This is a genomic window from Alistipes sp. ZOR0009 (genome assembly GCF_000798815.1).
GTDB lineage: Bacteria > Bacteroidota > Bacteroidia > Bacteroidales > ZOR0009 > Acetobacteroides.
This window is the reverse complement of the sequence record NZ_JTLD01000018.1, coordinates 1-57,671: the sequence shown is the minus strand read 5'-3', so window position 1 is coordinate 57,671 and position 57,671 is coordinate 1. Positions and strand designations below refer to the sequence as shown.

General features: G+C 38.4%; 34 protein-coding genes (1 of these 34 running past the window's edge). 18 read left to right on the top strand and 16 right to left on the bottom strand.

From position 1 onward, the window contains the following. The 11 genes from L990_RS06335 to L990_RS19655 all read right to left on the bottom strand — a co-directional run. On the bottom strand, positions 1-59 hold the beginning of the coding sequence (locus L990_RS06335) for an HlyD family secretion protein (protein ID WP_156121390.1). Its footprint begins 1,246 nt before the window's first position; the window shows 59 of its 1,305 coding nt (coding positions 1-59); its start codon is at positions 57-59; its stop codon lies beyond the left edge, outside the window. A gap of 10 nt (positions 60-69) precedes the next feature. Then, positions 70-2,277 carry a peptidase domain-containing ABC transporter gene (locus L990_RS06330; RefSeq protein WP_047446619.1) on the bottom strand — a complete coding sequence of 736 codons (2,208 nt, stop codon included), beginning with the start codon at positions 2,275-2,277 and terminating at the stop codon, positions 70-72. 308 nt (positions 2,278-2,585) lie between these two features. Further along, the gene (locus L990_RS06325) at positions 2,586-3,476 is read right to left on the bottom strand and encodes a thiopeptide-type bacteriocin biosynthesis protein (RefSeq protein ID WP_197057247.1); all 891 of its coding nucleotides are present in this window, start codon (positions 3,474-3,476) and stop codon (positions 2,586-2,588) included. Between the two features lies 1 nt (position 3,477). Then, on the bottom strand, positions 3,478-5,664 hold the full coding sequence (locus L990_RS06320; RefSeq protein WP_081981625.1) for a lantibiotic dehydratase family protein: 2,187 nt from the start codon (positions 5,662-5,664) through the stop codon (positions 3,478-3,480). Between the two features lie 26 nt (positions 5,665-5,690). Next, a complete protein-coding gene (locus L990_RS06315; RefSeq protein ID WP_081981624.1) occupies positions 5,691-6,878 on the bottom strand; it encodes a lanthionine synthetase C family protein in 1,188 nt (395 codons plus the stop codon). 91 nt (positions 6,879-6,969) lie between these two features. Next, positions 6,970-7,242, bottom strand: coding sequence for a class I lanthipeptide (locus L990_RS19905; protein ID WP_156121389.1), 273 nt, complete (start codon positions 7,240-7,242; stop codon positions 6,970-6,972). Between the two features lie 25 nt (positions 7,243-7,267). Further along, complete coding sequence (locus tag L990_RS20595) at positions 7,268-8,017, bottom strand: ABC transporter permease (RefSeq protein WP_081981623.1); 750 nt, start codon at positions 8,015-8,017, stop codon at positions 7,268-7,270. Positions 8,018-8,023: 6 nt separating this feature from the next. After that, positions 8,024-8,911 (bottom strand): ABC transporter ATP-binding protein, encoded by an 888-nt coding sequence (locus L990_RS06310; RefSeq protein WP_047446612.1) that lies wholly within the window; start codon positions 8,909-8,911, stop codon positions 8,024-8,026. Next, positions 8,895-9,665 carry a galactosyltransferase-related protein gene (locus L990_RS06305; protein ID WP_047446610.1) on the bottom strand — a complete coding sequence of 257 codons (771 nt, stop codon included), beginning with the start codon at positions 9,663-9,665 and terminating at the stop codon, positions 8,895-8,897. The genes L990_RS06310 and L990_RS06305 overlap by 17 nt, the downstream gene beginning before the upstream one ends. Positions 9,666-9,674: 9 nt before the next feature. Then, complete coding sequence (locus L990_RS06300; RefSeq protein ID WP_156121387.1) at positions 9,675-10,646, bottom strand: hypothetical protein; 972 nt, start codon at positions 10,644-10,646, stop codon at positions 9,675-9,677. A 159-nt stretch (positions 10,647-10,805) separates the two neighbouring features. Beyond that, on the bottom strand, positions 10,806-12,305 hold the full coding sequence (locus L990_RS19655) for a glycosyltransferase family 32 protein (protein WP_231562254.1): 1,500 nt from the start codon (positions 12,303-12,305) through the stop codon (positions 10,806-10,808). Between the two features lie 194 nt (positions 12,306-12,499). Here L990_RS19655 and L990_RS06290 point away from each other — a divergent pair, with 194 nt between their 5' ends. From L990_RS06290 to L990_RS06205, 17 genes are all read left to right on the top strand, one after another. Continuing rightward, entirely contained in the window at positions 12,500-13,207 is a 708-nt protein-coding gene (locus L990_RS06290; RefSeq protein ID WP_081981621.1) for a glycosyltransferase family 2 protein, read from the top strand. 448 nt (positions 13,208-13,655) lie between these two features. Next, entirely contained in the window at positions 13,656-14,783 is a 1,128-nt protein-coding gene (locus L990_RS20340; protein ID WP_231562253.1) for a hypothetical protein, read from the top strand. A gap of 589 nt (positions 14,784-15,372) precedes the next feature. After that, positions 15,373-15,948, top strand: a complete 576-nt coding sequence (locus tag L990_RS06280) for an RNA polymerase sigma-70 factor (RefSeq protein WP_156121385.1) — start codon at positions 15,373-15,375, stop codon at positions 15,946-15,948. Positions 15,949-16,083: 135 nt separating this feature from the next. Next, a complete protein-coding gene (locus tag L990_RS06275) occupies positions 16,084-17,073 on the top strand; it encodes a FecR family protein (RefSeq protein WP_047446604.1) in 990 nt (329 codons plus the stop codon). Between the two features lie 37 nt (positions 17,074-17,110). Continuing rightward, positions 17,111-20,494: a TonB-dependent receptor gene (locus L990_RS06270; RefSeq protein WP_047446602.1), complete on the top strand. Its 3,384-nt coding sequence runs from the start codon at positions 17,111-17,113 to the stop codon at positions 20,492-20,494. Between the two features lie 11 nt (positions 20,495-20,505). Next, the gene (locus tag L990_RS06265; protein ID WP_047446600.1) at positions 20,506-22,350 is read left to right on the top strand and encodes a RagB/SusD family nutrient uptake outer membrane protein; all 1,845 of its coding nucleotides are present in this window, start codon (positions 20,506-20,508) and stop codon (positions 22,348-22,350) included. A gap of 16 nt (positions 22,351-22,366) precedes the next feature. Further along, positions 22,367-23,254: a discoidin domain-containing protein gene (locus tag L990_RS06260; protein WP_047446599.1), complete on the top strand. Its 888-nt coding sequence runs from the start codon at positions 22,367-22,369 to the stop codon at positions 23,252-23,254. Between the two features lie 178 nt (positions 23,255-23,432). After that, the gene (locus tag L990_RS06255; RefSeq protein ID WP_081981620.1) at positions 23,433-25,730 is read left to right on the top strand and encodes a M60 family metallopeptidase; all 2,298 of its coding nucleotides are present in this window, start codon (positions 23,433-23,435) and stop codon (positions 25,728-25,730) included. A gap of 681 nt (positions 25,731-26,411) precedes the next feature. Then, positions 26,412-26,750: a hypothetical protein gene (locus L990_RS06250; protein ID WP_047446595.1), complete on the top strand. Its 339-nt coding sequence runs from the start codon at positions 26,412-26,414 to the stop codon at positions 26,748-26,750. A gap of 483 nt (positions 26,751-27,233) precedes the next feature. After that, entirely contained in the window at positions 27,234-28,409 is a 1,176-nt protein-coding gene (locus L990_RS06245) for a glycoside hydrolase family 27 protein (protein ID WP_052180793.1), read from the top strand. A gap of 525 nt (positions 28,410-28,934) precedes the next feature. Next, a complete protein-coding gene (locus tag L990_RS06235; protein ID WP_052180792.1) occupies positions 28,935-32,039 on the top strand; it encodes a SusC/RagA family TonB-linked outer membrane protein in 3,105 nt (1,034 codons plus the stop codon). A gap of 21 nt (positions 32,040-32,060) precedes the next feature. After that, a complete protein-coding gene (locus tag L990_RS06230; RefSeq protein ID WP_047446590.1) occupies positions 32,061-33,731 on the top strand; it encodes a RagB/SusD family nutrient uptake outer membrane protein in 1,671 nt (556 codons plus the stop codon). Between the two features lie 106 nt (positions 33,732-33,837). Next, entirely contained in the window at positions 33,838-34,854 is a 1,017-nt protein-coding gene (locus tag L990_RS06225) for a hypothetical protein (protein ID WP_156121383.1), read from the top strand. 139 nt (positions 34,855-34,993) lie between these two features. Then, positions 34,994-36,979 (top strand): hypothetical protein, encoded by a 1,986-nt coding sequence (locus L990_RS06220; RefSeq protein WP_052180798.1) that lies wholly within the window; start codon positions 34,994-34,996, stop codon positions 36,977-36,979. 153 nt (positions 36,980-37,132) lie between these two features. Further along, positions 37,133-38,563, top strand: a complete 1,431-nt coding sequence (locus L990_RS06215; protein ID WP_197057245.1) for a hypothetical protein — start codon at positions 37,133-37,135, stop codon at positions 38,561-38,563. Between the two features lie 20 nt (positions 38,564-38,583). Then, positions 38,584-40,593 (top strand): glycoside hydrolase family 97 protein, encoded by a 2,010-nt coding sequence (locus L990_RS06210; protein WP_052180790.1) that lies wholly within the window; start codon positions 38,584-38,586, stop codon positions 40,591-40,593. A gap of 141 nt (positions 40,594-40,734) precedes the next feature. After that, positions 40,735-44,766 (top strand): hybrid sensor histidine kinase/response regulator transcription factor, encoded by a 4,032-nt coding sequence (locus tag L990_RS06205; RefSeq protein ID WP_081981619.1) that lies wholly within the window; start codon positions 40,735-40,737, stop codon positions 44,764-44,766. An 88-nt stretch (positions 44,767-44,854) separates the two neighbouring features. On the opposite strand, the gene L990_RS06200 is transcribed toward L990_RS06205, so the two are convergent. From L990_RS06200 to L990_RS20195, 5 genes are all read right to left on the bottom strand, one after another. Continuing rightward, positions 44,855-45,613, bottom strand: coding sequence for a LytR/AlgR family response regulator transcription factor (locus L990_RS06200; RefSeq protein ID WP_047446584.1), 759 nt, complete (start codon positions 45,611-45,613; stop codon positions 44,855-44,857). 60 nt (positions 45,614-45,673) lie between these two features. After that, the gene (locus L990_RS19160; protein ID WP_052180789.1) at positions 45,674-47,962 is read right to left on the bottom strand and encodes a tetratricopeptide repeat protein; all 2,289 of its coding nucleotides are present in this window, start codon (positions 47,960-47,962) and stop codon (positions 45,674-45,676) included. Between the two features lie 288 nt (positions 47,963-48,250). Next, positions 48,251-48,640 (bottom strand): protease inhibitor I42 family protein, encoded by a 390-nt coding sequence (locus L990_RS06190; RefSeq protein ID WP_047446582.1) that lies wholly within the window; start codon positions 48,638-48,640, stop codon positions 48,251-48,253. A gap of 113 nt (positions 48,641-48,753) precedes the next feature. Then, positions 48,754-50,424: a hypothetical protein gene (locus L990_RS06185; protein WP_047446580.1), complete on the bottom strand. Its 1,671-nt coding sequence runs from the start codon at positions 50,422-50,424 to the stop codon at positions 48,754-48,756. A gap of 79 nt (positions 50,425-50,503) precedes the next feature. Further along, positions 50,504-56,221: a DUF5018 domain-containing protein gene (locus tag L990_RS20195; protein WP_047446578.1), complete on the bottom strand. Its 5,718-nt coding sequence runs from the start codon at positions 56,219-56,221 to the stop codon at positions 50,504-50,506. A gap of 356 nt (positions 56,222-56,577) precedes the next feature. Here L990_RS20195 and L990_RS19155 point away from each other — a divergent pair, with 356 nt between their 5' ends. Next, entirely contained in the window at positions 56,578-57,363 is a 786-nt protein-coding gene (locus L990_RS19155; protein WP_156121379.1) for a hypothetical protein, read from the top strand. Positions 57,364-57,671 lie beyond the last annotated feature (308 nt).

Below are 57,671 nucleotides of genomic sequence, written 5' to 3'. Positions count from 1 at the left end.
AATTCTTCCCTGTTAAAATCTTCTGTGGAATCTGTGCCCTTTATTTCTTTGTCTTCCATTGATACTTTCCTATTTACCAAGTTGTAGTTGATTATGAACTAAATAGTAATATGTGCTTCTGTTGTTAATTAGTTGATTATGAGTTCCTTCTTCTATTATCAGTCCGTTGTCCATTACTATTATTTTATCAGCATTTTGCACTGTACTCAGACGATGAGCAACAATGACAACTGTTTTTCCTTTATAAAATAAATTTAAATTATCTAAGATGCATTTCTCGTTCTTAGCATCTAATGAGTTAGTTGCTTCATCAAAGAATAAAAAATCGGGATTCTTGTATACTGCTCTTGCAATTAAGAGCCGTTGGCGTTGTCCTTGACTTATCCCATTTCCTGACATTCCAATTTTTGTATTATATTTTAGAGGGAGTGATTCAATAAATTCTTTTATATTAGCAACCTCTACAGAATGTAATAATTTTTCTTTATCAATAATATCTTGTCCTAATGCTATATTATTAGCAATTGTATCTGAAAATATAAATCCATCTTGCATGACAGCGCCGGATTTTAGTCTCCAAAGATGAGGATTTAAATCACTTAAAGATACATTATCTATTTTTATTTTTCCTTTAGATGGAAAATAAATTGCCAACAAAAGTTTTATCAAAGTCGTTTTTCCGCTTCCACTGGTACCGACAATCGCTGTTACTTTGTTTTCTGGAATTACTAAGTTTATTCCTTTTAAGACATAATTTCTATCTGAATTGTCATAACTGAAAAATAAATTGTCAATAGATATATCTTTACTAGGCGGGATGTTATTTGTTTTATATTCAATTTTTTGTTCTTCGTCTTCTTTATTATGGATTTCACGTAAACGCTCTAAACTTAATTTAGCATCTTGTGCTGATTGTATAAAACTAATTAATTGTCCAATAGGTCCTGATAATTGTCCAATAATATAACTAATTGACATCATCATTCCAAGAGTTAAAGTTCCTTCAACAACTTTCCTTGCTGATATAAATGAAATAATAATATAAGCTGTTTGGCTAAAAAATATAGAACCAATTTGTTGATATTGTTCCAAAGCGAGTCCTTTTATGCTTATATTGAAAAGATTTATTTGTATTCCTTCCCACTTCCATCGCTGTTGTTTTTCGCAATTATTAAGTTTAATTTCTTGCATTCCACTTATCAACTGAACTAAATTGTCTTGCTCTGCTGACGCTTGAGAAAATCGTACTGCATCCAGTTTTCTGCGATAATGCATAAATAAAATGACCCATATGATGTATAGTGCATTTCCTGTAAAAAAAACTCCTAATATTATTATGCTATAATAACTTAATATAGTCGCAAATATAATAAAATTAGCAAAAGAAAATAAAACAGAAAGACTCGATCCAGTTAAGAAAGATTTTATTCGAGAATTGTCTTCTATTCGTTGCATTATATCTCCAATGTTTTTTGTATTGAAAAAACTAATTGGAAGTTTCATTAATTTATTTAAAAAATCAGAAATCAATGAGATGCTTATTCGACTATTTATATGCAATGTTATCCAATTACGAATAAATTCTATAATTAATTGTGTTGCAAATAGAAATAGTTGAGATATTAAAACTAATGATATAAAGCCTAGATCACCATTTGAAATACCCTGATCAACTATAGATTGAGTAAGAAATGGGAGAATAAATGACAATATACTTCCAATGATAAGACCAACAGTGATTTGTATTAATTGAGATCTATATGGACGCAGGTAACGTAGGTAATAAATAAATGTTGCTTCATTTTTACCTGATATATCATTCTCTTTATAGAATTCAGGAGTAGGTTTTAAAAATAAAACAATTCCGATATCTTTTCCTTCAAATTTGGAGTTTGCCCAACATTTTAAAAATTCTGATTTTGATAATGAATATCGTTCTCCTAAAGGATCTGAAATTTTTATTTCATAAATTTCTTTGTGTTTTTTTTTTATTTTATAGCATACGACAAAATGATTTTGATTCCAGTGTAAAATACATGGAAATATTTTTTCATTAAAAAGTTGATCAAAAGTTATTTTAACGCCATTGGTATGAAAACCAATGCTTTCAGCAGCTTCGCAAAGGCCTAACATAGAAACACCTTCTCTAGTCATAAAACATTTGTCTCTTAAAAGTTTCATTGACAAAGAACGTCCATAATATTTAGCAATTATCCGCAAACAAGTGGGACCACAGTCCATTGAATCTAGCTGCTGATAATTTGGGAATATTTTCATGTCTGTTAAAAAAAATAGGTTTTACACTGATGCTTGTGTTAAAATAGTTGTTTGTTAAAAGTCTCTTTTTGATTTAATAGTAATGTGCTTGCAAATCTAAATTGATGACTTTGGGATTCGGTAAAAACTTGTTTGTTAAAATAAATGTAACGGTAAAATTGATTTTTTTAATCTTATAAATATCAATGAAAAATATCATTACAGATAATTATAGGAATTGTTTGCTGTTGTTCATGCATCATTAATGTTGTAAGTCTATCCATAAAATTAATTATGGAGCGATATTGTTTTACAACACAACTATCATGCTAAATAAATTTATTCTTATTTCTGACAATTTTGCTTTTGTAGAATTTATTTATAAAATCATAAATAACCATTTCATACAAACGATTATTAGAACTAAAAAGACGATTTAAAGTCATATGGATATGGCTTTTTATTAAATCATTTAGTGCTATATTGTGCATCTTGTTTTGTAAATCAGACTTTAATTTATATAGCACAGGACTTGTTTTTGATGTTTTCTTTTTAATATGCAAATATAGTTTTTTGAAATTTTCATCTTCAATAGAATTGTCTAATATAGATTCTAGTACGCATCTATGTTCCCTAAATTTATTACTTAATATTTTTTTATTGTAATTGTCAATGTTGAATTCACGTTTAAATGAATCGCATAGTTCATTTAAAATTATATATTTTTCATCAATATTTAGTTTTAAATCTGAAAGAAAAATATCTATTAATTTTAAAGATATCATCCATCTGTAATTTTCATTATTACAATTAATTATATCTTTAATAATTGACAATATACATTCACTGTCATAATAAAATATAGTTTCTGATTCTTCGATTAATATTTTTCCATATCGCTCTAGTTCTCTATTATATGTGTCAAACTGTACTTTCCATATTAATCCACTTTGTGTTAATTTTTCTAGTTTTGTGAAAGCGATATTAACTATACTTGCAAAATCAAAATCATTATTAGCTAATATTCGCAATCTGATGTGAAAATCTGGATCTGAATAACGAATAAAATACCATTTGTTAATGAGTTTTGCTTTTTTAAGTTTGCTAATAATAAACATTATATCTTTGACCAGAATCTTATCGGCAGTATGACTTCCTGTGTAAAGTTTTATATATATCCACTTACTTCCTGGGATAAAATTTCTTTGAAGTTCTTTCATTTTATTTTTTTTTATGAAAAACAACAATACATTCATTGAAATACTTTCCATTGCTACTGTCTGAAGCAACATTATTATTATGATCAAATATCAATTCTTTAAAAACAACAGTATTTCTTTTTTTTATTATTGTAAATAATGATCTTATGCTTAAAGGAATAGTCCAGTTAACATACAAATAGTTATCTCCATCTGATAATAATACATTTGTCGGAATTAATAGTTTTTCTCTCCATTTTTCGATACTTTTAATCAATAAATCATCATCTTCAATTTGAAATAAATAATTAATATCCTTAATTTCAACAATCCAAGTAGCAACTGATAGAATAGTGTTATTGTATTTTATACGAGGTAGGTAAGGCAAAAGATATTCTAGATCCCCCCAACTAAAAAAAATGGAAGATCTCTTAGACTGTGTCTGCATATCGCATAAGAAACGATAAACTGGATTAGAACTATTTTGATAAAAATGCGCGGTTGTTAAAAAAGGGATTATTTCTTTTCCTTTTTTCTGGGAACGTAAGTGCAATTTTTCATTCCTTATAGATACTAATAAATCAGATGTTTGAATTATATTCTCACTAGGTAAGTCAGAAATAGACATATACACTAATTCATAATCTCTTAAATGAGGACGAAATAATACATTTCCTAATCTAGATTCAGGAAGATGAACTATTTCTGCAGATATTGCATCGGAATTAAATTCATTTTCTTTAGAAATAATATTTTTTATAAAATCTTTAATTTTATCATCGGTATGAGCAAACCTCGACAATAAATTTGCTCCAGAACTTCCCCCAAAATAATTTGCCTTAATTAACAACTCATTTGGATCAGACTGAATAACTTCAATTAATGAATAAATTGTCAAAGGTAAATCAGTCCAATCTGCATTAAAATCTTTTATATCATCATCAGTTAGTATAATTTCTCTACTATTTAAGGAAATAGACGCTAGTGCTTTTTTTAATAAAATATTTTGAAATGCGCTCAAATAAATTGTCGATGGATTTTTTTTGTCATTAAAATGGAAATCACTTAAGAAACTAGAAACTTCTAGTTTGGTTGATTTTAATGGATATCCTAATCCTAATTCGGGGTCTAAAGCATCCATTAAAGGAACTTCTTTGTCTCCATATCGACTGTAAAACTCGTTTTTAAAACTAATTAATTCATGATTTTCTCCCAATGTGGTTATCTTATTTAGAAATTCCATTGTCTGTTGAAGTTCTTTAATTATATTTTCTCCTAAAGTCGCAGAAGTTGTAGATTTTATCATATCAACTTGAAAGAATGATTTTTCTTTATAATTAATGTTTAATTTATGAATTTGCTTTTCAAGTTTATAATACTGCTCAATATTTCCTATATTATGAGTAATGTATTTTAAGTGACATCTAATCTCTTTTAGAGATTCTAGTGCCAATTTGTCATAATTTATTTTTTCAAGTAGACTGATTAAACGATCAAAATAATCTTCTCCAGTAATAGAACTGGATAGTTCTCCAATTAATACCTGAGAATTGACTAATTCCTCAATAAATGCGAATGCCTCTGGAAATGAAATATCATCTGAGACGATAGATAATGCTAAGTTGTCAATAAATTCTCCTTTTTTTGCTTTTTTAAGAATCGATTTTATATATATACTATTTTTGATTTCTGCTATTTTGTAGTTTTTTTTTGAATTAAAATCTAAACACTCGATATAACGAATTTTCTTATCTATAGGATATATACTATCATTAGGATAATATTTAATTTTATTTTTAACATTTGGATCATTTACTAAATAATTATAAAGACATCCTAGATATTGCATATCTAGACGTACAGTTTTATTGATGGTACCACTAAAACAGATTGAAGTTGAATCGCTAATACTCCCAATACTACATCCTGCAAATAGCCCGAAAGGTGTGCATCTTGTTGACATTCTACTTATATATCTTACTAAAGAATGTATTATTCTAGTTTTATTTTTTTTATCATTAATTTCATCTTTCAACAATTTTTGAAGTTCACTGAATAGATCAGCAGAGGCAATGTAAATAGCCTCTTGAATCAATGGATTAGATGTTAGTTGCATCATCTTTTTATAATCCATCAATATGCTGTCAAGTAAATTAAAGGGTAATAAAGGTGTGCGGATTACGAAATGAGGAAAAACTTTATAACTCATAATATATACTTATTATTAATAGTATTTTAATATAATAGAAGAAATTTACTCCAATCTGCGTTGTCGCGATTATTATACGAATTTAAAGTTAGCCCAATTCCTGCTAACCCTTCCAATATTCCAGTTCTATTACTCCATTTATTTTCATTTATTTCAAAATACAACTTGAAAGAATCAATACTTTCGTTTGGATTACAAAATTCTAATGTTTTTTTAATCCAATATTGAGTTATATGTAAAAACTTCATGTCATTTGTTCTAATGTATAATTTATAAAATATTAGAGCAATCCCAATGGTGCCATGACATAGTGATGCATCATGAATAAAATTCTTTTCTAGTTCTGTTCTTGATATTGAATAATTAAAAATTTCCATAGCTTTTTTATGCCATTGATTATTATTAAGAACAGTTGCAGCTTCAAGGAGTGAATACGATATCCCTAAATCACCATAACACCATGCTAACCTACTATTTTCTTTTTCTTTTGTTGCAAGATTATAACTGTAAGGAAAATATGAGTTAAAAATATTTGTGTCTTGCTCTAAGGATAGTGTAAAGTTTACTGTACCGACAATTAATTTTTTTGCTCTATAATAATCAGTAGTATCTAAAATGGGCAATAGTTTACACAAAAATATAATAATGCTTGCGCTACCATGAGCGATAGAAATATCAGAGTTGTTATCGCCGAACTTATTACTCGACCATCTTACATATCCCTCTCTGCTAAATATTGCGTTGATATAGATAAAGTTGATGATGTCTTTTAGTATTTTACCATACTTAGTCTTATTTGATGTGAACCTATCAAGGAAGTACAACCCTATCCCAATGGCACCATGTAAAAAATCATAATTCTTATCATTGAAACATTTGTTCAATTTTAATTCAATGTAAGAATCAATTTCATCAGAAATAAAACTGTTTTTGTCTAAAATTCCTTTTTCTTGAAGATAAGATATTCCTACACAAATACCTGGTAATCCAGAACAATATGAATGAAAAATATTTCCATTATATATCGACTCGTACATATGATCGAATTTTTTTTCAGCATATTCTAAATATTTTTTATCAATCTTAGAATATTCGTAGAGAAATATGATCTCTCCCATGCTTCCAGATAATAATCCAATATCACCAAATGCTTTAGATAATGATATTCTATCTGCGATTGATGAAATTAACTGATTACATTTACTATCTTTCATTATGTTTTATTAGAGGGAGAATGATGTTAATAATCATTCTCCCAAATTAAAATTTGTAATATTTATAATTATTTTCTTTTATTAAAAATAATTATAAGGTGCAAACAGCGTAAGTTCTGCAACTAACAGTTCCACAATCTGCAGTACAATCTCTTTTTGTACAATTAAAATTAGTACAAAGCCAAGAAGTAGTTCCTGTACAACCATCTGTACACCCTCCACTCCAGCCTCCTTTTACAGAATCTAAAACATTTTCATCTAAAGAGGCAATCGTTTCTTTAGAAAGTCTTAACTTTTTAAGTTTTTTCATTGTGATAAAAATTAAATTAAAGAAATATATAATGATGAATAATACATCAATCATTATACGCTATATTAGATTATCAAATTTAGACAGAAATTCTTTTTATAAGCATATTACATGTAATAACAACAATCATAATATACATTAAATTTACAAGGTTGAAAATGCTAATGTTTCTTGATCCTGAAATAAAATCGCAAAGGCACATATGCGGAAAATTATAGGGTATTATTTCTACCCATTCATTTTTATGAAACATGATTGACAAAAGGGTAATGAAACTGCAAAAACTAACTGGAAATACAAAACTTTTGAATATAAGACTTAATAAGAATTGTATTAGGATAATTATTGTAAGAGATGCAAGTAGTTTTGAAAAATATAAAATTATAATATAATTCGAATTAAACTTTGTAAAGCAAAAGTCTGCTTCAATAAAATGTAATGTGTATCCTGAAATATAAAAAAATAGGTATGAGGTAAAAATAGATATATATAAAACTAAAATTAAATATATTATTTTTACTACAAATATGTTTATGCGACTAATTGGCATAGTAAGTAATAGTTTGAAATTATTGTTTTTTCTCTCGATATCAAAAACAGAATGAACAAATATTGCTATTATTATTGGGTATAGCAAACTATAAATGTTTAAAATATATCGACCAAGAATAAATACCCATGGATTTAAATTCGTCGGGATTATTGAATTAATATTTACTAAACTTAAAATCGTGACGAATAATGATATGATAACTGGAAATGTAATCATTAATAAAAAACCATAGTTGGTTTTGTTTTTAAAAATTTCAGATTTAATCAAATTGTACATAATTAATCAATTAATTGTTGACATATAAGCCATTTCGAGGTCAAAATCACTGGATTTAATATTGTATATGTCTATGTTGTAATCCAAAATTAATCTTACAATTTTGTTGAACTCTTTGTCGTTGTTGATTTGTATTTCTATATTTTCATTGCAATGATTTAAGACGGTGAAATTATTGTTTTTGCATATATCTATAGCAACTTTTGTATTGCTTGATTTTATTTGTATAATTCTTTTGCCTATTTTGTGTAAATCTTTAATTTCACCTTGAAAAGATAAATTTCCATTATGCAATATTCCTATATGTGTGCAAACCTTGTCTAGTTCGTTTAAGATATGACTTGAAATAACTATAGTTTTACGCAAATCTTTAAGGTTTGTTATGATGTTTCTTATTTCATGTATTCCCTCTGGATCTAATCCATTTAATGGTTCATCTAAATATAAAACTTGAGGATTGTGGAAAATAGCCATAGCTATTCCCAATCGCTGTTTCATTCCTGTGGAAAAATATTTTACTTTTTTATCTTTTACTTCCATTAACTTTACAAGTTCTAGACAATAATAGATTCTATCTATACCACATTTATGAATGTAATTTAGATATTTCAAGTTTTCAAAAGCTGTTAAATTGTCATAATAACAAGGGGTTTCTATTAGATTTCCTACATTTGATAATATTTTGACTTTATTCTCTTCAAATAGTTTATTTTCATAATAAATAGTATTCTTTGGTGTTGGTAATAATCCTAACAATAATTTGAGCGTAGTTGTTTTACCTTCTCCATTTTTTCCAATAAACCCATAAACAGATCCGATAGGAACATTTAAATTAATTCCTCTTAGAATTGTTTTGTCTTTATATTTAAATTTAAGGTTATTTGTTTTGATCATTTTTCAATAATTCAAATTTTGAAGAGTTGTGATTTTTGTATCGTTCACTTACTGATATATTTCTAGAATTTTCATTCCTGAAATAACTGTTTTTTTCTCTTGAATGATATAAGTGAAATAGGCATTTGTTTGATCTAAAAATATTATATTCTAATATTTTAAATCGTTCATATCTGTCAAAGTCATCGCATCCCCATCCATAATGTTTTTCATTCTCCATCCCTGCTTTGATAAATTTGGATCTGTTTAGTAAAACAGCACCTCCATATAATGGGGGATGATATAGAAAATTCAATTTATCTATATGTCTGTATAGGATATTTATATTAGTTTTTTTTAGAAACAAAGTTCTTATCCCTCCTAATATATCATAACAAATTCCATTGTAAGGATATGCTACATCAACTTCTTTCATTCTTAATTTCTCTATACATTCTATAATTATTTTTTTATCGACAACAATATCTGCATCCCACAATGCAATAAATGGAGTATTTATTTGCTGAATCATTTGATTAATGTGCTTCGTTTTATACAAGACAGGATCTTTATCTTCAACAAATTGGTAAGATATATGTTTTTTTAGTAAGTATTTTAATATACCGTTATTATAACTATCAGCTTCGCGTACAATTATATTGGTACTAAAGCTGTGTTTTAACTGTTTTACTATAGTTAGAATGTTTTCTAAACGATGTATTGAATCTAATCGAATCAATATTAAAAATGTTGTGTCAGATAAATCTGCTTTCATAATTAGATATTATATTGTTTTTTTTATAAAATAAGACATCAATATTGTCCCGCAAAGTCCACTGTAAAAAAAACGATTGCTATTGTGATCTTTTGATTTGTTTATGTGGAATTCTAAAATATCTGGTGATGATAATTTGGTATAAATGCAGTTTTTGTAGATGTCCATTTCACTTTTTGCTATTTTGTCTTTTACTAAATACAATAAAGGGTATATACTTGCATATCCATTGTTAAAAAAAATGTTTTTTGCCTTTAGTTCATTGTCTAAAATTTCATTAATATCAATTTGATTTTTAATTAATGTGATGTGCTTTTCAAATTTATTATTGTTTATACGCCTCTGTAATGAATTCATTCCCCATAATAAAAGTAATTTGTTGCAATGTAAAATAGGTATTATTGATAGTATTTTATTGCTTATTTCTTCGATTATTTTAATTAAACGGTAATTGTAAAAATTTATATCGTATATCTCGCTAAATACATAGAATAACTGAGGTAAGAAATAGTCGGTTGTGTATGGTAAAGATTCTTCGTAAGATGTTAAGTCTAGTCTTTCGTACATGTAATTTAATGTGCTAATTGTAATCTCTTTGAAAATAAATTCATTTTCTTTAGTAAGTTTTTTTTCTTTTAATCTAGTGCATAAATAGTGTATTGCGTGAATTAAAGAAGTGCTGTCCATTAATTTTAAATTACATTGATCTGAAATAGTTTTATAGACTGTATCGTCAATGCTTTTAATTATATTATTGACATTGCCTTCGACATATTTATTTTTAATTAAATAGTTTATTCCTAATCCTATACCAGAAAGTCCAGTTTTAATATCAATCGAGGAAATGTTGTCTATTTTTTGAAAAATATCATCTAAAATATTGTCACCAATAATCTTATATTCTTTATCCTGTTCGTATCTACTTAATACATAAAAATAGATGCAAATTCCCATTTTTCCATCAGCTAATCCTAATGTCATTTCTTTTTGATTTAGGGCTATAAGAAGCTGGTTGTTAAAAGATTGAATATATTGATTCATTTTTGTAAATACATAAAAAAGTCAGATGAATAAAATACAGAATTATAATGTAAAAAAAACATTTATTGAGTGGTTTAAAATATGGTGATTTTAGAGTTTTTACCTGAATTTAGATATCCATGACCCACAAAAGTAATGAATCGCAAATGAATTGTTTATTTTATTCCTTATTTCCTCGTTTGCCCCTCCGCTGAATAATAAGTTAACTTCATTCATTGTTAAAGGTGTTACTAGATCCGCTGATAAAAGAGTAATATCATTTTTTTGTTTGTATTTTTCATATAATCTCGAAAGCATAAAAGGTCCTGTAGATTCTAGAATATGCATAGTTATATCTTTTTTTGAAAAGATAGTATTAATGTTTTGAATTATTTCATTGATAATGTTTTTAATAAAACTGTGTTGAGGTATAGAAGCCATAAAAGCATTGCTTATTATTTGTTTTTTATTGTGCTTTTTTGCGTTAATACTTGGCTCTAAAGCCATGCAACAAGAAGAGTTTACTAATAATACATCTATAGGATCAATACATTCATAATCCATATCTACATATACTCCCCCTAATTTATACAATATCAAATAGCGTATTGTATCCCAGCGTTGAATATCATAGGGTAATGACTCATAAAATGGAATGAAATCAGGAAATTCAGACTCCAATAAATGGTTTATTTTTTTTTCATCCCAAAAAATATATTTCCATTCTGGATGTTTTTTTTGCCATGTGGTTGCTATTCTTTTAAAGAATGGAGGCGGTCCATCTTGATTTACATAAACTTGGTGAATGATTTTTGGTATAATTAATTGATCTACGATTTTATTTGAAAATGATAATAATTTATTTTTAATAAATGAGTAGCCATCTGGATAGTTGTTTGTAATCGTAGAAATGTTATATTTTAATTCCTGATAATTTAAGTCTAAAATGTAGTCATCTACAATAAATTTAGGGTGAATAATATCTATATTTTCCTTTGAGTGTTTGTTTGATTTAAATAATCCATAAGTAGGGATAATGCTTAATCTATTATTGATTAAGTTTGTGTATTCATATATAGACTTCCAGGATTCATTGTTATATTTATCTGGTTTTAAGTTTAGATTATTCCAATAAAAATCAAATGGTTTGGATATGGAGATTTTTTGAGATATAGACATTTTTTGAAATGTTACGTAATCAAAAATTTGACTGTCAATGTGTTCCCATACTCGTCGCCAACTGGCCCATATAAAGGACGTATGCAAAATTTTTGAGAAAAAATATGAATCAGATCCGTTTTTTCTCTTTAAAAAATCATCACATGTTATATGACCAATTCGTTCATCTGTACTGTATTTTTGAAGTAATATAGAGCAGTATTTGAAATGGTCTATTGTTACTTTTTTACTAGTTTTAAAATAAAAGTCTAAAATAATTCCTTCTGATTCATTTTCAAAAAAATGTTTAATAGAACACATCATTATTTGATTATATTCTACGTGATCAGAATAGTAAAACCTATGAAGTTGGCAATCCCAATTAATTTCATTTTCTATATTGGATAATAAATCTGATTTTGATGTTTTTATATTCTTATGTTTTTTAATAGCCAAATACATTTTTTTTGGTTTTACCATTTGGATAATGTCGATTATCTCAATAATATTATCTATGAATGGATTAACCAATATCAATATTGGAGTTTTAAAATTGCAATACATAATATGTTTCTATAATCTGTTTTTTGCAAAGAAAAGAAAATTATAGTATTCTTGCAAGAAAAAAACAAAATTGACGTTAACTTAAACATTTTATGAATAGAAGAGACAACAACCCGGATTACCTTCCGTTGGTTTCTTGTTTATGTGTGACACATAATAATCCACTTATGTTAGAGAGAGTTATTAAGTGTTTTAATAATCAAACTTATAAAAACAAACAATTAATTATTGTCTATGAAGATTCTGATATGACGACTTGTGAATTCGTTGATAATATGGTAATTAGTGATATTCTAAAAATTGTAAAAGTACATTCTGGTTTTGTAAAAAACACACTTGGTACGCTTAGAAATCTAAGTGTAAATGCTGCAGACGGCGAATACATCTGTCAATGGGATGATGATGATTGGTATAGCCCAGATCGGATAGAAGTTCAAGTAAATCACATTTTGTCAAATAATCGAATTGCTTGCGTACTATCACGATGGATTGTATTTGATTCATGTAATAATAAAGCTTATATATCGAACAAAAGGACATGGGAAGGAAGTATACTGTGTAAAAAAGAAGTAATACAAGAGAATCCTTATGCTGATTTGCCAATGGGAGAGGATACTTGTGTAATAAACTATCTTTTAGAGCAAAATGCATTAACGACAATTGATAATATGCCTCAGTTGTATATTTATATTTATCACAAAGGAAATACTTGGGGGATCGATCATTTCAAAGAAATATTTAGTGCAAGTATAGAATTACCTGATAATATTGCTGAGGAAATTTCATGTCTAATCGAATAATTGATACTGGAAAAAGTAATCAACATAGTTTGCATATTTATATGTTATAATAATTTTTATGGTTCAATTTGAAATTGCATTGATAATTTTTTGCAAAAAAAATATTGTGTGAATTGTTTGTGCTGTTATTTTATGTCAAATGTGCATCTGGTTGATTTACGATCTAATTGGTTAGATGTAAAAAATAAAAATTATCCTGATCGTTTTTCGTAATTTTATTTCAAACAAATCAAACACATGAGTGATAGTATGATTGAAAAATATTTTTGCAAGTGATTCAAAGCTGATTCAGGTGTCAATAGTTGTTAATGAAATTTTTACAAAGAGATATATGACTAGTAATAATGTATGCCACATTGTATTTGCATGTGATTTTTCAAGAAAAATAAATTGTAATATAGTTTATCTTACTTATTTCAATCTTTGTCAGTCTAATTTTGCGTTTTCTATGTCTTTTATTGATATAGCAAACCACTATGATTTTGATGTCGATAATGAACTATTTACAAATCATGCTGAAAAAGAAATTAACGGTTACAACTTTAAGAAAAAGTTATCTGTAATAAGAAAATTTGATTTTATTATTATGATAAATCCTAGCATGATAGATCTAAATATATTATTTAAATTTTCAGCTTATGGGATTCCTTCGATTGTTAATTATTTTGACGGAGTTAATAAGATAATAGATAGTGGCAAAAATGGTTATATCTTACCATCAGAATATTTTCCATCACGATGTGCGGAACTAATCATAAATGTATATAATGATGAATTTGTATTTAATAGATTAGTTATCAGTACAATTAATGTGTATAAAAATAAATTTAAATGGAAATTAATTATAGAAAAAATAAATGTGTCATTTAAAAATATATTCAAACAGTTAATTGTAACTAATAATAAATTATTTAATTGGTTATATTTGCCTACTTATATAATCAATCTTCCTGAACGTACTGAAAGGAAGAGGCATATTGAAGAACAATTTAAAGGAAAACCTGAATTTGACTTAATTTGGGTAGAGGCATGTAGGCACCCTATTGGCAGGATAGGACTTTGGTTAAGCATTGTGAAGATTATAAATATTGCCAAAGAAAATAATGAAGATCTAATTGTTATTTGTGAAGATGATCATTGTTTTACAAGACATTACTCAAAAGAGAATTTGTTTAAAAATATTATTACAGCATATAAATATAATGTAGAACTTTTATCTGGAGGGATTGGTGGTTTTGGAACAGCATTACCTGTGAATTCTTCTTTATTTTGGATTAATTGGTATTGGAGTAATCAATTTATTGTTATATATAAAAGTGCTTATCAGCATATATTGGATTACAAATTTAATGATAATGATACGGCAGATGGCGTATTATCAAATATTCTTAGTAAAAAAATGACTATTTGGCCTTTTTATTCTACACAAAGAAATTTTGGTTATTCTGATGTAACAGCAATAAATATGCAAAACCCAGATCGTATAGAAGAATTCTTTAAATCTTCAGATATGCGTCTAGCCGAAACTTTCATTAAGTACAAAATATCTAATTCAGATGATGAAAATAATAGTTAATTAATGTAAATTTAGAAATACATGTAGGACAAGGGACCCTTCATAAGAGTGTATGTTTTACTATCTGTCTATTGTTTATAGCAAATGGAAATATTATTCAGTAGCAGTTGCACACGTTTTGCACACGCCTAGGGGGTAAATGATGAAACGGAATGATAACGGATGATAAAGATTTGCTATATTCAGGCTTGTAAATCAGTAGTTTAATGAGCAGAATGATAACAGATGAAAAGTGATGAAAAGCACCAAAAGCCGACTCATAATCAGGGGGTCGCAGGTTCAAGCCCTGCTGGGCCCACCCAAAGAAAATGAAGCACTTACAAAGAAATTTGTAGGTGCTTTTTTCGTTCTGAAAACTGTAGATGCATTTTTATTCGATTTATATGTTTGTTAGCTAACTTGGTTTTAAATTTAAGTGTATCATAAGTAAGTATCTTTTTAATTTAATGCTTTGTTATTTAATGTTTTGTTTGAGTTATTTCGGGGGAATAAATATTGTATTAGAATACTTGTTGCGTGAAAATATGTTTTAAAAAATTATCTTGCACCTCTTCGTTTGGCAACTAAGGGTAAATCTGCATGGCTTAAATTGAAACTTTCTAGAGAAGAACAAAGGATGCGAGGGAAACAGGAGGTGCTTGAACTATACATCAAGAATCAGAGTAGATTGTGTGCTTATGCACATTCGTTTATTAAAGATTACGATACCTGCAAAGATATTGTGCAGGATGTCTTTTTAAATTTTTACGAAAATGACTTTAATCATATTGTGAAGGCAATAAATAAGGATGGATATCTCTTTTCGTGTGTTCGAAACAGGTGCTTAGATTACTTAAAAGGGCAAAGTGTCAGGGATCGCTATATGGAAAAAATAGTTAAAGAATTATCTCGTGTTGAAGAGGATGCCGTGTCTGAATATGAAGTAAAGGAGCTTTCAGGGTTGCTTGAAAAGGCTGTAAATAGTTTGTGTAATCCAACGTATACCATTTTTTACAAAAGCCGAATAGAAGGGAAGAAGAATTCAGAAATTGCTGAAGAAATGGGGATCTCTATTAAAACAGTTGAAGCTCACATAACTAAAGCAGTTAAACAAATCAAACTAGTAATTAAAAACTTAGCAATTATTCTACTCTTAGCAACTTGTTTGGGTCGCATAATGCTCTAGTAAAATTTGAAAATAGGCCTTTAGGGCTGGTTTTTATGAAAAACATATAAGAAATTGCGAGATAAGTGTAGGGTTAGACCGTTCTTAGTCGTCATGCATTGAAAGGAGGAGTAAATCTTGTATAAACGTAGATGCATGATGAACGATCATATTAAAGACCTTATTTTAAAATTTACGCTTGAAGCCGCAACCGAATCTGAATTAAAGGAACTTTCCGATATATTGGAAAAGGATCCTTCTATCGCAGTTGAACTAGAAATATCTCTTAGGGCTAAATCTCTAATTTTAAGTAAATCCGTTAATCAAAACATAATTGGAGAATTTGAAAATGGATTTTCACGAAGTGTTATTCGGAATGTTTTTAATCGATTTAGCCGTATTGCTGCCATTTTTATTGGAATTGCTATAATAGTATCTGCTATTACATTCTCGTTGTATGATTTTCATAAGAATAGGTCTGTAAATTCTTTACAGTCTAAAATTATTATAGCCAATAAGGGAGAGATCAAGGTTATTAAGTTAGAAGATGGAACCCGAGTGTGTTTGGCTCCAGACTCGAAAATTGTTATTCCTGTAAATTTTAGCGATAAAAAGCGTGAAGTAAGCCTTACAGGAGAAGCTTACTTTGAGGTTACTCGTGATGTAAATCGTCCCTTTGAGGTGAAAACACAGCATTCTCGGATACAGGTATTAGGTACAAAATTCAATATTCATGCCTATTCAAATGAGTCTTTTGAGCAAACTGCATTGTTAGAAGGTAAGGTGCAGGTAAGGTTGTGTTCTAAAGGAAGAGTCATTGGTAAAAAAATATTGAAACCTAATACTGCGGTTTGTTTTGATAGCAAAACTGGGAGGTACGCCATTTCATCTGCTGATTTTGAGAACATTCTAGCATGGCAGAAAAAACGGATTGTCTTTAATAATGAACGTCTTGAAGATATCGCTAAGCGAATAGAACGATTTTATAATGTTAAAATAGAAATTTCAGACTCTCAAATAGCTAACAGCCGTTTCTCCGCAGAGTTTGACAAAGAGAGTGTCGACGAAATTTTGAAGTCTTTCCAAATAATAGCTCCGTTCAGCTATGAACAACGAGGGCAAACCTACTATTTAACCAACAAGTAAACCTAACCGTGCTTTTGTAGCACAAAACCTTCTAAACATGAAAAAGAAAAGACTGGCATTAAAAGCCATTAAAAGGACTTTTTTGTCTTTTTTAATGGTGCTTTGCCTCCTCCAACCGGCAGTTGGGACTCAAAGAGACAGGTCTACAAACATCTCCTTGAGGTCTTCAGGAGTCCCGCTGTTTCAAGTATTTGATTTGATCAGATCCACAACTGACATGAAGTTGGTGTATAGCCCTAATGATGTTCCCCTTGATAAAAAGGTAAATGTTGATGTCGTAAATGGAACCGTGGAAACCTTATTGAATCAAGCGTTAGCGAACCAAGGGCTGAGATATATAATTAAGGAAGATCGAATTATTATTAGCAAAGAACATGCCCCTCAAAAGAATGTGCCGAAAAGGAAAATATCTGGAAAAGTTTTTGATGAAGTAGGTTCTCCTATTCCTGGAGCTTCTGTGTATATAAAGGGAAAAGAGAATAAGGGAACCATAACAGGTGCTGACGGGGTATATACGATTGAAGCGTCAAAAGGGGATATTCTTACATTTTCTTTTATTGGAATGCAACAGCAAGTTTTAGAGATAAAAGATGAAACGATTGTAAATGTTGTATTGAAGACCTCGAGTCAGGTGCTAGAAGAAGCAGTTGTAGTTGGTTATGGAACTCAAAAGAAAGCATCGGTAGTTGGTTCTATTCAATCAGTAAAATCTGGAGAGTTGAAAATTCCATCGAGTAACCTATCGAACTCATTTGCAGGCAAACTTGCTGGCGTAATTGCCTTTCAGCGTACAGGTGAACCAGGAGCAGACGGATCAAGCTTCTATATTCGGGGGATATCGACATTTAGTGGGGCCACCAATCCCTTGATTATTCTTGATGGAGTTGCCGTGTCTCAAGGAGATTTAAATGCACTTGCACCTGAAGTTATTGAAAGTTTCTCGATACTTAAAGATGCAACAGCCACAGCCCTTTATGGTACTAGAGGAGCAAACGGTGTAATGATCGTAACCACGAAGAGTGGTAGGGATTTGGATAAAGCGAGAATCAATATTCGAGTGGAAAACTCCATGTCGATGGCTACAAAAATACCTTCGTTTGTAGGAGGTGTTAAGTTTATGGAAATGTACAACGAAGCAGTACAAGGAAGAGGGACAGGTGAGGTTTTGTATGGTGACGATAAAATTGAAGGAACCCGCAATAAGTTAGATCCATACTTGTATCCTAACGTGAATTGGTACAAATCAATGTTCAAAAAAGTTACGAATAATCAGAATGCAAACATAAATATATTGGGAGGTGGTAAAAAGATCGACTATTTTATGAGCGCTTCTGCTAACCTTGATAATGGTGTTTTAAAAAGTTATGATTTAAATTCATACAAGAATAATATTAGAATTCAGCGCTACTCTTTTCAAAACAACCTGAATGCTCATTTAACGAACACGACTAGGTTGTCGTTAAAACTTAACACTCAGGTACGAGATTATAATGGGCCAGCAATGGATGCGTCGGATCTTTTTGGCTTAGTGATGGCCGCCAATCCTGTAGATTTTCCAATTAGTTATCCATCTCGATTGGCTATTTCAGATAAAACAATCTGGGGAGGGAAAACGGGTGGTACCCATAATTTTGGTTTCCAAAATCCATTTGCAGAAATGGTAAAGGGGTACACAAACAACTTTCAGAGTACGGTAATTGCAACATTTGATGGAGAGCAGAAGTTAGATTTCGTTACAGAAGGTTTGTCTTTAAAAGGATTAGTGTCGTTTAAAAATTGGAGTTCTTCAACAACTCAACGAGCGGGAGGTTACAACCAGTATACACCAACGAATCGAGTGTTAAAGCCAGATGGGACGTATACTTATGATTTAGAGAAAATAGGAACAGTACAAGATCCTTCTTTGGGGACAACCAATTCAAGTGTCGGAGATCGATCGATTTATCTTCAAGGGTTGTTGGAGTATAACCGAACTTTTGCCGGGAAGCATAATATTTCAGCAATGGCTCTTTACAACCAGGAAGAGTTTGTCGCAAATATTCTTGAGGAAAATGATTTAATAGGGACATTGCCCAATAGAAAGCAAGGTGTTGCAGGTCGCTTAACCTACAACTATGACAACCGCTATTTCATAGAAGGAAACTTTGGTTATAATGGGTCTGAAAATTTTGCAAAGGGACATCGTTTTGGTTTTTTTCCGTCAATAGCTGCGGGATATATCGTTAGCAATGAAAAGTATTGGGAACCGGTAAAGTCAATCGTTTCACTGCTTAAGCTAAGGGGGTCGTATGGACTTGTTGGGAACGATGATATCGGAGGAGATAGATTTGCCTATCTTTCTGATATCGATCTTCAGAATAAGGATATCTGGTTTACAACAGGAATAAATCAGGATCGAACGTTTAATGGTCCTATGTACAAGAGGTTTGCAAATCCGTATATTACATGGGAAGTTGGAACGAAGGTTAATTTTGGAGCCGATGTTTCTTTCTACAACAAGTTGAATGTCGTTTTTGATATTTATAGGGAAATCAGAAGGGATATATTTACTAAACGAAAAACAATACCAGCTTCAACAGGTACTGCCTCTACTGCGGTTTTTGAAAATTTGGGAGAGGTTAAAAATCAGGGTTTCGATTTTTCGGTTGATTATAATCAGCAGGTAAGTAGAAATTTGTCGATTGCGCTGAAAGGTACATTTACCTATGCTCATAATGAAATTGTAAAAAACGACCAACCTCCTTTTACTCAATACCCAAATTTATCAGAAATAGGGCATCCTGTTAATGCTCTTTGGGGATTGCGTGCCGAGAGACTTTTTATTGATGATGCCGAAATTGCGAACAGCGCACTCCAGCAGTTTGGAACATATCTGCCTGGTGATATTAAGTATACAGACATTACCAACAGGATTGATCATTTGAACCAAATCAACTCAAATGATGCGGTAAGGATGGGCTACCCAACCATTCCTGAAATTGTATATGGGTTTGGGCCTTCCATCAAATATAAAAATTTTGATTGCTCGTTTTACTTCCAAGGAGTTGCAAGAACCTCTTTCTTTATTAGCAATTTTCATCCATTTGGCTCAACGGACATACGAGGTGTGCTAGATTTTATTGCTGAAGATTATTGGAGTCGAGAAAATCCCAATGTTTACGCAAAATATCCAAGGCTTAGTAAAAAGGATGCTGGGAACAATACTCAAAATTCGAGTTTCTGGTTGCGGGATGGCTCTTTCCTAAAACTTAAAAATGCAGAGGTAGGATATTCTTTCAAGTTTGCTCGTCTTTACATTAATGGCATGAATTTGCTTACATTCTCTAAATTCAAGGAGTGGGATCCAGAGCAAGGAGGTGGTAATGGTCTAAACTACCCTACGCAGCGTGTATTTAATATTGGACTTCAGATGACATTTTAAAAACGGTGAAAATGAAACTTAGAATAACCATAATAGCGCTTCTATCTCTGCTGTTTGGAAGCTGCAACTACTTAGATATAGTCCCAGATGAACGCCCGACGGAGGAAAGCGCATTCAAAGATAGAAATGCGGCAGAGCGATATTTATACTCTTGCTATTCATATATTCCTTCATTGCGCGATGGTACAAATTCATTGGATCTGTTTACATCCGACGAAGTTATTACACCCTATGAGCATGAGACGTTTGCTGCATTTCCAAAAGGGAATTATAACGCCTCAAAGCCTGTAATATCTTACTGGAATACGCTTTTTGGAGGAATTCGTCAGTGTTATATTCTATTAGAAAACATTGACAAAACGCCTGATTTATTAATCGAAGAAAAATTAAACTATAAGGCCGAGGCGAAATTCCTAATCGCCTACTACCACTTTCTTTTAATTAGGAGTTATGGCCCATCAATAATCGTCAAGGAGCTTCCTAACATATATGCCAGCAGGGATCAATTTCCAGATAGGCGTCCATACGATGAATGTGTTGATTTTATAGCGGCTCTTTTTGACGAGGCTGCTGCCGAATTGCCTATAAAATACACCTCTGAGTCGTACTATGGAAGGGCTACAAAGTTAGCAGCTAAAGCGATAAAAGCTCGTATGCTACTATACGCAGCATCTCCTCTTTTTAATGGAGGTGGGCAAAACGGCGGAAGTTTTTATGGCAATCTTGTAAATAAGGATGGAGCTAAGCTTGTTAGTACCATCTACGATAAAGAAAAATGGAAGAAAGCTGCTGCCGCTTGCTTAGAGGCAATACAGCTGGCGGAGGCTAATCGTATTGCATTATATAAGTACAAGGGCAATCAGCCCGAGCCTGCTAATCCGGTAGAAAATCAGCTTCGTTATACGTTTATAGATAAAACAACTAGCGAAGTAATATGGGCGGATACGAGGCAAGAGGGGTACTATTCTTTTCAAAATAAATCGACCCCCCAAGATAGGGGAATTGGAAGTGCTTGGAATGGGTTGTCGCCTACCCTTTTTATGGTTGAGCAGTTTTATACAAAAAATGGCCTTCCAATGGATAAAGATCCAGAATTTGATTACCAAAATCGGTATAGCATAGCTACAATTCCTAATACCTCCCTAACAACCTTAAAAGAGAATTTGGATCGTGAACCTCGTTTTAATGCTTGGATTGCCTACCACAACGGGCCTTATGAGATTGTTCGGGGGGATAATCGTATTATCACGGTTAAATTTAGGCTTACAGACGATCAGGGAATAAAAGGATTGGGAGTCGCCGAACCGAGAGTAAACAACTATTCGCCTTCTGGTTATTTGAATAAAAAGGGTGTTGTCCCTCAATACGACCAGCTTAATTCAGGGTTAATTCAGTATCCGTGGCCTGTAGTTCGTTTGGCAGAACTTTACCTAAACTATGCGGAGGCACTTATAGAGTACGGGAATAGTGGCGATTTTGCTACCGCAAGAGAGTATATCAATAAGGTTCGAGTTCGTGCTGGAATTCCTACAGTCGAAGAGGCTTGGGCTAAAGTTCCTGGAGCAAATGTTGATGATCAGGCAACCCTACGGAGTATCGTTCGTCAGGAAAGAACCATTGAACTGTATCTTGAAAATCATCGTTTTTGGGATGTTAGGCGCTGGATGGTTGCCGATAAATATCTTGGGAGTAAGCCTATGGGCATGAATATTTACGGCAATACTGACGACGAGTTTTTCAAGCCAACGGTTATTGAAGTGCAGCGCTTGTTTAGAACTCCAGCCAACTACCTAATGCCAATCCCTCAGGGAGATATTAACAACAACGAAAAGCTAGTTCAAAATCCGGGTTACTAATTGACAATTTGACACCATGCTGAAAAAATTACTATATGCAGGAGCTGCTGCTTTTATGCTACTTTGCACCTGTCAGAATGAGGATAAAAATCTTCCAGTTCCGTCCGATCTTACGAATGTTAGGGTGTATCCAAGAGTCGGGGGCATTACCGTAAAGTGGGATTACCCTGAAGATTCGACCAAGACATTATTGGTACAGGTACGATATGTGAAAAATGGAAGAACCATAACCTCTAATGCGAGCTTATTTTCAGACTCTGTTGCCATCACAGGGCTGATTAATAAGTTGGATTACATCTTCGAGGTGCAACCTTTTAATGCCAATATGGTTGGAGGAAAAACGATCATCTCCCCCGTAACAAAGCCTATTAAACGTCCAACTGTCGTAACCTACGATTCTGATAAAAAAACGCCTGTGGTTTTAAAGGCTGATATGCTTGATACCTATACGCAAGATCCCGAGGCCCCAAAGGAAAATTTGATTGATGGTAACATTAGTACATTTTGGCATACGGCTTGGGATGAGAGTGTTTCAGTGGTGGCTCCGCTGCCTCACTGGGTTCAAATTAATTTTCAGGAACCTGCTAAAATTGGCGGTATTCGATACTTCTTCAGACAAAATGGAGATGAAAGTTCTCGTCCTAATAAGTGGGATTTGCAGACTAGCACTGATGGTGTGAGCTGGGTGACTGTTTGGAAATCAAAAGATAATTTGCCAACGGCACCTCAGAATAAGGAGCAAATACTTCCGTTTGACAAAAACTATCAGTCTAAGTTTTTTCGTATTAGGATTGTGGGTACCCAAGCTATGGATGTCTACACCCATCTATCCGAGCTAGCTGTTTATTTTATGGCCGAGCGTTTTACTGATTTGGAAGCTGAAGCTGAAGCGAAGTATAAATAGTTTTCCCAACAAACCTCGGGTACGGTTAGCCATTCTTAATCTCGTATGGAATAGGAGAGGGAACCGTACCTATAGGTTTAAATCAACGAGTTAAAAATCACAGGATGCCGATGGATCATAGCCATTTGGCAAAACGTGGTGAATGTCATATCAAAACTAAAACATAAAATAGGGAAAGATGGATAATACCTGCATAATACCTGCACTATATAGCCGGTTGTCATTAAAGAAAGAGCTGCTACAAAAAGGGAAATCACTTTTTTTGCTCATTGTTTTTATGCTACTTTTTTCGTCCTGCTCTAAATCGTCCGATATCATAGATGGAAGGAACGAAAGCCCCATAATTCCGGGTAAGACCGAAAATTATGCCGACGATATAAAGCTGGTTGTTACTGAGGCTGCAGGGCCTCAGGGACAAGATGGAACTCCATTGTCTAATGCGTACGACAAGAGTAAGGAAACTATTTACCACTCGTCATGGAGCGGAATAACGCTTCCCCAGTCGTTTATTTTTACGTTGAAGTCGGATGCGAGTAGGCTGGATTACATCTATTTGGTTCCTCGAGGTGATGGTGGCTCGAATGGAGCAATTATTGGAGGCGAAATTTGGGTGTCGACAAGGGATAACGAAACATTTGTAAAGGCTACAGATTTTAATTTTTCTAGCATAAATTCTGTTGGGATTATTACTTTACCCAAAAGTATTAGCAAACCAACAAAGGTAAAGGTGGTTGTTACCAAAACCGATGGTGGCGGTGAAAGCGAAAGGAATAGGTTTATCAGCTTAGCTGAAATAGAATGTTGGCAAACCAATTTGAATAAGGCTAAGTTTGTTAACTTTTTTACGGATGGAAGCTGTACCGAAGTTAAGCCTGGTGTTACTAGAGCTTCGATAGCAGCGATTGCTGATACGGCATTGCGCAATATTGGCTTGTCTGTATTTGACAAAAAGATCGATCCTCGCCGCATTGTCGAATGCCAATCCTACCCAGACCCTAGCATTTCTGCGCAGCAAAATAAGACTAACACCTATGGCTTTGTGGATAATGTTACAGGTATGTATGTTTCGTCTAGCAGCGATGTGTATGCCTTTGTTGGGGGGGGTCCGGTGGCTCCAATAACGGCCAGAGTGGTTAACCATAACGATAACGGCCTAACCTTTACCGACTATCCGTTGCGACCAGGTGTAAATAAATTTAAGCCTAGCTCTCCTGGTTTGGTTTACCTAGTATACCAAAGTAGCGCAGACTCTAAGGTGAAGGTCTTTTTTGCACGTAGCTTCATTAATGGATACTTTGATCTAAAGACGTCAAATCCTTCCGACTGGTATAGGATGATAAATAATACTGCAACCTCTTTCTTCGATTTAAAGGGAGACTACTCTGTGGTAACGTTTCCTGCCGAGGTGCTTCGTAGCTTGAGCAACTCGGAGATTGCCGATTACATAAAAACGTGGGACGAAATTGTTTATAAGGAGCAGGAGTTTATGGGGTTGGTAAAGTATGGCAAAATGCATAAAACTAGGATGTATATCAAGGCGGTGGTAGATCCATCAGCTTATATGTACGCAACCAATGGTTATACTGGATATCAGGTCGAAACCACAAAAGAGCTGAACTCCGTAGCTAAGCTAAAAGGTGCTAGCATTTGGGGACCCGCTCACGAAATTGGGCACGTAAATCAGCTGCGTCCGAACTTCCTATGGCCAGGGCTTACCGAGGTTACGAATAACGTTTGCTCGCTCTATATGCAAACCTTATACAATGGCCTTTCCAGCTCCCGAATTCAGGACGAGGATCTCGGTGGTGGATTAACACGTTACCAAAGCGCCTTCGATAGATTCTTTAAGAACGATGGGCATAACCATTTCTTAGACGATGATGTATTCTGTAAGCTCGTCCCTTTTTGGCAGCTGCAGCTGTACTTCTCCAATGTAAACGGATATACCGACTTCTATAAAGATTTGCTCGAAACATTGAGGAATCAGCCGAATCCCGATATCAACACCTGCCATCTCGAATTCTATAAAAAATGTTGTGATATCACTAAGACCGATTTGACCGACTTCTTTACCCAGTGGGGTCTTTTAATGCCATTCAGCGCAACTATCGACGATTACAGCTCATACAACCTTCTTGTTAGCCAGGCAAGCATCGATGCCGCCATTGCTTACGTAAAGGGTCGGAAGTATGCCAAGCCATTGCAACCCGTACAGTTTATACAGGATAATACCGTTGACCTTTACAGCAGCTCTGCTCGATTCTCCAAGGGAACAATGGCTTTTAGCGGTGGGGTTGTGACCCTCTCGAACTGTAAGAATGCCGTAGTGTTTACGGTTAAGGCAAAAAGTGGGAAAATATTACGGGTATATCCTCCCAAAAGTAATAGCGGAAGCTACTCAATTCAGGTAAATGGTTCCGATGTCGGTTCTGTGGAGGCTACCGATGCTACTGGTACTATAACTATATTAAACTAACCTAGATTTAAACATTTTTGTTTGGGGGACGAGTTGCGTTGCTGCATTCGGCCCCCTTTTTTATTTAAATCCCCTTTTGCTGCTCAAGTTAAGATGGTGCCTACGCTTGTTTCTGAAAGAAGCTGTCAGACGCTTGCCGGCTGATCGTGAGGGAAAGTATAAAAGACTGCTTTGGAGATGCTATTCTTTTATGACAAAGTTGGATTCTCTTAAGCCAATAAAATCAATTTTTTACTAGAAAGGAAGATTTGCACATTCGAAGGTGATTTTATGATGTTGGCAGATAGGTTTTGAAAGATAAAAAGGTATTTTTGGACGTGTAAAAGTGCTTTTTTAATGTTGGGAAATTGCTATTGATGTTAGAAAATCACTTGTTCATGCTATAGTATGATTACCTCGTGATAAAAGGTCATTCTTGAATTTTTTAAATGGTTTTATAATGCATAAAAATGGCATTTTTGTCAGATACCTGTATTAGAATACTGAATGGTGGTTGTTGGGTCTGTAATGGTACTATTTGTGGTAGGAAAAATATATTGTGTATCTGTTTTTTTAAATGTTATTTATTGTGAATACAAATGGAATTTGTGCTGTAAATACTTTACTCTACAATGCTTAATGTGTTATATTTGAAGGTAGTGCTTTGAAAATAAATTTTTAAACATTATAAAAGTAGAGCCTATGAGAACAATCATTCCCTACGATCCCTTAAAGCTAAGCAGCCTTGGCGAAAACATCCTAGCAAAGCATGCTGCAGACAACGGCAGCTCTGATATTACAATGCTTGTAAAGGAGGAGGTAAAAGAATCTATAGCCAACCTCCGGGAGTATGCTGAACGGGCCGATGAGTTGCGTCGTCTGAGTGAGGAGATGACCGAGCGTCGTAACCTAGAAGCGAAGAGAGTGGAGGTGTTTGTCCGCTCGGTTCGCGATGTGGTTAACGCCCTTCACCCCAACCATCCGAAAAAGCTTACCGAGTATGGGTTTGAGGTAAACGAAGCACCACGCAAGGGTAAGTAGCGGGTGTCGTTGCTCTTTCTTTAGTCGAGAAAAGGAACCTAATCTCGACGTTTTTCTCCCTTTTATTAGGACACCAGTCAGCCTAATCTAGCTGGTAGTAATCTTTTTCATCTTAATTGAGGCTACTATGGAATGGTAGGGTGGCTTCTGGCATTTGTGGGCTGACCATCTCGGTCAATTCTAAGATTGCAGGTTGCAGCGTGTAAAATTCATTTGGGATGAGCTCGGCCATAGACCCGTCAAGCGCAAGGATTAGATAAGTAGGTGGTAATCTCTTGAAATACATCCCTTAAATCGGCGTTTTTACGACGATTTTCTGCGAGATCGTCGCCCTTCATTTTGTACGATTCTATCATTTATTCGCTAGTTTTTTTCATTTTGCTCGTGCTCCAGGTGCTACTTTAGTTGCAGGGTTGGTGCTCGAGCTTGTAATGCTTTGCTGAGCCCAGCTTCATCTTTAGTTTAATCTTTACAAAAAGTATCATGAGATTGGTTTTGGTCTTATCCTTTTGCTTTGCAGCCTTTACGTTGCAGGCTCAGAAGTTCGAAAAGTTAGCGCTAACGCCCCCTATGGGCTGGAATAGCTGGAATAAGTTTGCCTGCGACGTAGATGAAAAGAAAATTAAGGAGGTGGCGGATGTTATGGTTAGCTCTGGCATGAGGGATGCTGGTTACACCTACATTGTAATTGATGACTGCTGGCAGATTGGGCGCGATAGTGTTGGAAACATTATTCCCGATCTGGAACGGTTCCCTTCGGGAATTAAGGCTTTGGCAGATTACATTCATTCTAAAGGATTAAAGTTTGGGATATACTCCTGCGCAGGTACGCAAACTTGCCAGCGAAGGCCTGGCAGCCGAGGGTACGAGTTTCAGGACGCACGAAGCTATGCCAGCTGGGATGTCGATTACTTGAAGTATGACTGGTGTTTTACCTCGACTCAGGATGCACAGTCGTCGTATACCATCATGCGTGATGCAATCTACAAGGCTGGTCGTCCGATGATTTTTAGCATTTGCGAATGGGGCTATAGTAAGCCATGGCTATGGGCTAGCAATGTGGGGCATCTATGGCGAACTACCGACGATATTGTTGATTGCTGGGATTGCGTGGATGGCCGTAATAATGCGGGCTTTACCGTTCTACTGGATAGGGTGGCCAATTTAAGCGAGTATTCTGGTCCTGATCACTGGAACGATCCCGACATGCTAGAGGTTGGGAATACCCATCTAACCATGAGCGAGTCGAGAGCACATTTCAGCTTATGGTGTATGCTTGCGGCCCCTTTAATGGCTGGGAATGATTTGCGTTCTATGACCAGCGAGGTTAAGGAGATTCTCACCAACAAGGAGCTAATTGCGATAGATCAAGATTCGCTGGGGAAGTCTGCTGTAAAAATTCAGGACGATGGCGATTTTGAAGTTTGGGTAAAGCCATTGAGCAAAGATGAATATGCAATCTGCTTCTTCAATAGATCTTTGGCTCCTTATAAGCTTAGCTACAATGTTAAGGAAATGCTTAAATCAAAGTATTCGACGGATAGAACCTATACGGTTAGGGATGTATGGATGCATAAAAATGTAGGGAACACGAATAAGAATATTACAGGGGTGGTTGCTTCTCATGATATCTTAATGTTTAGGTTAACGCAGAATTAGATAATTTTTGTATAAAGGCCCTAGTCCTGCTTTTCTCTGGTTGGTTTCAGAGAGAAGCTGGCCTAGGGTCTTCCCTTTTAGTGGAAGAGTCCAGCTGTACTTCTTTTTATGTTTTGCCAATTTATCGCACAGCTGATCAGTATCGGGAAAGGTAGAGCAAGACATTCGACAATCAAGAAAGTTTTACAAAATGCGATTGGATTGACGCCTGTTTTATTACATGTTGGATTGGTAAATGAGTTGATTTGCTAGTAATGTTCATATTTATAGGAATATATATACTTTGAATGCTCTTGATATTCGTACGCTTTTTTCATTTTAATGTACGCCTTTTCCATCGTTAACCTCAGCCTAATACTACTTTTTCCATCGAAAAATCTTGCAATTACTCGCGCTATATCCGCCTTTTCAATGAGAAATGTGGGCACATCACGGATGTGATGAGGAGCCTTTAACGGGATAGTTATGGCGCTTAGTTGGCAGATTTAAGAGTCTTTTATTAAATGTAAACCTAACTGGGAATTTATGAAAAACGTGTTCTGCTTAAGAAGGGGCAATGTTTATCGACCTTTAAGTAAAGGAAGGTGGGTAAAGGTTATTGCGTTACTTCTACTTGCAAATGGACTACTCTCGTTGCCTGTAAGTGCTGCGCTACCAGCATCAGCAAATGCTGTGCAGCAGGGGATGAAGATTGGTGGTGTAGTTTCCAATAAAGAGGGGGAGCCCATTATTGGTGCTAGCGTGATTGTTAAAGGGACTAATGTGGCAGCATCTACCGATGTTGATGGTAAATTCATCTTGAATAGTACTAAAAAGGAAGGAGTGCTTGTCGTGAGTTTCGTTGGCTATGTTGCTAAGGAAGTTGCTTTTACTTCTAACGCTCCTTTGGTGATTCAGCTAGAAGAAAAAAATGCAAGTTTGAACGAGCTGGTGGTGGTGGGCTACGGCACGCAGCGTAAGACTACCGTTACAGGGTCGGTTACTTCAGTAACAGGTAAGGATATGAAGCAGTCGGCTACGCCCAACCTATCGAATGCCATTGTGGGGCGAATGCCAGGTGTGATTGCAAATAACCGTTCGGGACAACCTGGAAGTGACTATTCTGAGATTTATATTAGAGGTAAGGGTACTACAGGTGACAATAGTCCGCTATATGTTATAGATGGGGTTGCCAATCGGGGTGGTTTTGAGCGCTTAAATCCTAGCGATATAGAGTCGATCACTGTATTAAAAGATGCGTCAGCAGCTATTTATGGAGCCCAAGCCGCTAATGGAGTTATACTGGTAACCACCAAGCGAGGTTCTACCTCAAAGCCAACAATTACCTACGATGGCAGCTATGGTGTTTCTCAGAATACTCGTACGCCTCATCTAATGAATGCGTATCAGTATATGGACTATAATTCGGATTTGATAGCTGGTTTTAAGGAACTGAAAAATGGGTATTTAGATGGAACAATTGATAGGCGTCTATATACGAGCACGGATTGGATGAAGGTGGTTTTCCGCCCATATGCGCCGCAAACTCAGCATTCACTATCGGTTAGAGGCGGTAACGAAAATGTGAGGTACTTTTTCTCTGGAGGATATCTTTATCAGGAACCTTGCTTTAGAAATACCAATCAGAATTTTACCACAACGCAATTTCGTACAAATTTAGATGCAACGATCACGAAAAATCTTACCGTAAATTTGGAATTAGCCCAGCGAGAGGAAGATCGTAATCAGTCGGATTGGGATGCTGGTTCTATCATGTGGGAAGCCTACCATGCCTATCCATACCTGTACGACTACTATCCCAATGGATTACCAGGTCCAGGTATCGAAGGTGGAAATAATCTTGCATTGCTGAATACTGGTGTAACTGGATTTGTGAAGGTGAAGGATAACTTTTACAATACTAAGGTGGGGTTTAATTTGAAGCTGCCTTGGATTGTGGATGGACTCTCCGTGTCTGGTTACGGAGCAATTGATATGAATTTTCATCGCTATAAAAACTTTAACGATCAATGGGATGCCTACTATTATGATGTTGCAACAGACTCATATGTAAATGAGCGTCCTCAAACCAATGGAGGAAAACGTTCCTTGAATCAAAGTAGTAGCGAATCCCGAAGTACAACTTATCACCTTAGGTTGGCTTACGATAAGCGTTTTGGCGATCATGCTGTAAGTGCATTTGCCGCCTACGAGCAAAATAAGGTTGAGGGTGAGTATATCTATGGCTATCGTGAAAACTTTTTGAGTGGTAGTGTACCCTACCTTTTTGCAGGTGGTGAGGTTAATAAAACAAATGATGGTAAGGCTTCTATTTCGGCTCGACAAAACTATTTTGGACGAGCAAACTATTCTTTTAAGGATCGTTACCTTGCAGAGTTTACTCTACGTTACGATGGGTCACAAAATTTCCCTAAGGATACCCGCTGGGGAGTATTTCCCGGAGTATCAGTTGGCTGGAGAATCTCGGAAGAATCGTTTGTTAAAGATAACCTCTCCTTTATTAGCAACCTCAAACTGAAAGCATCTTGGGGTAAACTGGGCAACGACCGTGTTTTACCATTTCAATACTTGAGCACATTTAATTTGGGTTCTGGAGCCGTATTTGGAGAAAGTCCTTCTCGTTTGCAAGGTTTTACAGCAGGTGTAGTCGCAAATACTTCAATCACATGGGAAGAGGTAGACACCAAAAATGTTGGCTTTGAATCATCGTTTTTTGGGAATAACCTAACATTCGATGCTCAATACTTCTATTCGATGCGTACGCACATTCTTGCTAAAAAGCAGGCATCAATTCCTCTCTATACAGGGATAACGCTTCCTGATCAGAATATTGCAAAGATATCAAACAGCGGGATTGAAGTAGAGTTGATGTATCGCAATAAGGTAGGCGGCATTGACTATCATGCTGGAGGCAACTTTACCTTCGTGAAAAACAATGTCCATTTTATGGATGAGGCTGCGTCTACTCCCGAGTGGCAAAAGAGGACCGGCTATTCGATGGATTCGTGGTTGGTCTATAAGTCTGATGGCATTTACCAAACCCAAGCAGAAATTGATGCAACGCCTCACTTTCAGGGAACTAAACCAGGAGATATTAAGTATCTCGACGTAAATGGAGATGGTAAAATCACAGAAGACGATAGAACTCGTATTCATATGGGAAATATCCCCGAGATTGTGTACGGTATCAATATGGGCGCTTCGTGGAAAGGATTTGAGCTGAATATGCTTTGGCAAGGACAGGCAAGAGCAAGGCAGCTGATTCGCCCATTGGGATTCAATATTGATGTTGACTACTACAATAACAGATGGATATCACCAACCGAAACGCCTAATGCAAAATATCCAAGAGCATTTGACACGAAGAATGACTACATCAATACTCGAGATTCTGACTTTTGGTTAAAGGATGCCTCTTTTATCAGACTAAAGAATGTAGAGGTAGCCTATACTCTTCCAGCCAATTTGGCGAGTAAGCTAAAGATGTCGAACATTCGCGTATACGTTAGTGGTTTTAACCTCTTCTCCATCGACAAGATTAAGCTCCTAGACCCGGAGGGTACCAATACTGCAGGAATGTACTATCCGCAGCAGCGTATTTATACCGCAGGAGTAAGTTTAAGTTTTTAAGTCCCTTTAATAGGAATAATCATGAAAAAAGGAATAGTAAAGATCGCACTTTCGCTTCTGCTGGTGAGTGGCTTAGCGTCGTGTAGCGATTTTCTCGATATCAATCCGTTGGATTCATATTCGGAGGCCAATGTTTTCTCAGATCCAACAATGGCTGAAACTTACGTAAATACTCGATATACCGAGATGCGCACCGGCTGGGGGTCGGCAGCAATGCGCTTTGTTTGTGACGAAACAATGTGCAATCACGCAAATTTTAATTTGTGGTTCTTTAACAACGGTCAGCTTTCGCCTGATTTAATGAATAACTACGATTGCTGGTCGCAGTACTATACTGTGATAAAGAATTGCAATATTTTTTTCGATAATATTGGCAAAGTACAATCGATGAGTAACGGCACTAGGCTCATAGGAGAGATGAGGTTTCTTCGTGCATTCTACTATGCCGAGCTGGTGAAGCGCTACGGTGGTGTTCCTATAATTATTAAAACGTTTGCTTTGGATGGAGATATGTCACTAAAGCGCAACACCTACGACGAGTGCGTAAAGTTTATTGTAGATGAGTGTACTGAGGCTGCAAAGCTACTTCCTGCAAAGTATTCGGCAAACAATTTGGGTAGAGCAACCAAAGGTGCCGCTTTGGCCCTTAAAGCTAGAATGCTGCTTTACGCTGCAAGCCCACAGTTTAATCCGAGCAACGACAAAACAAAATGGCAGCTTGCTGCTGATGCTGCTAAGGAGGTAATCGATTTAAAAGATGAGAGCGGTGCTCTTGCTTATAATCTAGATCCTGACTATAGCGGATTATTTCTCAATCCTAAAAGTTCAGAGATTATTTTTATGAGGCAGTATACTTCCGAGTTTGGAACAAATGCAGATATGAGTAACTCTCCTAATGGTTATGGAGGGTGGTCAACCACTTGTATTCTTCAGGATATGGTGGATTCCTACGAGATGGAAGATGGTACCATGCCTACAGCCGCACAGTATGCTGCCGCTGATGGAATTCATTCCACACCGTGGGAGCATCGCGATCCTCGTTTTTATGCTTCTGTTGTTTGTGATGGGCAGCAGTTCCGCGGGCGTGAGGTCGAGTTTTGGACATCTCCTAATGGCACTCAAGGGATTGACAGCGAAAAATCGCCCATTGGTGCTTGGAATGGTTCTAAGACAAGCTACTCTATCCGCAAATTTATGAACGAAAATCTTTCCACAAATTGGAGTGTAGCATCGTCTCAGCCTTGGATATTTATGCGCCTAGCAGAGGTTTACCTAAACTATGCTGAAGCAGAGTTTAATTTGGGACACGAAGGGGTTGCTCAGGAGTATGTCAACAAAATCAGATTACGAGCTCGAGGAGGAAAATCTGGAATACTTCCAGATGTCACCGCTTCGGGAGCTGATTTGCTGAAGGCAATTCAGCACGAACGTAAGATCGAACTTGCTTTCGAGGATCATCGTTTCTTTGATGTGCGCCGATGGAAAATTGCAGAAGTGACAGAAAACAAGCCTGCTCGTCGAATAAATATTGTAAAAAATCCTTCTACTGGTGTTAAAACTTATACGATTGGGAATGTTGATAAAATGTATCAAGATCGTAAATTCTTAGCCCCGCAGAATTACCTGTTCCCAATCCCACGAACTGAGATGCAGCGTGATCCTCTTTTGGTTCAAAATCCTGGATATAATTAGTAGTTTGTTGGTTTAGAAATTGGCCGGTATCCTGGCAGCATTGCTGTCGGGATACCTTAACCAGCCTAAATTCATAAAGTGCATCTTCCTAATTAACATTTAAACAATGAGAGTATCTCTCCAAATGGTTGTCTTTTTAATCCTTTGCGGATGTAGTAAAGCACAGGATATGATAAAACTTAATGTTATGCCTAGTGTGTCGGTTTCATTAGAGTCTGGAGCTACTGGGTATATCTACTTAGATGGAAAATTTACGGGGAAAGTCGCTCCTGGGAAAATAGCGGTGGGCAAGGGATTGCACACTATAAGTGTTGGAGATGCGTCTGCATCTGTATACTATCGAAAGGAAGCCGTTGTCGCAAAGGATACCGTTATAAAGATGACAACGGCAGACATTCCTGCTCCTAGAACATGGAAAGCATTATGGATAGGTGTTTATGACGCGGTTAATCCCAATGGTGGAAGCACTCATTTTTCTACCGAAGACCTGAATGCTGCATATGATTTTTTTAAATGGAGCATTGCTGAGCATTTTGAGAAGTACTCGTATGGAGTTACCCGTTGGGATGTTGAGCGATTGGACATAAAGGATCCCGTTTCGCTAATTCAGTCGGGCAGCAACCAGATTATTCCTTTCGAAAATATACGAGCTAAGATCTCTGCTATAGTGCCTGGTCAGTACGATTGTGTTTTCGTTTTCTTTAGGCAGCAGGAAGGCTCCATTTCCCATATTGGGAATTATTTTGGTTTGGGGTGGTGTGATCCGTTAAGAGAAGTTGAGAAAACGGGGTATGTAATTGTAAAGTTTGATGTAGGCCGCTCTATTCAGGATAAAATTGGTTACTACAAATCTACCGATCCTGGTATATTTCTTCATGAATGGCTTCATACTGTAGGTGAGAGCTACTTTTCATCGCTGGGATATAATCTGCCTATACCTGCAGGTGATGGTTTACGGGTTCATGCTGCCGAGATATATGGCTATACCTTCCCTTGGCTAGGTTGGTATAAAGACTTTATGGCAGGGAAGGTTGTTGGTAAAAATGGAGTCGGCTACTTTGGTATAGGTCCAGAGGCTTTGCTAAACAATTCGGTTCGAAAAACGGCTGTTGGAGGACGTTAGTATGCTAATAGATTTACTCAGCGTGTTTAATGCTTTTTAGATAAATTGAACTCAAGTTGTCAAGTTGGTACTTTATGCCTTAGTGGTAAACAATAAGAGAGGTAGAATGAATTTTTTTAGATATGTTTTAGTTGCTGGGATGATATGCCTTTCTCCCTTAGTAAGGGCTATGCAAATCTCCGATTCAAGATGGCATCTGTCACAAGATGGTAATATTGCTTGGACAATAAATGGTCGAACACCTCATTTCGATCATGTTGAGATGAGCGGGAAACGTATATCGGTCGTTTTGCGGTATGGTGTCGAAAAGGATGGTTCGTTTATGCTTAACCGAAGTCTTGTTTGGCCTATGCTTAGGACAATTCCCAATGATACCCATGCTAGCTTAATGAGGAGACAGGCGTGGAATATTATAAAAAGCATTACGGTAAACGGATATTCTTTAGATAGCGAACGGGTAAAAGAAATACGTTTTGGTGGTACTTTAAGGGTGCAAAGCGAATTCGCTTTACCCAAAAATGTAAAGCTAGAGCTGGTTCGAGAGATGTGCCCTTCCACAACGCTTCCTGCGTTCTGCGAGAGCTATACAATCAGAAACAGGAGTAGTAAGAACTTGACGATAGAGATTCCCTATGGAGAGTTTGTTGTTGGCACAGATTCGCTTAAGGGTGTTGATGGTAGCTATACGCTTGTATCTAAGATTGTAGGAGTTGGAAGTAAAGTGCTTATACCCAATGAGGAAGTTCGATTTGGAGCCTATTTTATGGGATACAAGCATGACGAACCAAGGAAAGAGGTAAATGTTGATGATGAGATTGCCAAGCGGAAGTCTTTAGTGGCGGATTTACGAAAGAATTTGGTACTTGAAACGCCTGATTCGGTATTAAATACTATGTTTTCTTTTGCAAAGGTTAGGGCTAGCGAGAGTATATACCAAACAAAATGTGGACCTCTGCATGGGCCTGGCGGAGAATCATACTATGCCGCAATTTGGGCAAACGATCAGGCCGAGTATGTTGGACCATTCTTTCCTTTTTTAGGCTATAGCTACGGGAATGAATCTGCATTAAATGCTTACCGGCAGTTTGCTCGCTTCATCAACAAGCAGTATCAACCGATTCCTAGCTCAATTATAGCCGAAGGTACCGATATATGGAATGGTGCAGGAGATCGGGGGGATGCCGCAATGGTTGCATATGGTGCTTCGAGGTACGCTTTGGTTCGGTGTAATATGAAGGAGGCTCAGGAGTTATGGCCTTTAATTGAATGGTGTTTGGAGTTTTGTAAGAGGAAACTAAATAGTGATGGTGTCGTCGATTCCGACTCCGATGAGTTGGAAGGACGGTTCCCCGCCGGTAAAGCAAACCTTTGTACCTCCTCTCTTTATTACGATGCATTAGTATCTGCGGCCTATCTGGGTAAACAAATAGGAACGCCATCCTCCCAAATTGCGGCGTACCAGGAGCAGGCTGCTAGACTTAGAAAGGCAATCAATAATTATTTTAAAGGTCCGGTTGAAGGGTTTGATACATACAGATACTATAAGGATAATGATGTGCTACGTTCCTGGATTTGTATTCCTCTAACGGTGGGTATTTTCGATAAAAAGGATGCAACCATAAAAGCACTCTTCTCACCTCGCTTATGGACAGATAATGGATTATTAACTCAAGCTGGTAGCGAAACTTTTTGGGATAGATCAACCTTGTATGCCCTTCGGGGTATTTTTGCCTCAGGAGAGGCTGACAAAGCAGCACAGTACCTATCCTACTATTCTGGGAAACGATTATTAGGTGAGCACGTACCTTATGCCATCGAAGCGTATCCCGAAGGAAATCAGCGCCACCTTTCGGCTGAGAGCGGCTTGTACTGTCGAATAATTACCGAGGGTATGTTTGGTATAAGACCTACTGGGTTTAAAACGTTCGAACTAACTCCTCAAATGCCTAGTTCTTGCAGTTTTATGAATCTACGGCGTATAATGGCATTTGGCACCTGTATGGATATTGAGGTTGCACGCAAGGGAAGTTTGTTAAGCGTACTTGTAAAAATAGAGAATGGAAAAGAATTTAGGAGAGAAATTGCGCCAAAAGAATCCATTTCAATCGACTTAGAAAGGTTGTAGGATAAGGGTGATAGTTATACTAACGGAAAACCATGAACTAGATAGCAGATGAAAACGAGATTACGACAACTGTGTTTTTTAAGCATACTTCTCTTTTTGGGGAGTATGCTTAAAGCTCAGAATTCAGACATAGAGATAGTCACATCTAATAAAATGCTTGAAAGTACCTTTAGCTGGGCAAAATCAAAGGCACGATCGTACGTTATGACAGGACAACGAGGTGTGCTAAATAAATCGGAATATGGTAAGGGTGATGGAGATGCTGCATACATGCCCTGTTATTGGGCGGGTTACCCGCATCGTACGGCTTTCTATTCGCGCGACTACTGCCATCAGATGGCTGGTGCTCATCTGTTGGGGCTAGATCGGGAAAACTTGGAGATGCTCAGAGCATTTGCCCAATCGGCTAATGAGGATAAGAAGTGGTATCCGTTGTGGGCAATAAACTTTGATGGCAGCTGTTATAAGTTAGACTATCGCAGTGATCAAAGTTTTGTACGTGAGGTGCCTGCAACCTTCGAATTAGTAGAGAAGACCTACAAGCAGCTTCTATGGACGGGAAACAAAGAGCTGATTAACGATCCTGTAATTTGGACCTATTGCACCAAAGCGGTGACTGAATTCATAAACCTTCATGACAGTATCATTCCAAACGGCATTGCAGAAGGTGATGGCTCTGGTCGTATTTTCAAGGGTGTAGCTACCTACAACGAAGATCATAAGCTGGCGTACGTTGAGGCTGCCGATGGGCTCTCTTGCCAGTATCAGGCGCTTTTGGCTTACGGTAAAATGTTGGCTATAAAAGGGGAAATGGCTGAATCGGAGGCGTATTTGAGGCGTGCCAACCAGCTGAAGCAAATATTTAACGACGAGTGGTGTTTAAATAGTGATCAAATTTTTTCTAGAGGTCGCGCTAAAGATGGTACATATTTAAAGGGCTTTGGACGAGAAACGAGCTTCTTTGTTCTTCTTAAACAGCTTTCCTATAATGGCGAAAAAAGCGATAAGTATGCCGATTTTGTGGCCAAAAGCCTAAATGTCGAATATCAGGTTCCTGTAAACATTGAGTCGATCACCTATCTCCCTGACCTATTCTTTCCTTACAATCGGGTGGAAGATGGATGGAAGTGGACTAAGACGATTATTAATCGCTTAAATGATAAGCATATTGTTGATGAAGCCGGTCTTAATGGCGACTATCCGGAGGTTTCGTACACTTTTATCAGCAATGTTGTGGAGAATATGATGGGAGTTGAACCTGATGCAATTAACGATGGAGTAGCTGTCGTTTCGCGTTTACCAGAGGAGGTTTCCACCTTGGGTGTTAATGGCCTAAAAATCGGAACTCATACGATAAACTTGCTGCATGAAGGTCGTAACAAAACAACGTTGGCTCACCTTTTTGGAAGTAAGGATTTGCGCTGTGAATTCCGTTTTTACGGGCATTTCAACGTAATCTATCTTAATGGTAAACCAGCGAAGGCAGCATATTCAAAGTTGAATGGTGCTGAAATAAGCAGTGTGCAGTTGCCAGTTGCAAAAGGGAAAAAGGTGGTGGCAGAGGTAAAGCCTTATAAAAAGTAAAATCAACCAAATTAGGTAATATGGTAAAGATGTTTAATATGCTCCTGTTTGTTTTGGCGGCTAGCTTGGCTGCATTTTCGCAAAAAAGTTACGATGTAAAATCCCCAGATAGCAAAATATGTGTAAAGATTGAGATTGAAAAGGAAAAGGTTACCTATTCCGTAAATCATGAAAACACAGTAGTGCTTTCTTCTTCTCCAATTTCAATGACATTGTCAACTGGAGAGGTGTTAGGTGGAAACCCAACCCTGAAAAAAGTAGCGAGTGTGAGCTATAGCGGAGTAATTGCTACTCCAATTTATAAAAGAAAAGAAATTGTCGATCAGTATAACGAGATGACGTTGACTTTTCAAAATGGTTTTAGCCTACAATTTCGAGCCTACAACGATGGTGTAGCCTACCGTTTTATAACAGCAAAAAAGGGAGATATCAAAGTGGTAAACGAGGAGGCTAACTTCTGTTTCGATAGAGATCATGCAGCCTATATTCCATACGTTCGTTCCCGTAAGGATGGTTATGGCAACGAAATAGAGAAGCAGTGCTACACTTCGTTTGAAAGCTACTACGATAATATCATGTTAAGTGCTGTAGATTCGAAGAAGTTGATGATTACTCCTGTGCTAGTTTCTTTGGAAGATGGCAAGAAAATGGTAATCACAGAGTCGAACTTAGAGGACTACCCCGGCCTGTTTTTAAAGGGAGAAAAAGGAGCGACCAAGTTGAGCGGTGCTTTTGCGTCGTATCCCAAGACAGAGATTCAGGGCGGGCATAATAACCTTCAGTACATAGTAAAGGAGCATGACGGATTTATTGCCAAAACAAAGGGAGCGCGTTCGTTTCCGTGGAGGGTGGTTGCTATCTCAACCAATGACGCCCAGCTGGCCGATAATGATTTGGTGTATAAGTTGGCCGATCCTTCTCGAATTGTTGATGCTTCGTGGGTTAAGCCTGGGAAGGTTGCCTGGGATTGGTGGAACGACTGGAACATCTCTGGAGTTGATTTTCGTTCGGGAGTAAATAACCAAACCTATAAGTACTACATCGATTTTGCCTCTGCCAATGGCATTAGTTACGTTATTCTTGATGAGGGATGGGCAACAAATGGAAAGGCAGATATGCTGGATGTTATTCCAGAAATCAACCTAAAGGAGCTGGTAGATTATGGTCGCACAAAAAATGTTGGCATCGTTTTATGGGCAGGCTATGCTGCCATCGATAAGGATATGGAGAAGGTGTGCAAGCACTATGCTGATATGGGAGTTAAGGGGTTTAAGGTCGATTTTATGGATAGGGATGACCAAAAGGTGGTCGATTTTTACTATCGCCTAGCCGAGGTTGCTGCCCGTCATAGGCTGATGATTGACTACCACGGCGCATACAAGCCTACCGGGCTACAGCGAACATATCCCAACGTTATCAACTTTGAGGGTGTTGCTGGACTGGAGCAAATGAAGTGGATGCCCACGACAACAGATCAGGTGAAGTACGATGCTACCATCCCTTTCATTCGTATGGTAGCAGGTCCAATGGATTACACCCAAGGTGCCATGCGTAATGCTACAAAGGCAAACTACCAGCCTATATACACCGAACCTATGAGTCAAGGTACCCGCAGCCATCAACTGGCGCTTTATGTGGTCTTCGAATCGCCCTTCAATATGTTGTGCGATACCCCAACAAGCTATATGCGCGAGTCCGAATGTACCGAGTTTATCGCCAAGGTGCCTACCGTATGGGATAGAACTGTTGCTATAGATGGAAAGGTGGGAGAGTATATTGCGACTGCCCGTCAAAAGGATGGAACATGGTATGTTGGGGCAATTACTAATTGGGATCAACGAAATATTACCCTCGATCTATCATTTTTAGGAGAAGGTGATTATGAAGTAGAGGCTTTCCAAGATGGTGTAAATGCGGATAGGACTGCTTCTGATTATAAAAAGGTGCTTATTGCAGTCCCTACCAATAGAATGTTGAATGTAAAGTTGGCTCCTGGAGGAGGATTTGCAGGTGTTGTTAGAAAAAAATAGGTTTTTAGCAGTTTCATGATTTAATTAGCTGCTGCATACTCTTAAATGCGGCAGCTGATTTTCCTGCTATTTGCTTCGGTCTTATAAGGATGGTTATTCGGGTGTGTTATCTCTCTTTGTTTGAATTGTAATAGATCACGTATGAGATTATTCGGATGGTTATTGCTACTTTATTCGTTTTCATTTTTTGATGTAGCGGCGGCTCCGAACCTGCGGTTTAGGCACTATACTGTAGAAAATGGTATAGCTGTAAATGCGGTGTGCTGTTTTTATCAGGATAGTCAAGGGTTCATTTGGGTAGGAACAATTAATGGGTTGAACAGATTTGACGGGCGTACCTTCAAAACGTTCGATCTGCCCAAAGGGAAACATTCTTCATTCGTGGGCAATATCATATTTTCTATTGTCGAGGATCAAAACAAATGCCTGTGGGTTGGTACCGATTTGGGGTTGATGATTCTCGATCTGCAAACAGAGCGCTTAGCACCATTTGAAGCTAAAACACCGCAAGGTGTTCAAATTAATTCTAGGGTTCATTCTATTATAATTGATAGAAATAAAGATATCTGGATTGCCACATTGGGGCAGGGGCTTTTTAAGTTCGAAGCAAAGAAGCAGATCCTAAAGCAGTATAGGAGTAGCGTACGAAATGGCAATTCAATCTGTTCGGATAAGCTTAGAAGGTTATACGAGGATAAGAGCGGGGTAATTTGGATTGCCTCATTTGACAATGGCTTGGATTGTTTCGACCCCAGAACCGAGAAGTTTAAGCACTTTCTGCCTTATGGAAAACCGGTTGATATGCGCGACGATAATATTCTTGAGGATTCTAAAGGTAATTTCTGGATTTGTAACTTCAACAACGGTTTGGCTAAAATGGATCGGAAGCGGGGAGTCTTTACCCACTATCTGACACCGAACTCTCCAGATCATATACTGCACATTAGAAGCATTGTTGAGTACGAACCTGGTACTTTGCTGCTGGCTTCTGATGATGGTTTGACCTTTTTCTACACCGAAACGGGGAAGTCAAAGACAATTCGGATGGATAAGTCTACCCCCTATGGGCTGAATGATAACTATCTTCAGACTTTGTTTATTGATCGGGAAAAGGGGCTTTGGGTGGGAACCTACTTTGGGGGAATAAACTATTCAACTCCATTCTTGAATAACTTTTCCTATTTCAGCAATATTTCTAGCGAGCATCCGTTTCCGGGGAAAGTCGTTAGCGTTTTATGCGAAGATAAGGCAAACAATATTTGGATTGGAACCGACGATGCCGGTCTGATATTCTATGACGTTAAGGATAATAGATTTAGGCAGTATCTCCCACAAAAGGGAACAAATTCGCTCTCGTATAAGAATATCCATGCTTTGCTTTGCGATGATGATAAACTCTGGATTGGAACATTCTCGGGAGGGTTGGATGTCCTTGATCTAAAGACAGGAAGGTTTAAAAACTACAAGGCTTCCGATAGCGAGAAGTCTCTATACTACTCTAGCGTATACGCTTTGTATAAGGATAACCAAGGGACGATTTGGGTTGGAACTCCGTTGGGACTAAATAGGTATAATCCGAAGGAGGATAACTTCGATAGAATAAAGGAGTTGTATCTTAACGGGATAAGTTCCATCATACAAGATTGTAAAGGATATATTTGGGTTGGTACGGGCGATAAGGGATTATTTCGTTTAGATAAGCGAACTAATAAATGGAAGAATTACTCTTTTAAGGAAGCTCAAAAAACATCATTACAAAATAATAAGGTATCAACACTTTGTATCGATAATGACAGCCAGCTTTGGATTGGTACAGATGGTGGTGGACTAATCAAGTATCACTATGTAACCGACGATTTTGAGGTTGTTTTGGATAAGCTGCCATCGAACAACATTCACAAAATTATTCCTGAAGGGAAAGATCTTTGGATTTCAACGAATAAAGGTATTGTTAAGTTTAATACACAAACTAAGAGATATCGGGTTTACACACAGCTTGATGGGTTGCAGGGCGATCAGTTTTCGCCTAATGCTGGTTTAAAATCAAAATCAGGAAAGATATATTTTGGAGGCATCAACGGATTCAACAGCTTTGATCCTAATAAAATGGTGATTAATAGGGCTAATCCAACGGTTCAACTTTCCGATTTTTACCTTTTCAATAAGCTGGTTACTCCGGGAGATGATAAATCACCCCTAAAGAATTCAATAGGCTACGAAAGGGAGATAACGCTCAGCCACAATCAATCCATGATAGGCTTTGAGTTCGTAGCCCTTAGCTTTATTGCTCCTAACAAGAATAGGTATGCCTACAAGTTGGAGGGGTTCGATAAGGATTGGATTGAGCAAACAGGTGAGCCTAAGGTTACCTATACTAATCTTCCTCCGGGGCGCTACACCTTCCGGGTAAAGGCTTCGAATAGCGATGGCGTATGGAGTAGCAACGAGGTTACCCTAAAGGTTAAGGTTAAGCCTCCTTTTTGGCGCTCGAATCTTGCATACATTCTATACGTGCTGTTGCTGGTTTGGATTACGATTACGGTGTTCCGTAAATCAAAAGAAAAGATAGAGAAGGAGCATCAGAATAAAATAAGGCAACTTCAGGCAGAGAAGGACAAGGAACTATACCATTCTAAGATCGAGTTTTTTACGAATATTGTGCATGAGATTCGTACACCTCTTACCCTTATAATGGGCCCTGTAGAGTATGTTTTGAAGTCAAATAAAATTGTTGATGAGGTTCGCGAGGATCTTTTGGTGGTAAAGAATAATAGCTCGCGGTTGCTTTACTTGGTAAACCAGCTTATGGACTTTAGAAAAGCGGAGGCGGGGGGAATGTACCTCAACTTCGAGAGGGTAGATGTCAGCATGTTGGTTGATGGAGTCGTAAAGCAATTTGAGCCAAGTGCGAAAATAAAGGGGATAGCTATAAAACCAACCTATTCCGACCAGGTTTGTATTGCCAATGTCGATTCGGAGGCGTTTACAAAGGCGGTGGTAAATATTATGTCGAATGCGCTAAAGTTTACTCGCGATACGATTGCTATTAGCGTGATTCCAAATCAGGAACAAGAGGTAATTAATATAAAGATTACCGACAATGGTTTAGGAATTCCTTTAAAAGAGCAGGCGAAAGTCTTTAAACCGTTCTATCAGGTGAAGAAAGCAGCATCAAACAGAAGTGCAGGAACAGGAGTGGGGCTAGCGCTCACTAAATCGCTTGTCGAGCTGCATCATGGGGAACTTCTGTTGGAGAGTTACGAAGGAGTTGAAACATCATTTGCCATTAGAATCCCTTTGCTAGCCGATGCTGAAAAGGAGCCGATAGCCAGCGGTGAAGGTTTGTCTGAAATTGTAGAATCGCAGGAGGTTGTGACATCAAACAGCAGCTTCCTAGGTGAACCAAGTATTAACCCGTCTATTCCTAAGGTATTGGTGGTAGATGATAATAAGGAGATGCTCCATTTTCTTATGCAGCAGCTGGGGGCGAAGTATATCGTTGTATGCGCATCATCAGGGATGGAGGCGCTGAAGCTGCTTGAAAGCAATAACTTCGATTTGGTAATAAGCGATGTGATGATGCCCGAGGTGGATGGCTATGAGCTATGCTCGAGGATTAAAAGCAATATCAGCACCAGCCACATTCCTGTGCTACTTCTTACCGCTAAGTGCTCTGTGAAGGATAAAATTGAAGGATTAGAGGTTGGCGCCGAAGCGTATTTGGAAAAACCATTCTCGGTAGAGTATCTCGCCGCTCAAATAGTTAGCCTTCTTAAAAATCGAAAAATAGTGAGGGAGAAGTTTGCAAATACTCCATTCGTGTCACCAGCGTCTATTGTGTCGAGTAAGGCAGATGAGAATTTTATTAATAAGCTAACGGAAATAATCGAGAAGAATATATCGGACGCCGACCTTTCTATCGAAATGCTGGCGCATGAGATGTGTCTGAGCCGTACTTCTTTTTTTGCTAAGATAAAAGGTGTGTCAGGACTTACCCCGAACGACTACATCCGGCTGATCAGGCTTAAGAAGGCGGCAGAGTATCTCTCGCAAGGGGAATATAGAATCAACGAGGTGTGCTTCTTGGTTGGGTTTAACTCGCCATCCTACTTCGCGAAATGCTTTCAAAAACAGTTCGGGGTACTACCAAACGATTTTAGAGTTGCAAAGTAATCTATTAATTATTCGTCTGTCCTCATTTTACGACTACATAAAATGCACAATGTCTCATGGAATAGAATATCGCAATTTATGGAGGTTATTACGCATCAAGCCATTTTTTGAACTCCTTGATGCTGTATCTGCTAACGATAACATCCTTGTCGACGCAGGGTTTTAGCTCCACCTTAAGCGTGTTGTTAAAGTAGTTGTGAATATTTGCGATAGAGTTGATGGAGGCGATGAACTGGCGGTTTAGCCTAAAAAAAAGCTTTGGGTCCAATGTTTTTTCCAGCTCATCTAGCGTTTTGTCGATGGAGTAGTAGTTTCCGTCGAAGAGCTTTGCAAATACGAGCTGGGTGTCAATATAGAAAAAGGCAATGTCCGAAACATGAAGGGTTATAAGGCCTCGGGATGTTTTGACAAGGATACGGGTTTTATAATCCTTAGGAAAGATGGATAGCTGCTTTAGCATTTGCTCGATCTGCTCCTTTTGCTCGGTTTTGGCAAATATCTTTTTGAATTTTTCTAAGCTCTTATGTAGCTTGTCTTGTGCCACGGGTTTTAGTAGGTAGTCTACGCTGTTTACCTGAAAGGCATCTATGGCGTATTCGTCGTAGGCTGTTGTAAAGATGACCGGGTATTCGACCTCTGCCTCAGAAAAAATTTCGAATCCGATGCCGTCCGAGAGCTGAACGTCCATGAAAATTAAATCTAAGGCTGGGCGGCTTTCTAGATATTCTACCGCTTCTTCGACACTTCCGATAACATCTAGCACGCAGATATCTTCATCGATGGCCTTTAGCATTTTTGCCAAGCCTTTGGCGGTATGTATTTCGTCTTCTATAATTAAGACATTCATTGCTGTTGAATATTTGGTTCTAAGAAATAGGAGAAAATGGGTTAACAGGTATTTGCTAGGCTACATGTTGCCCTCTTTTATGAGTGGTAGCTTTACCGTAAAATGCTTGTCCGATTGAACTACCTCTACTTTTTCATCTGTAACCAGCACGTAGCGGCTAATGATGTTCTTCAGCCCAATTTTGGTTGAGCTTACAAGCGTGAGCTTCTTTTGCAGGTTATTCTGGATTACAATGCTGTCGCCATCATTTTTGATGGAGATAAACAGCGGCTTACGGCTGGATATGGTATTGTGCTTAATGGCGTTTTCGACCAGCAGCTGCAGCGATAGCAGCGGGAGGTGGTACTCCAGCTTCTCCTTCTCAATATCAATATCTACCTTAACATTATCATCAAAGCGGATAGAAATTAGGTAGATGTACGAGTTGATGAAGTCTATCTCTTCGCTCAGGCGCACCAGCTCCTTATCCCTGCTGGTAAGTATGTACAGGTAAACGCTCGATAGGTGTCGGGTGTATTGTTCGGCCAATACGGCATTCTCGGGGATGAGGTAAATTAGTGTGCTTAGCGTGTTGAATAGGAAGTGGGGGCTAATTTGATTCTTTAGCACCTCAAATTTGAACTGAATGTTCTTCCTTTTCAGTATTTCGGCAGCTAGGAGCGTGCTCCGGAGTTCCGCCTCGATGGAGTCGCGCTGGTTGGTTACCTTCTCTTTTTGGACCTCCAGCTCCCTGTTTAACGCTTCCATCTTATCTCGTTGTGACAGGATCTCCTTGTTCTGTTGCTCAATATCTACGTTCTGTTTTGCCAGCTTTATGTTTACCGCTTGCTTTTGCTTAAATAGCAGGAAGTACAAGATGGAAAAGCAGGAAACTAGGGTAAGGAAAGATATTACAATACCCATAATTAGCCGTTGGCGTTTCAGAATAAGCTCGCGCTTTTCAACCTCCAGGTGGTCGATCTTGTTTTTTGCTGCCAGCTCTTTAATCTTATTATCTTTTTCTACAACCTCGTACTTGGTTTGCAGCTCCAGCAACTGACTCTGCTTATCTTTCCCATACAGCGAATCGGATACCGAGTTGTATTTTTTGAGGTAGGATAGCGCAGGGGTGGAGAGTCCTTTTCTCTCGTATATTGCAGATATCCTCTTGAAACAGTTGAGGCTTTGCTGGTTGTCGTTAATCTTTTTGGCTAAGGTTTGTGCCTTCTTGTAGTATTTTAGGGCTAAGTCGTCGTTTTTGCCCGAGTAGTACTGGCCCAAATTAAAGTAGGAGGCGGCAACGCCCTTAACATCTCCCGTTTTTTCCTTCATGACGATGCTCCTATTGATATAGGAAAGCGCGTTCTTGTCGTTTCCAAGCATTCTGTATGCCGATCCAAGGTTGGCGTAAGATCTTGCTATAGCCGCTTCGGCACCTAGGCGCTCGTATATCTTAAGCGCTTTTTTAAAATAGTAGACTGTAGAGTCTATTTTCTTTAATCCCACGTAAACGGCGCCAATGTTGTTGTAGGTATTGGCCACGCCCTCCATGTCTGCTACCTGTTGCTTCATGCTAATTGACTTAAAGTAGTAGGATAAAGCTTTAGGGTAGTCTTTCGATTGGACGTAAACATTCCCAATATTGGAAAGGTGTGTGCCCATGTCGCGCCGGTTATTTACGGCCGAGCTTAGGGTGTATGCTTTTGTGTAGTACTTAAAAGAGTTGTTGTAATCTCCCATCTGATTGTATAGTAGCCCTAAGTTTCCGTACCCTTTTGCTACGGCATCTTTGTTTCCTAGTAGGCTGTCAATCTCTATCGATTTCTTTAAGTGCTCAAATGATTTGCTGTTGTTGCTTATTGTGGCGTATTCGAGTCCTAGGTTCAGGTGAGATAGGGACATTCCGTTCTTATCATCCTTGCTTTGGGCTATCTCTAGGGCTTTGTTGTAGCAATCTATGGCCTGCGGGTGCTCCGATTTTTGGATGTGATACCTAGCCTTTGCATTTAGGGCAACAACCAAGTTTGTGTAGTCTTTTTCTTCTTGACAGATGGTAATGGCCGCTTCGATGGGGGCACCGGCTTGCTCGTAGGCTCGCTTATCCAGCAGGCACGACGCATATATATTCAATGCTTTTGCTTGGTATATTTTCGGACATTGCTTGCTAATTGGAATTGCTGCTGTTGCAACCTTTAGTGCCTTTGGTAGGTCGCAATTTCGGTAGGCGGTGCTTAGCTTAATTAGCAGCTCTACTTTTTCAGCATCCGATTTTGAAGCCTTTAATTGCCTTTCCAGCTGCTTTATATCTTTCTGAGAGAAACAAATGGTTGAAAGTAGCAATACGATAAAAAACAGAATCCCCTTCTTCACAAAAGAATAATTAAAAAAGGCAATGTGCCTATGTTCTATTTGGTGTATATGTGCCACAAAGGAAATTTTATAAATTGAATATTCAAAAACAATAGTAAATCATTTGCGTAACTCTGGCATTGAGAATTCGCTGCTTGGACGAATACGAGCTGTTGGTAGGTGGTGATTCAAATAGCATGGCGTTGCGAGCGATTTTATTGGTAGCATTAACAGGCATATAGCAAGTGTGTTATATCTGCTGGTTAAAGCCCCGCTTCGGGAGTTCCTTGGAGGGCTAATGCAGCCTGCTTAGTTGATGCTAATGGGAAATTCTTTTATTAGAGCAGGGCTCGTTTTTTCCCATGCGCGCCTATAATGAAAAATAAGCTTAGTACGGCCCTTGGCTGTAGGCTTAAATCTAAATATTTCTTTCCCGCCTGCTGCCGAATATCCAATAAATAAGCATTGGTAGGTGTGGCTTACCGTATCGATGCAGCAGCTACTACCACTATTGGCAATGTACCATCCAAAGCCGGTTGTTGGGTTCGAGATGAGCTCAATGCTAAATTCTTTGTCAATTTCAGTGGAGATAGGTGGCTCGTCGGAAATTCTGGTGCTATAAAGGTTAGGGCTAATTATAAAACAAAAAATTAGGCACACTATTTTGTTTATGTAGCTTCCTGTTTTTGTATTAACCATTAGGCTGTCTGTTTTAATCTATTAAGTATTAAAGGGCGCTATGCGTTTGCTTCTTAATTCGGAAAGAGAAATAAGGGAAGCGTAACCCTCGCGATTACGCTCCCCCACTTTACTTACTTTTTACCTAAGTTTTCGCATGCAATTTTTGTATATAATTCTGAATCAAATCCGACAAGCCTAGTTTCCTCGTACGTGCCGGCCCCTGAATAATCTTTTCTAAATATTATTTGATCCGAGAAGTAGCACCATCCATCTTTACCCTCAAATAGGATGTAAATGTCGCGGTTGCACTCCTTGTGGGTTGGAATTCCCAAATCGTTCTTTCTTATAATCCAATCGCCATTAGATTCGAAGCGCTTGTCTCCAATGATAACCTTCTTTATTTGCTTTATATTTTCGGCGTAGTCGCCATTGGCAAGGATGGCGGCCTTAATCTTATCGGCAGTCAGCTCTGGATCTGTAAAAGATTTTGATGGCTTAGAGAAGACCTCTGGTAGCGTCATATGTCGAGCCTTATTATCCTTGGCGTTTTTAAGCGCGGTTTCGCTGTTTGCTAAGATGGCGTCGCCGTTGGCGTTCGACCAATCTAGGTTAAGCTTACCCGATACCGAGTATTGACCAAAACCAAACACCAGCTCAAACTCCATGGTGTGCTTACGAGGCGAGAGGGTGCTAAGTACCCTTGCAAACTGAACCGCATCGAACTGGTGAACCGCTACCTTTGGATCGGGTATAACCTCTACCGAATAGTAGCTATGCTCCAAGTCGGAGGTGTTGGGGTTAAACTGCTCTGTTTGGTGGCTATTCCCATCAATGTTAATCTTGTAGCTTACCAGCTCGCCAAGATCCTTAATCTTACCGTTGAAGTAGGCGATAGCGTACACCTTATCTGTCCCCGACACGGAGGTTACAAATTGGCTAGGGTCTTCCTTGCCCGGTATAATAGGCCTTGTCGAGAATAGGATCTTTCCTACGTTCTTCTTGTGGAAGTCGCTTACGTACAAGTTACCGAAGTACTCTCCGCCTAAATCTTTAAGCGCCTTGTTTGCATCCTCCTGCAGCTGCTTGGCATCCTGGTTGTCGTAAAGGATCAAAGCCGCCGCTTCGGCCATTAGCTGCGCCCTACGGGCTGTTGCCACGGCCAGATTCTTGTTGCCATTTTTGGCGGCATAGGCCTCCTCGATGGTTTTGTTTACCTGAGGCTTTATAACCTCGTTGTATACGGGGAGGTAATTTTTCCCGTAGCTCATAACCTCGCTATAGCGTCTGTCGGTCATTAGCGCCTTGCCTTCCGATTTTAGGCGCGATACCGCGTTGGCATAGTCCAGCTTTTTGGCCCCCTCGTTGTGCTTTAGCGGATCGCAGTCCCCATCCTTTAGGGTGTAAAGGTTAAGGTTAGATTCGCTAGCCTTTATGGTTTGATACTTCTCCTGTAGGTAATCCTCGATGCTTCCCGAAAACACCGCCTTATCCTGTGCCCCGCCGGTTGAGGTTATTTCCGAAGCCTTGTTAAGAATGTTGTTTACCGGGTTCTTCGAATCTACCGCTCCCTTAACCTCGTTAACCTTATCGGAGAGCTTATCAACGGGGTTGTTGCTGTCTACCGCATTTTTCACCTCGTTAACCTTGTCGGTAATCTTGCCAACTGGCGTGGTCGATTCTATCTTACTTTTGGCTGCTTCTTTTAGCTTATCCTTAAAGGCTCCCCAGCCTTGGGCCGAGGATACGTGGCAGATACCCATGCAAAGAAGGAGCGTAAAGCTGCTAACTACAATTTTTCTCATAGCTGATAATTGATTCTTAGTTCATTATTTATGATAAAGGGATGGTGGTTTGGTTCTGTCTTAAGGTGAATATTTCCATCTACTTAATTTTTACGGTGCTACTATAAATGCTTCCCATACGTTTCCCATCTGCGCTAATAGCGGTAATTTTTAGGTCGTAGGTTCCGGACGAAATATTATAAGGAAGATAGACAGAGAAGCTTTTGGAATCCTTATACGAAGTAGGGCACATCTTACCTCCTATCTCTACCTCGTACGAACGCTGGTAGATATACTCCCCTTCAACAGTTATTATCTCATCTTTGCCTAAAACACGAGGCGACACGCTTGTGATTTTTATGGCTCCCAACTTAATGCTTAGCCTTTCGGAATAGGACGATTTCAAATTGCCATTGCCAACAAATAGGGTATACCTGCTACCTTCTGGCAGATTGTGGGTTTTAATCTTTATTTCATCGGTGTCTTCGCTAATGATTTCGCACGAATAGGTTCCTCCGTTTTCATTTTCGAACCAAACACGATTGTTTTTATTGGCGAAGTAGGATCCTGAAATGGTGATGTCATCTCCTGCGGTTATGTTTGTTGTACTTACCTTCGAAATAAAGGGGGACGGTGCTGTGCTTACAACCTCAATTTGATATCGATTAGAGGACGATTCTCCACATACTACGTTAAGGTATACACTTCCAAGAGGCATGTTGCTTGGAATGGGGACTTTTAGCTCTGTTCCTGCACTATTTATCGTTAAATCTTTGATAGGAGTGTAGTTTCCAATTCGTACTTCCGTAGTAAAGCCATCCTGCTTAAAGTTGGTGCCGTAAATTTTAAGGTAACCTCCCGGATTTACTTTGTCCGATGCTAAACTTGTTATTGTTGGATACTTAGCAAACTTATTTACTCGTATACTTTCGTAGTTGGTTGCCTTAGATTCTCCGGATATAACGGTTAGCTTATACTCTCCAAATGGTGTCGAACTTGGAATGTATATTGTTATAGAACTTGAGCTCGATTCCCTAATTAGAGGTGTAATCGTTCTTTCTCCTTCCAGTAGTACCTTTAAACCATCAGGATAGAAGTTCCCTTTTATGGTCACTAGATCTTCTAGCTCGACTTTTGTCTTGCTTACGCTCGAAATTTTTGTTTCGAACTTATCGACAATAACCTGTACTGTGTACGATACTTTTGTTCCGCTCTCTGCTATTACCGTAAAGGTTACAGGAGAGGAGTAGTCAACGGCATCATTTAAGGCTGGCGTTATGGTTGCTTTTTCCGAGAACTTAATCTCTTGAGTTTGGTTCTTGAGATTGGTACCGTAGGGAACATGTAGGGTAATTCGTTTATTCTCCTGATCTATGGCACCCACAAACTTGGTGTTTTTGAACTTAAACTCGGATATTTTTGCTTCCTCATTGAGTGCTCTCAACACGTAGGCCTTGTAGGTTACCCAACTTCCGTCTTCTGCCGTTACAACATATTTGTTTGGCTCGTTAAAGACTATGTCTTCGCTTTCTACGGCCCTAATTTGTGCTTTTGGAGAAATTGTTATTTCAGGTTTAAGCGTTTTTGGATTTGTATTCCAAGGAACAATCGTCTTAATAGTAGCGTTTTGCTCGTCAATAACTCCTACCACCTCTGGTGTAAACGATGTAAACTTGTACGATAGGATCTTATTTTCATTGCTTACGATAGAAACGGTGTACGCCTTGGTTGTCCCATCCTCTGCGGTTACGGTATAGACAATAGGTTTGCTAAAATCTTGAGGTAAACCAGACATTGGCTTTACCTTTGCCCATTTTGAAAGGGTAATGGTAGGCGTAAGCGCAGTCACATCTGTCCCCGGTTTAACCACAAAGGTAATCTTGTTGTCGGAGGTGTTAATTCGTCCCAACACTTCTGGTTGTAGTGAGGTAAACTTAAATTCTTTGATCTCCTTTTCAGTATACTTTTTTCTACTAGCATACACCGTGTATTCCTGCGTACTTCCGTCTTGTGCCGTTATGGTGTAAACTACTGGCTTTGTGAAATCTTGACTCTCGCCCGATTTGGGGCTGATTTGGGCATAGCTTGATATTGAGATCTTCGGTGCAAGATAGCTGAGGTCGGTATCCGTTGGTAGCTCTATTGTTAGGCTATGCGAAGCTTCATCTATTTGGGCCGATGGCCAAAATTCTCCAGTGGTGAAGTAAAATCTGTCTATTTTTTTCTCACTGCTCTTAATAACATCGGTTATCATTACGGTGTAATCCTGCTTGCTGCCATCCTCGGCAGTTACGGTATACACTACAGGTTTCGAAAAATCTTGTTGCACGTAGCTTGCTGGGCTTACAGTTGCATCTTCTGAAACTGTAATTCTTGGCTTTATCTTAGTGATGTCTACTGCTGGTGTTACCTTGATTTTTATCAGATGTTCCTTGTCATCGATGCTTACTTTAGGAAATAGGAAATCATCATGGAAGGAGAATTCCTTAATTATCTTTTCTTCGCTTTTCTGAAAGGCTGCAGTAACAGTATAAACTTGTAGTGCACCGCTTTCCGACATTACCGAATAGGAGACAGGCTTGCTGAAATCTTGTGCAACACCTGATGCAGGGCTAATTTCGGCAGCTGGCGATATGGTAATCGTTGGTTTCAAAGAACTTAGGTTGGTTTTCTTGGGCAGTAAGGCTGTGATGGTATGCTTTTCTAAGTCGATAGTGGCATGTACAGCAGGGATTACTCCTTCAAATGTAAATGCAGTGATTTCATTTTTTGTCCCAAACTCCACCTCTACGCTTACAACATATCTACTTGTAGATCCATCAGCAGCTGTTACGGTGTATACTACTGGTTTCTCAAAGTTTTGAACCACTCCAGAGGCGGGACTAACTTTTGCTCCTTCCGAAATAGCAATTGTAGGTGCTAGTGAGGTTATTTTGGTACCCGGAATCAAGGTAACCTTAATTCTACGGCCATTTTGATCTAAATCAACGTTAGTTGATAGGTTGGCAAACTGGAAGGATAGGATATCCTTTTCCTTTCCTGTAGGTGCTTTAACTACAACAGTATAGGTTCTGGTACTTCCATCTTCCGCGGTTACGGTGTATGTTACGGGTTTAGTAAAGTCCTGCTTAGTATTGAGGGCAGGGCTAACCTGTGCACCTTCTGAAATGGTTATAGTAGGTGTTAGTGCGCTTACATCGGTACCCATCGGTACTGTTAGGCTTATTGACTTGTTTGTTTCGTCTATCTTTCCCACTGTAATGGGGGTTAGCGAGGCAAACTTGAATTCCGTAATCCTATTTTCTGATCTTTTTCGTATTTCCACCTTTACGGTAACGACATACTTTTGGGTGCTGCCATCTTGGGCGGTCACGGTGTAGGTTATGGGGGGGGTAAAATCCTGCTTTACATCCGATGCTGGACTTACGGTTGCCCCATCCGATAGCGCGATGGTAGGTGCTATTGCGGTAACGTTGGTTCCTGCTGGGAATTGGAAGCTAATCGTCTTTTGTTCCTCATTAATGGTTCCATTGGCATTAAGCGAGCCAAATTTAAAATCGGTAATCTTCTTGTCCGACTTTTTGGTCACCTCCACGGTAACGGTATAATCCTGCTCCGAGCCGTCCACTGCGGTAACGGTATATTCTACAGGTTTGGTAAAATTTTGTTTTACATCCGATGCTGGGCTAACCTTTGCACCTTCCGAAAGGGTTATGGATGGAACAAGCGCGGTAACATCGGTTCCTGCTGGTACTACCAGGGTAATCGTTTTTACTCTTTCGTCAATCTTGGCAGTAACAACCGGATTTAGTCCAGCAAGCTTAAATTCGGTAATCTTCTTGTCCGATCTCTTGGCTACCTCCACGGTAACGGTGTACTCCTGCTTCGAGCCATCTTCGGCCGTCACGGTATAGATTACAGGTTTCGAGAAGTCTTGCTTGGTATCGAGGGCAGGACTAATTTGTGCGCCTTCCGATAGGGTGATGGTTGGTACTAGCGCGCTTACATCGGTATTTAGTGGTACTGCTAAGCTGATTGTTCTGCTTGTTTCGTCTATTTTACCTATGGAAACAGGTTTTAGCGAGGCAAACTTAAATTCGGTGATTTTATTCGCCGAGCTCTTGCGTGTATCCAGCTTTGCTGTAACAACGTACTTCTGTATGCTTCCGTCTTGGGCGGTAACGGTATAGGTTACGGGATTGGTAAAATCCTGCTTTACATCCGACGCTGGGTTTACGGTTGCTCCATCCGATAGCACGATGGTAGGTGCTAATGCGGTAATGTTTGTCCCGGTGGGGAGTAGGAGGGTAACCGTCTTTTCTTCCTCGTTGATGGTGCCGCTGGCGTTAAGCGAGCTGAGCTTAAACTCGGTAATCTTCTTATCCGATTTCTTACCGACTTCTACCGTTACGGTATACTCCTGCTTCGATCCATCTTCTGCTGTTACGGTATATACTACAGGCTTGGTAAAATCTTGCTTTACATCCGATGCTGGGCTAACCTGTGCACCTTCCGAAAGGGTAAGGGTAGGTACGAGGGTGGTAACGTCGGTTCCTGCTGGCACTACTAGGCTGATAGCTTTTGCCTCCTCGTCAACCTTGGCAGTAACGGCTGGAGTTAATCCGGCGAGCTTAAATTCGGTGATCTTCTTGTCGGTTTTTTTAGCAATCGCTACCGTTACGGTATACTCCTGCTTCGATCCATCCTCTGCGGTTACGGTGTAAACTACAGGCTTGGTAAAATCTTGCTTTACATCCGATGCAGGGCTAACCTGTGCACCTTCCGAAAGGGTAAGGGTAGGGGTGAGGGTGGTAACGTCGGTTCCTGCTGGCACTACTAGGCTGATAGCTTTTGCCTCCTCGTCAACCTTGGCAGTAACGGCTGGAGTTAATCCAGCGAGCTTAAATTCGGTGATCTTCTTGTCGGTTCTTTTAGCAATCGCTACCGTTACGGTATACTCCTGCTTCGATCCATCCTCTGCGGTTACGGTATATACTACAGGCTTGGTAAAATCCTGCTTTACATCTGTAGCGGGACTAACCGCTGCTGCAGTCGAAAGGGTAAGGGTAGGTACAAGGGTGGTAACGTCGGTTCCTGCTGGCACCTCTAGGCTAACGGTTTTAGCCTCTTCGTCGATGGTTCCAGCAACCGCAGGGTTTAGCTTGGTAAGCTTAAATTCGGTAATCATCTTTTCCGATCTCTTGCCAACTTCTACCGTTACGGTATACTCCTGCTTCGATCCATCCTCGGCAGTTACGGTATATACAACGGGCTTGGTAAAATCCTGCTTCTCCTCGTTGGCAGGTAGCACTGTCGACTTATCAGAAAGGTTGATGGTGGGTACCAGCTCCTTTATATTGGTCCCGTACGGAACTTTTAGGTTTATCGTTTTCTTCTCCTGATCGATGGTGGCAATAACCTCCGGCTTAATCTTCAAAAACTTAAAGCAGGTAATTTCCTTTAAGCTGCTTTTGGCCGGAATTACGGTTATGGTAAATGTCTGCTTCGATCCATCCTCGGCGGTGATGGTGTAGGTTACCGGTTTGGTAAAGTCTTGGGCTATTCCGCTTGCTGGCGAAATGGTGGCCTTGTCCGAAACCTTAATCATTGGTACCAGCTTGGTGATATCAACCCCCCCTATCGCTTGCAGGGTTACCGTTTTGGTCTGCGGGTCGACTGTTCCTTCGGCATTTTGCTTAAAATCGCCGATGCTAAAATTCAGCAGCTCCTTCTCCGAACTTTCGATCCTCTCTTTGCTGCAGGCATAGATCAGCACAACGAAAAGCGCGGTGAGCCCCCATAGAATATAACTTCTCATAAGGCAATAATTAATTGTGGATGTGGTTATTTTGATTGATTGGTTCTGTGTATGTCAACTTATTATTCTGTAAAACTTCTGGATATATAAAGGATGACTTCAGCTCTACCTGCCCTTCTTGATGAAGCGGCAATGCTAACTTTTCTGGCGATCATTACTATTTGGCATTTAGGTTTGTGGTGCAAAATTGTACGATATCCTGCACACTATAAAGGTTAATCTTGGCGAGTGGTCGAAAGTTGTAGATGAGTAGCAGCTATGGGCGGCGAATGGTACTGGCCGTTGCAGGCGCTGCTACCCTGACGTTTTCTTCATTTATGCTACCTTTGCGCCTATCATCCGAGCCACTAACATCAATGAGAAAACAGACCCTACTGGCAACCACCATCCTTCTTATGCTGGTTGCGCAAGGCGGCTTTGCACAAAAGGCGGCCGTGCTTACCAAGATCTTCTATCCTAAAGATTCCGTCCAGTTTACGGCCCTGCATGGCGAGGTGGGCTTTGGCTACCGTAGCCGCGAGTACGGCAAAACCACCATGGTAATCTGCTGCACATCCGAGGCCGGGCGCTTTTACATGGTATTTAAGAAGGATATCCGCCACCTGTCGCGGATGGTCGAGTTCGAGAATGGCTACGCTGGCGAGGTCTTCAGCTTTGCAAGCAAGCAGTGGGAGCACGAGGAGGGTACCTGGAGCCGCCACGAGCTAAAGGGCGAGCCCAAGGATACCGTCGTTTACAGCATCCACAACCTGCGCTGCCTCATCCTTAAGAAGAGCGCTGCAGGCATCACCGAAGTTGCCCGATTTCAGGACTATGGCAACGAGGTGTACTGGCCCGAGTTCGATTACCCCAGCTGCTCCATCTCCGACGAGGATAGGGATGGCCTGCCCGAGTTCTACCTCTCGTATATGGGCAACAGCGACGGGCTCGACGCCAAGCCCTACAAGCAGCTGGTGTACACCGTTGGCGCAGCGCCCACCGCTGCGGTAAAGGCAAAGGCTACCGCCTACTATCCTGCCGGCAACGAGGACGATGTGTACCGCGTGGAGTACGATCAGCGCTGGAAGCAGCTTCCCGCACCCGTAAGAGGCAAGAGTAAGCGGCTAATAGATCGCCATCGTAGCGCCAACCCCAGCGAGTAGCACCCTGCTGATTGGCGCCACTGGCACTCTCGTGCCGAGCAACGCTTAGCTGCCTGCAAGAGCCGCCACCTCCAATGCAGCGGAGCACTACTCCCAATCCGAGCAGCTAGCTAGCGCTTGCAACGCACTTTGTTGTGCGTTGTAGGCCTATACCTTTGCTCTTGTGAACCGATATGTTGGCTCTTGTAAGCAAATTCTTGGCTCTTGTGAGCCTATATGTTGGCTCTTGTAGGCAAATTCTTGACTCTTGTGAGCCGATATGTTGGCTCTTGTAAGCAAATTCTTGGCTCTTGTGAGCCGATATGTTG

Bases quoted from the DNA above. Each gene is read 5' to 3' on its own strand.
- L990_RS06330 (WP_047446619.1), bottom strand. From the start codon at position 2,277: ATGAAAATATTCCCAAATTATCAGCAGCTAGATTCAATGGACTGTGGT.
- L990_RS06325 (WP_197057247.1), bottom strand. From the start codon at position 3,476: ATGAAAGAACTTCAAAGAAATTTTATCCCAGGAAGTAAGTGGATATAT.
- L990_RS06320 (WP_081981625.1), bottom strand. From the start codon at position 5,664: ATGAGTTATAAAGTTTTTCCTCATTTCGTAATCCGCACACCTTTATTA.
- L990_RS06315 (WP_081981624.1), bottom strand. From the start codon at position 6,878: ATGAAAGATAGTAAATGTAATCAGTTAATTTCATCAATCGCAGATAGA.
- L990_RS19905 (WP_156121389.1), bottom strand. From the start codon at position 7,242: ATGATTGATGTATTATTCATCATTATATATTTCTTTAATTTAATTTTT.
- L990_RS20595 (WP_081981623.1), bottom strand. From the start codon at position 8,017: ATGTACAATTTGATTAAATCTGAAATTTTTAAAAACAAAACCAACTAT.
- L990_RS06310 (WP_047446612.1), bottom strand. From the start codon at position 8,911: ATGATCAAAACAAATAACCTTAAATTTAAATATAAAGACAAAACAATT.
- L990_RS06305 (WP_047446610.1), bottom strand. From the start codon at position 9,665: ATGAAAGCAGATTTATCTGACACAACATTTTTAATATTGATTCGATTA.
- L990_RS06300 (WP_156121387.1), bottom strand. From the start codon at position 10,646: ATGACATTAGGATTAGCTGATGGAAAAATGGGAATTTGCATCTATTTT.
- L990_RS19655 (WP_231562254.1), bottom strand. From the start codon at position 12,305: ATGTATTTGGCTATTAAAAAACATAAGAATATAAAAACATCAAAATCA.
- L990_RS06290 (WP_081981621.1), top strand. From the start codon at position 12,500: ATGAATAGAAGAGACAACAACCCGGATTACCTTCCGTTGGTTTCTTGT.
- L990_RS20340 (WP_231562253.1), top strand. From the start codon at position 13,656: ATGTCTTTTATTGATATAGCAAACCACTATGATTTTGATGTCGATAAT.
- L990_RS06275 (WP_047446604.1), top strand. From the start codon at position 16,084: ATGATGAACGATCATATTAAAGACCTTATTTTAAAATTTACGCTTGAA.
- L990_RS06270 (WP_047446602.1), top strand. From the start codon at position 17,111: ATGAAAAAGAAAAGACTGGCATTAAAAGCCATTAAAAGGACTTTTTTG.
- L990_RS06265 (WP_047446600.1), top strand. From the start codon at position 20,506: ATGAAACTTAGAATAACCATAATAGCGCTTCTATCTCTGCTGTTTGGA.
- L990_RS06260 (WP_047446599.1), top strand. From the start codon at position 22,367: ATGCTGAAAAAATTACTATATGCAGGAGCTGCTGCTTTTATGCTACTT.
- L990_RS06255 (WP_081981620.1), top strand. From the start codon at position 23,433: ATGGATAATACCTGCATAATACCTGCACTATATAGCCGGTTGTCATTA.
- L990_RS06250 (WP_047446595.1), top strand. From the start codon at position 26,412: ATGAGAACAATCATTCCCTACGATCCCTTAAAGCTAAGCAGCCTTGGC.
- L990_RS06245 (WP_052180793.1), top strand. From the start codon at position 27,234: ATGAGATTGGTTTTGGTCTTATCCTTTTGCTTTGCAGCCTTTACGTTG.
- L990_RS06235 (WP_052180792.1), top strand. From the start codon at position 28,935: ATGAAAAACGTGTTCTGCTTAAGAAGGGGCAATGTTTATCGACCTTTA.
- L990_RS06230 (WP_047446590.1), top strand. From the start codon at position 32,061: ATGAAAAAAGGAATAGTAAAGATCGCACTTTCGCTTCTGCTGGTGAGT.
- L990_RS06225 (WP_156121383.1), top strand. From the start codon at position 33,838: ATGAGAGTATCTCTCCAAATGGTTGTCTTTTTAATCCTTTGCGGATGT.
- L990_RS06220 (WP_052180798.1), top strand. From the start codon at position 34,994: ATGATATGCCTTTCTCCCTTAGTAAGGGCTATGCAAATCTCCGATTCA.
- L990_RS06215 (WP_197057245.1), top strand. From the start codon at position 37,133: ATGCTTGAAAGTACCTTTAGCTGGGCAAAATCAAAGGCACGATCGTAC.
- L990_RS06210 (WP_052180790.1), top strand. From the start codon at position 38,584: ATGGTAAAGATGTTTAATATGCTCCTGTTTGTTTTGGCGGCTAGCTTG.
- L990_RS06205 (WP_081981619.1), top strand. From the start codon at position 40,735: ATGAGATTATTCGGATGGTTATTGCTACTTTATTCGTTTTCATTTTTT.
- L990_RS06200 (WP_047446584.1), bottom strand. From the start codon at position 45,613: ATGAATGTCTTAATTATAGAAGACGAAATACATACCGCCAAAGGCTTG.
- L990_RS06190 (WP_047446582.1), bottom strand. From the start codon at position 48,640: ATGGTTAATACAAAAACAGGAAGCTACATAAACAAAATAGTGTGCCTA.
- L990_RS06185 (WP_047446580.1), bottom strand. From the start codon at position 50,424: ATGAGAAAAATTGTAGTTAGCAGCTTTACGCTCCTTCTTTGCATGGGT.
- L990_RS20195 (WP_047446578.1), bottom strand. From the start codon at position 56,221: ATGAGAAGTTATATTCTATGGGGGCTCACCGCGCTTTTCGTTGTGCTG.
- L990_RS19155 (WP_156121379.1), top strand. From the start codon at position 56,578: ATGAGAAAACAGACCCTACTGGCAACCACCATCCTTCTTATGCTGGTT.